Raw genomic sequence first — 56,426 nt, forward strand, 5'->3', positions numbered from 1 at the left:
TTCACCTCTCCCGGCACCTCGCCCGGCACCTCCGCACCGACCGGCGGAACGGGAGCCTCCCCCTACGTGGAGCCGGGCGCCGGCGACGGTGCGCCGCACTACAACGAGAACAACGCCTACCGACGGGCCGGCGAGATGACGCCCGCTCACGCGAAGGACGCCGAGCGGGAGGCCGCCCGTATCAGGCCGGTGCTCCAGCGGCTGTGGGAACAGCGCACATGGGACCCCGCGTCGGTGCGAGCGGCCCTGCTCCGGCTCGGCTACGAGGAGGAGCGCGTGACCCGGGACGGCAAGCGGCTCGGCGGCACACTGACCGTCCGGGAGATGTTCCAGCGCTTCGAGCACGACCACTACGTCACGCCCGAGGGGGCACTCGTCGGTCTGCGCGTCCACGACGACGCCTGCGTCACCGCGTTCGTGCAGAAGTCCAACTACGAGGTGCAGGCCAACGGCCCGTACCCGGAGACGGGCTGCTTCGAGCCGCCCTACGGCCACTGACCCGACACGGAGGCCGCCTGCCTACCGTGGACCCATGACACCACCACTGGACGTGCTGATCGTGGGCGCCGGTCCCACCGGGCTGGCGCTCGCGGCCCAACTGAGCGCCTACGGCACCCGGTTCCGGATCGTCGACCGCTCCCTGGACCGGGTACGCGAGTCCCGGGCGCTCGGCATCCAGCCCCGCACCCTGGAGGCACTGGCGGGATTCGGGGTGACTGAGGAACTCGTGGCGCGCGGCAACCCCGCGGTGGGGCTGCGGCTGCATCTGAGGCGGCGCACGGTGTCGGTGCCGCTGTTCGACATCGGGGCGAACGACACGCCGTACCCCTACCTGCTGTTCCTCTCCCAGGCCGAGACGGAGAGCGTGCTCGGTGAGCACCTGGCGGACCGGGACGTGACGGTCGAGCGCGGCACCGAGCTGGTGGGGCTGGAGCGGCGGGGACCGCACGTCGAGGGCCGGCTGCGCGGCCGTGACGGCACGGAGGAGAGCGTGACGGCCCGCTATGTCGTGGGCTGCGACGGCGCGCACAGCACCGTGCGCGAACAGGCCGGCATCGGCTTCGAGGGGTACGCCTATCCACAGACGTATCTGCTCGCCGACCTGGAGGTGGACGGCCTGGAGCCCGGCGCCGTGCACTCGTACATGACCGGCGGCGGGATGGTGTTCTTCTTCCCGCTCGTCTCGCCCGCCTCCTGGCGCATGCTCGCGATGCGGCCGTCCGACGCCCCCGACGGCGAGGTGACCGTGCCGATGCTCCAGCGGATCGCGGAGCGCAACGGCGCGGAGGGCCTGGTCCTTCGGGATCCCGTCTGGATGACCGAGTTCCGGCTCCACAACCGCGGTGCCGACCGCTACCGCAGCGGCCCCTTCTTCCTCGCCGGCGACGCCGCACACATCCACAGCCCGGCCGGGGCCCAGGGCATGAACACCGGCATCCAGGACGCCCTCAACCTGGGCTGGAAACTCGCCCTCGTGTGCCGGGGCGCCGCGCCGGAGGACCTGCTGGACACCTACGGGGCAGAGCGCGTCCCCGTCGGCCATGACGTACGGCGGTTCACCGACCGCGCCTTCGTCATCGGCACCAGCCCGAATCCCGTCCTCCGGATCGCCCGCGAACGTCTCGTCCCACGCCTCGCGCCGCTGGTCGAGTACGCCACCGTGCTGCGCCGTCGGGTCTTCCGCACCGTCTCCGAACTCGGCATCCACTACCGCCGCAGCCCCGCCTCCGCGACCGGCGGCCGACCGCCCCGCCGCGGCCCCCGCGCCGGGGACCGGCTGCCCGACCTGCCCCGAGGGCTCCAGGCACGGACGACCGCCCCCGGCTGGCATCTCCTCCTGTCCGGCCCGCCGCACCTCTGGCCGGACGAGCGGCTCGCCCCGATCCTCGCCGGCCGGGCCGGCCTGATCACCGTGCACCGCCTCGGCGACCGGAGTCCCTGGCCGGACGTCGCCCAGGGACTCGTACGGCCCGACGGCCACCTCGGCTACGTCGCACGCGGCGCCGGACTCGACGGGCTGCGGGCCTACGTCGCCCGATGGCTGCCGACCGGGTCCCCGTGACGCACGAGGTGAACGGCGTCCGGCCTTGATCCGTACCACCCCGCGTGCAGCCACACCGAGGAAACCACCGAGAAAGCCACCGGGGAAGCCGAGGAAGCAGAGGACGCACGGCACTCGCCGCGGCGGCCTGCGGTCTGCCCCTCGTGCTCACCGTCACCGCGTGCGGCGGCGGTGACGACAAGCCGGCCGCCGCTCGGAGCAGCCAGACGAACGTCTCCGCCACCGTGGCCGGCGTCGTGGCACCGGCGAAGGTCGAGGTGATCGCCGGCCTGACCGGCTGCAAGGTCAAGATCCGGACCGAAGCGGACCAACTGCGTGAGGGGGTCTGCCACACCGAGGAGGGCGACTTCCTCATCACGACGTTCCCCGCGGAGAAGTACAAGCTGACCTGGCTGGACTCGGCCGCCGTCTACGGCGGCGAGTACCTTGTCGGCACCCGCTGGGTGGTCAGCGCCAAACCGGTGCTGCTGGAAACCCTCCGGCCGCGACTGGGCGGGACCATTCAGGAGCTGCGGGGCACGGGGCCGGCTCCCGGCCCGAACGCCTCGTAGCGACTCCTCCGCTCGGTCGGCGAGGTGATCCGGCGGCTCCCAGCACAGACGAGGTTGATGTCGGATTCTCGCCAGCCCTCGCCGCGCCCGTGGCCGATGCTGGACGTATGCAGAAGGGGATGCACACCGACACGGAGCGCTGCGTGCGCGCCGTACAGTCCAAGGACGCCCGCTTCGACGGATGGTTCTTCACCGCGGTCGTCACGACCGGGATCTACTGCCGGCCCAGCTGCCCGGTGGTCCCGCCCAAGCCGGAGAACATGCGGTTTTTCCCGAGCGCGGCCGCCTGCCAGCAGGCGGGGTTCCGGGCCTGCAAGCGCTGCCGCCCGGACACCAGCCCCGGCTCCCCGGAGTGGAACCAGCGAGCCGACCTCGTGGCCCGGGCGATGCGCCTGATCTCCGACGGCGTCGTGGACCGCGAGGGCGTGCCCGGCCTCGCCGCCCGCCTCGGCTACAGCACCCGGCAGGTCGAACGCCAGCTTCTCGCCGAACTCGGCGCGGGCCCGCTCGCCCTGGCCCGCGCCCAGCGCGCCCAGGCCGCCCGGCTGCTCATCGAGACGACGCCCCTGACCATGGCGGACATCGCCTTCGCGGCCGGCTTCGCCTCCATCCGCACCTTCAACGACACCGTCCGCGAGGTCTTCGCCCTCTCGCCGACCGACCTGCGCACCCGCGCGCCCCGCAACACTCCCGGCAACACCACCGGCGCCCTCACCCTGCGGCTGCCGTTCCGCGCCCCCCTCAACCCCGACAATCTCTTCGGCCACCTCGCGGCGACCGCCGTACCCGGCGTGGAGGAGTGGCGGGACGGCGCCTACCGGCGCACCCTCAGGCTGCCGTACGGCCACGGCATCGTGTCCCTCACCCCGCAGCCCGACCACATCGCCTGCCGCCTCACCCTCGGCGACCTGCGCGACCTCACCGTCGCGATCAGCCGCTGCCGCCGGATGCTCGACCTGGACGCCGATCCGGTCGCGATCGACGACCAGTTGCGTACGGATCCGCAGCTCGCGCCACTGGTCGACAAGGCGCCCGGACGGCGGGTGCCGCGCACGGTCGACGAGGCCGAGTTCGCCGTACGGGCCGTGCTCGGCCAGCAGGTCTCCACCGCCGCCGCACGCACGCACGCGGCCCGGCTGGTCACCGCGCACGGCGAACGGATCGACGACCCCGAGGGCGGCCTCACCCACCTCTTCCCGTCGCCCGAGGCGCTGGCCGGGGTGGACCCGGAGTCGCTGGCGATGCCCCGGACCCGCCGTACGACGTTCACCACACTGGTACGCCGGCTCGCCGACGGCGAGCTGCGCCTCGGCCCCGACAGCGACTGGCCGCAGACCCGGGCCCGGCTCCTCGCCCTCCCCGGCTTCGGCCCCTGGACGGTCGACGTCATCGCCATGCGGGCCCTCGGCGACCCCGACGCCTTCCTCCCCACCGACCTCGGCATCCGCCGCGCCGCCCAGGAGCTGGGCCTGCCGTCCACCCCGGCGGCCCTCACCGCCCGCGCGGCGGCCTGGCGCCCCTGGCGCGCGTATGCCGTGCAGTACCTGTGGGCGACGGACAGCCACCCGATCAACTTCCTCCCCGTGTAAGGAAACCCGGTGAAACAGCACACCCTGATCGACAGCCCGTACGGCCCTCTCACCCTCGTCGCCGAGGACGGCGTCCTGTGCGGCCTCTACATGACCGAGCAGCGTCACCGCCCGGCCGAGGAGACCTTCGGCACCCGCGACCAGACCCCCTTCGCGGAGGCGGAGGAGCAGCTGGAGGCCTACTTCGCGGGCGAGTTGAAGGAGTTCACCCTCGAACTGAGCCTGCGCGGAACGCCGTTCCAGCGCACCGTCTGGGAACAGCTACGGCAGATCCCATACGGCGAGACCCGCTCCTACGGCCAACTCGCCGACGCCCTGGGCAACTCCGGCGCCTCCCGCGCGGTCGGCCTCGCCAACGGAAAGAACCCGATCGGCATCATCGTCCCCTGCCACCGTGTGGTCGGCGCGAGCGGAAGCCTCACCGGCTACGGCGGCGGCCTGGCCCGCAAGCAGCGGCTGCTGGACTTCGAGGGCGGAACCGCCCTCTTCCAGAAGGGCCTGTTCTAGAAATTCCGCTTCCAGAAAGCCCTGTTCCAGGGGGAGTTCACGTCAGCCGACCCGTTCGGCGGCACCGCGCTCCACACAGAACTCGTTGCCCTCCGGGTCGGCGAGGACCGCCCAGCCCCTGCCGTCCGGGTTGCGGCGGTCGTCGACCAGCGTGGCGCCGAGGGCCAGAAGGCGCTCGACCTCCTCGTCCCGGGTGCGGTCCTGCGGCTGAAGGTCCAGGTGCACCCGGTTCTTGCCGGACTTGGGCTCGGGGACGGTCACGAACAGCAGCCCCGCCCCCTCGATCAGCACGTCCTCGTCCCCCGGCTGGTCGTCCTCGTGCACGGGCAGACCGAGCACCTGGGACCAGAAGCCGGCGAGGCGGTAGGCGTCGGCGGAGTCGATCGTCGTATGGCGTATCGCGGAAGTCATGATCGGATTCTCCGTCACCCGCCGAGACCGCGCAGCAGTTTCGGCAGAGCGGTGCCGATGGGCTCGCGGATCACCTCGTCGGCGAGTTCGTCGTACGGCGTCGGCTCGGCGTTGACGATGACGAGCCGGGCGCCGTGGTCGGCGGCGACGCCCGCGAGACCGGCGGCGGGCTGCACCTGGAGGCTGCTGCCGACGGCGATGAACACCTGGCAGGCCTTGCTGATCGCGACCGCCTCACCGAGGACCGCCGGATCGAGCCGCTGCCCGAACATGACGGTGGCCGACTTCAGGATCCCGCCGCACTCCAGACAGGGCGGGTCCTCCTCACCGGCCTCCACCCGCGCGAGGGCGTCCTCCATCGGCCCGCGCGCATGGCACTTCGTGCACACCACACTTCGCGCACTGCCGTGCAGTTCGAGCACCTTGCGGGCGGGCAGCCCGGCGAGCTGGTGCAGCCCGTCCACGTTCTGCGTGATCACCCTGACCGGCACCCCGGACCGCTCCAGCTCGGCCACCGCCCGGTGCGCCGCGTTGGGCTCGGCCTTGAGCGTGCGGTTCTTGCGGCGCATCTGCCACGAGCGCCGCCGGATCTCCGGATCGCCCATGTAGTACTCGTACGTCACGAGCTTCTCGGCCTCCGGGTCCCGGCGCCACAGCCCGTTCGGCCCCCGGTAATCGGGGATGCCCGAGTCCGTGCTGATACCGGCGCCGCTGAGCAGGGCGACGAGGGGCTTGGTCATGATGCCGAGGGTAGGACGGTCGCCGTGCGGGCGGCGAATGGATATTCGAGGGCCGGGCCCGCGCCCGGGTCAGCCCACCCGGTGGCCGTTCTCCAGCTCCACCGTCCCGCCGCCGTCCGCGAGGACGTCCAGCCCGGCCAGGACTCGGCGGCCCAGGGAGCCCGGCAGATGCGCGGTGATCTCCTCGCGCGCGACCAGCCGCCAGGACAGCAGCTCCTCCTCCTGGAGCCGGATCGCCTTGAGGTCGTCCTCGCCGAGGACGCCACCGTCGTACAGATACGCCACCAGCGGCGGCCGGCCCGTCCAGTGCACCCAGTCCACCGCGAGCAGCGGACCCAGCTCCCGGTCCAGCCCGATCTCCTCGGCCGTCTCCCGGCGCGCCCCCTGCCGGGGTGTCTCACCGTCGTCCGACTCGACCGTACCGCCCGGCAACGCCCACCCCTCACGGTAGTTGGGCTCCACGAGCAGCACCCGGCCCGCACCGTCCCGGAAGAGGGCGGCGGCACCGGCGAGGACGCGGGGGAGGGAGGCGATGTAGGCGGCGAAGTCCGGCGTTGAGGTCATGGGGGAAGGGTAGCCAGGCTCCCCGGCCGATCAGGCCACCGGCCGGTCAGACCTCCGCCTCCGCCAGCCGCACCGTCCGTTCCGCCAGCTCGCTGATCCGCATTCCGTCGTACCCGAACACCGCGCTGCGGACCGTGTCCTCCAGCGGCCCGGTCCACTGGTCCGGGATCGCCTCCGCCCCGGTCAGGACTCCGGCCACCGAACCGGCCGTAGCCCCGTTGGAGTCGGTGTCCAGGCCGCCCCGGACGGTGAGCGTGATGGTGCGGGTGAAGTCGCCGTCGCCGTACAGCAGCCCGGCGGTGAGCACGGCCGCGTTCGGGATGGTGTGGATCCAGCCCAGCCCGGCCGTCTCCTCGGCGACCGTCGTGAGCGTGTCCTCCCAGGTCATCCGGGTGTCGTGGAGCGAGACGACCCGGCGTACGGTGCGGGCGAGACGGCTGCTCGCCGGGATGACGGCGAGCGCCTCGTCGACCGCCCGCCGGATCGTGGGCGCCGTGAACGCCGCCGCGATCAGCGCCGCCGCCCACATCGCGCCGTACACCCCGTTGCCGGTGTGCGAGAGCACCGCGTCCCGGCGGGCGAGGGAGGCGGCCCGGCGGGGGAGGCCCGGACAGGTCCAGCCGTAGATGTCGGCGCGGATGAGTGCGCCGATCCACTCCTGGTACGGATTGTCGTAGGTGGCCGTGAGCGGCGGCTTCAGACCGTTGGCCAGGTTGCGGTACGTCGCCCGCTCCGCCGTGAAGGTCTGGAGGTACGGCAGCCGCAGCAGCCACAGGTCACCGACCTGCTCGGTGCTGAAGCCGAAACCGTAGGTCTCCAGCAGGTCCAGGCCGAGGATCGCGTAGTCGACGTCGTCGTCGCGGCAGCTGCCGTGGATACGGCCCCGTACGCACTGGCGCCACTCGGGCCGCAGCTCGAATCCGTCGCTCTCGTCGACGGGCTCCGGCAGATAGTCGGTGAGGGGCAGGGCGGCGGCCTGCCGCAGATAGCGGTCGATACGGTCCCGCGTCCACAGGTCGCCCTGCTCGACCGGCTTGCCGAGCATGTTGCCCGCGATCCGGCCCAGCCAGCCCCCGAGGACGCGGTCGGCGAGCTCTGGCTCAGTGCCCACAGGGGTCATAGGACCGGTTTACCCAATTCCGGGGGCATCCGCTCCGGGTTCGGCAACCGGCCACAGGGAGTTCTCAGGGCACGCCCACGGGGTTCCTGCGCAGTTCTCAAGGTCCGGTCAGCGCATGACGGCGGGGGCGGACTCCGGTTAAGGTCGCAGCGGCGCGACTGGCCTTGACATGCGCGAGGCCCGGAGAGCAAGGGGAAAACAGGTGACACAGCGCGTGCTCATCGCCGCGGACAAGTTCAAGGGGTCGCTCACGGCCGTACAGGTCGCCGAGCGTGTGACGGCCGGTCTGCGCCGAGTCGTGCCGGACCTCCAGGTGGAGGCCATGCCCGTGGCCGACGGCGGCGACGGGACGGTCGACGCGGCGGTCGCGGCCGGGTTCGAGCGGCGGGAGGTACGGGTCGCCGGGCCCCTCGGGCACGAGGTGACGGCGGCGTTCGCGCTGCGCGGCGACACGGCGGTCGTGGAGATGGCGGAGGCGAGCGGCCTCCAGCGGCTGCCCGCGGGTGTCTTCGCCCCGCTGACGGCGTCCACCTTCGGCTCCGGGGAGCTGCTGCGGGCCGCGCTGGACGCCGGTGCCCGCACGATCGTGTTCGGCGTCGGCGGCAGCGCGACGACGGACGGCGGCGCCGGGATGCTGACCGCGCTGGGCGCGCGCTTCCTGGACGCGGACGGCGAGCCGGTCGCCCCGGGCGGCGGCGGCCTCGGCGACCTCGCCACGGCCGACCTCTCGGATCTGGACCCCAGGCTCGCCTCCGTCGACCTGGTGCTCGCCAGCGACGTCGACAATCCGCTGACCGGCCCGAAGGGCGCGCCCGCTGTGTACGGCCCGCAGAAGGGGGCCTCGCCGGACGACGTGGCGACCCTGGACGCGGCGCTCGGGCACTTCGCGAAGGTGCTGGAGGACTCGGTCGGCACCAGGGCCGCCGAGCACGCCGCGGCGCCCGGCGCGGGTGCGGCGGGCGGCATCGGCTACGGCGCCCTCCTCCTCGGTGCCCGGTTCCGCCCCGGCATCGAGGTCATGCTGGACGTCCTGGGCTTCGCGCCGGCGCTGGAGCGGGCGACCCTGGTGATCACCGGCGAGGGCTCCCTGGACGAGCAGACCCTGCACGGCAAGGCCCCGGCGGGCGTCGCCGCCGCCGCCCGCGCCGCCGACAAGGAGGTCGTCGCGGTGTGCGGCCGGCTGGCGCTGCTGCCGGAGGCACTGGGGCGGGCGGGGATCCGGCGGGCGTATCCGCTGACGGAGGTCGAGCCGGACGTCGCGAAGTGCATCGCGGACGCGGGGCCGATCCTGGAGCGGGTGGCCGAGCGGATCGCGGAGGACTTCCTGAGCTGAGCCGACGCCGCCGACGCACGGTACGACGAAGGGCCCCGAGCCGACCGGCTCGGGGCCCTTCCTGGTGTCGTACGGCCGCGTACGGCTTCGGCACGGCTGGCTACGGGAGCTGTGCCGCCCGCGCCTCGCGCCGGTTGTCACGGAAGTTGTTCACCCGGCGAGCCGTGGCGAACAGCGGAATCACCGCGCCCATCACCAGCTGGAGCGCACATCCCGTCTGAAGCAGCAGCTGCCCGCTCGGCGCGTCGAACGCCCACGCCGCGAGCAGACCCATGCTGACCACGATCCAGGCGAGCATCGCCACCGCGAGGCGTCCCCGCGGCTTCGGGTACTCGACCCGGCTGACCATCAGCCACGCCGTGCCCAGGATCGCCAGCAGCGTCGCCACGAACGGCAGCTCGAGCAGCACGATCGAGACCACCGTCAGCGCCCCGAAGGGCGAGGGCATGCCCTGGAACATGCCGTTCGGCGGCGTCACGCACGAGAACCGGGCGAGTCTCAGCACCACCGCCAGCAGAACCACGATCGCGCCGACCGCCGCCACCCGCTGGTGCGCGTCGTCGGCGACCATGCCGTAGACCAGGACGAAGTACGCGGGCGCCAGGCCGAAGCTGATCAGGTCGGACAGGTTGTCCAGCTCCGCGCCCATGGGGGAGGAGCGCAGCTTGCGCGCGACCAGGCCGTCGAACAGGTCGAAAACCGCCGCGCAGAGCATCAGGATGACCGCCGTGGCCGCACTGTGGCGGGCCATGCCGGTCTCCTGGCTGCCGGTGAGGTGCGGGATCAGGATGCCGGTGGTGGTGAAGTACACCGCCATGAAGCCGCACGTGGCGTTGCCGAGCGTGAGGGTGTCCGCTATCGACAGGCGGAGAGAAAGAGGCATCTCCTCCTCTTCGTCCACCTCATCGGCCTCCGGCACCCAGCCCGGCTGAGTCTCAGGATCAATCACGGTCAATGCGAGTCACCCCAGCCACGGTCTTCTGCCCGACCTCGACCGCGACCTCCACGCCCTCGGGCAGGTAGATGTCGACACGGGAGCCGAAGCGGATCAGACCGATACGGTCGCCCTGCTCGACCTTCGTGCCCTGCGGGATGTAGGGAACGATGCGACGGGCCACCGCGCCGGCGATCTGGATCATCTCGATGTCGCCGAGCTCGGTGTCGAAATGCCAGACTACGCGCTCGTTGTTCTCGCTCTCCTTGTTGAACGCCGGAACGAACCCACCCGGGATGTGCTCCACGGAGGTGACCGTGCCGGCCAGCGGCGCACGGTTGACGTGGACGTTCAGCGGGCTCATGAAGATCGCGACGCGGGTACGGCCGTCCTTCCACGGCATGATGCTCTGCACCACACCGTCGGCGGGCGAGATGACCCGGCCCTGGGCGATCTCACGCTCGGGGTCGCGGAAGAACCACAGCATGCCCGCCGCGAGAGCGGTGGCGGGCACGGCGACGGCCTTGGCGGCGCCGGAGCGGCGGGCGCGCAGCAGGCTGACGGCTGCGGTGGCGACGGTCGGGAGAAGCCACGGCGATGCTCCGCGCGCGAGGCGTACGCCGCCGACCTGGCTGTCGCGTGGTGCAGAGGTTTGGCTGTGGGGCATGGATGACCTTCGTAGCGGATGATGCCGCGCGGTATCAGGGGACGGCGGCTTTCCCGGGATCGTACCGGTCGCGGGCCACAACTGGGCAAGCCAGGAAGCCGAGTCGGCGGCTGAAGAGCGCTGACGGGGTGTGATCTTCTTCTCCAAGAAAACACCCCGAATCCGGATATTCAGCCCTGGAACCGATACTCTTCGAGCAACCTGCGACCAATGATCATTTTCTGGATCTCGGCGGTACCTTCACCGATCAGCAGCATCGGAGCCTCACGGTAGAGGCGCTCGATCTCGTACTCCTTGGAGAAGCCGTAGCCGCCGTGGATCCGGAAGGCGTCCTCCACGACCTCCTTGCAGTACTCGGAGGCGAGGTACTTCGCCATCCCAGCCTCAAGGTCGTTTCGTTCCCCGGAGTCCTTTTTGCGAGCCGCGTTCACCATCATGGCATGCGCGGCCTCGACCTTGGTAGCCATCTCGGCCAGCTTGAACTGGATGGCCTGGTGCTGGGCGATCGGCTTGCCGAAGGTGTGTCGCTGCTGGGCGTACTGAACACCCAGCTCGAAGGCACGCTGAGCGACGCCGCAGCCACGCGCCGCTACATTGACGCGGCCGACTTCGACGCCGTCCATCATCTGGTAAAAACCTCGCCCGGTGACGCCGCCGAGCACCCGATCGGCCGGAATGCGCAGGCCGTCCATGATGAGCTCGGTCGTGTCGACGCCCTTGTAGCCCATCTTGTCGATCTTGCCGGGGATGGTGAGGCCGGGGCGGACCTCTCCGAAGCCGGGCTCCTTCTCGACGAGGAAGGTCGTCATCGACTTGTGGGGCGCCGTGCCCTCGGGGTGTCCTTCGTCACTTCGGACGAGTACGGCGACCAGACTTGACGTGCCGCCGTTCGTGAGCCACATCTTCTGGCCGTTCAGGACGTACTCCTCGCCGTCCTTCACCGCCTTCGACGTGATGGCCGACACATCGGAGCCCAGCGCCGGCTCCGACATCGAGAAGGCGCCGCGAATGTCGCCGGCCGCCATCCTCGGCAGGAAGTGGTCCTTCTGCTCCTGCGTGCCGTGCTGCTTGAGCATGTACGCCACGATGAAGTGGGTGTTGATGATGCCGGACACCGACATCCAGCCGCGGGCGATCTCCTCGACGCACAGGGCGTACGTCAGGAGCGACTCGCCCAGACCGCCGTACTCCTCGGGGATCATCAGGCCGAAGAGGCCCAGTTCCTTGAGGCCGTCGACGATCTGCTGCGGGTACTCGTCGCGGTGCTCCAGCTCGGTCGCGACCGGGATGATCTCCTTGTCCACGAAGTCGCGGACGGTGGACAGGATCTCCTGCTGGATGTCGGTCAGACCGGCGGTCTGGGCGAGTCGCGCCATGGCTACTTCTCCTGCTCCTTGAGCTCGGGGCGGCCCGGCTGCTCGCCGCCGCGCTCCTTGATGTACGTCTCGGTCGGCACCATCACCTTGCGGCGGAACACGCAGACCAGCGTGCCGTCCTGCTTGTAGCCCTTGGTCTCGACGTAGACGATGCCGCGGTCGTTCTTCGACTTCGACGGCCACTTGTCGAGCACGGTCGTCTGGCCGTAGATCGTGTCGCCGTGGAAGGTCGGCGCCACGTGCTTGAGCGACTCGATCTCCAGGTTGGCGATGGCCTTGCCGGAGATGTCCGGGACGGACATGCCGAGCAGCAGGGAGTAGATGTAGTTCCCGACCACCACGTTCTTGCCGAAGTCCGTCGTCTTCTCGGCGTAGTTGGTGTCCATGTGGAGCGGGTGGTGGTTCATGGTGAGGAGACAGAAGAGGTGGTCGTCGTACTCCGTGACCGTCTTTCCAGGCCAGTGCTTGTACGTCGCCCCGACCTCGAACTCCTCGTAGGTGCGTCCGAACTGCATCGCGCTCAGGCCTCCGGGATCTCGAACTTCGAGGTGCGCTGCATGCCGGCCGCACGGCCCTTGCCGGAGATGACCAGGGCCATCTTGCGGCTGGCCTCGTCGATCATCTCGTCGCCGAGCATCGCCGAGCCCTTCTTGCCGCCCGCCTCGGACGTGTAGTAGTCGTACGCGTCCAGGATCAGCTCGGCGTGGTCGTAGTCCTCCTGCGACGGCGAGAAGATCTCGTTGGACGCCTCGACCTGGCCCGGGTGCAGCACCCACTTGCCGTCGAAGCCGAGGGCCGCGGCGCGCTGGGCGACCTCGCGGTAGCCGTCGATGTTGCGGATCTGGAGGTAGGGGCCGTCGATCGCCTGGAGGTTGTTGGCGCGGGCGGCCATAAGGATCTTCATCAGGATGTAGTGGTAGGCGTCCGCCGGGTAGCCGGGCGGCTGCTCGCCCACGACCAGCGACTTCATGTTGATGGACGCCATGAAGTCGGCCGGGCCGAAGATGATGGTCTCGACGCGCTGGGAGGCCGTCGCGATCTCGTTGACGTTGTTCAGGCCCTGTGCGTTCTCGATCTGCGCCTCGATGCCGATCTTGCCGACCTCGAAGCCCATCGTCTTCTCGATCTGGGTCAGCAGGAGGTCCAGGGCGACGATCTGCTCAGCCGTCTGCACCTTCGGCAGCATGATGCAGTCGAGGTTCTGGCCGGCGCCCTCGACGACCGTGACGACGTCGCGGTACGTCCACTCGGTCGTCCAGTCGTTGACGCGCACGACCCTCGTCTTGCCCGTCCAGTCGCCCTCGTTGAGGAACTTGACGATGGTGTGCCGCGCCTCGGGCTTGGCGAGCGGCGCGCACGCGTCCTCCAGGTCGAGGAAGACCTGGTCCGCCGGGAGGCCCTGCGCCTTCTCCAGGAAGCGGGGGTTCGAGCCCGGTACCGCCAGGCAGGAACGCCGGGGGCGAAGGCGGTTCGGGAGGTGTGCGGCGGAGCCGCTCGTTGGAAGGGTGGTGGCGGGCGACGGGTGGGCGGTCGTCATGCGGGGACCTCCAGGGGGTCGAGCTTGTTCGCTTTCCGGATCTCGTCGACGATGCGGCCGATGATTCCGGTGATGTCGAAGTCCTTCGGGGTGAAGACGGCGGCCACACCGGCGGCCCTGAGCAGCTCGGCATCACCATTCGGGATGATGCCACCGGCGATCACAGGTATATCTGTGGCACCGGCCACACGGAGCCGCTCCAGCACGTCCGGCACCAGCTGCGCGTGCGAGCCCGAGAGGATCGACAGGCCGACCGCGTGCACGTCCTCCGCGAGGGCCGCGTCCACGATCTGTTCCGGCGTCAGCCGGATGCCCTGGTAGACCACCTCGAAGCCGGCGTCACGCGCGCGCACCGCGATCTGCTCGGCACCGTTGGAGTGCCCGTCCAGGCCCGGCTTGCCCACCAGGAAGCGGAGCTTGCCGACGCCCAGGTCCTTGGCGGTCAGGTCGACCTTGCGGCGGACCTGCGACAGCGCCGAGCCCTCCTCGGCGGGGATGGCGACCGGCGCGGACGACACGCCCGTCGGCGCCCGGAACTCCCCGAACACCTCGCGCAGGGCCCCGGCCCACTCGCCGGTCGTGACTCCGGCGCGGGCGCACTCCAGGGTGGCCTCCATGAGGTTCTCGGTGCCCTTGGCGGCCTCCTTCAGCCGCTCCAGCGCCTTGCAGGGACGAGGGTGGTTGAAGGGGGGCTGGTAGCGGGTGTCGCGCCACTTCTGGAGTGCCGCGATCACCCGGGCCTCGACGGCCGGGTCCACCGTCTGGATGGCGGTGTCGAGGTCGGCCGTCAGCGGGTTGGGCTCGGTCGTCTCGAAGATGTTGACGCCGATGATCTTCTCCTGCCCGGACTCGATCCGGGCCCGGCGCTCGGCGTGCGACGAGACCAGCTGCGACTTGAGGTACCCGGACTCGACGGCCGCCATCGCGCCGCCCATCTCCTGGATCCGCTCGATCTCGGCGAGCGAGTCCTCGACCAGCTTGCTCACCTTCGCCTCGATGACGTGCGAGCCGTCGAAGATGTCCTCGTACTCCAGCAGATCGCTCTCATGGGCGAGCACCTGCTGGATGCGCAGCGACCACTGCTGGTCCCAGGGCCGGGGCAGACCCAGCGCCTCGTTCCAGGCCGGCAACTGCACGGCACGCGCGCGTGCGTCCTTCGACAGCGTCACGGCCAGCATTTCGAGCACGATCCGCTGGACGTTGTTCTCCGGCTGCGCCTCGGTCAGACCGAGGGAGTTGACCTGGACGCCGTACCGGAAGCGGCGCTGCTTGGGGTTCTCGATGCCGTAGCGCTCGCGCGTGACCTGGTCCCAGATCCGCCCGAACGCCCGCATCTTGCACATCTCCTCGATGAAGCGGACGCCCGCGTTCACGAAGAAGGAGATACGGGCCACGACGTCCCCGAACTTCTCGGCGGGGACCTGCCCTGAATCGCGTACGGCATCGAGAACCGCTATCGCGGTGGACATCGCGTACGCGATCTCCTGAACCGGAGTGGCACCCGCCTCCTGCAAGTGGTAGCTGCAGATGTTGATCGGGTTCCACTTCGGGATGTGGGAGACCGTGTACGCGATCATGTCCGTCGTCAGCCGGAGTGAGGGCCCCGGCGGGAAGACATGGGTCCCCCGCGACAGATACTCCTTGACGATGTCGTTCTGGGTCGTGCCCTGGAGCTTGGTGATGTCCGCGCCGTGCTCCTCGGCAACGACCTGATAGAGCGCCAGCAGCCACATGGCGGTGGCGTTGATCGTCATCGAGGTGTTCATCTGCTCCATGGGGATGTCCTGGAACAGCCTGCGCATGTCACCGACATGGGCCACCGGTACGCCGACCCGGCCGACCTCGCCGCGGGCGAGGATGTGGTCGGAGTCGTAGCCGGTCTGCGTCGGCAGGTCGAACGCGACCGACAGACCGGTCTGGCCCTTGGCGAGGTTGCGCCGGTACAGCTCGTTGGACGCCTCGGCCGTGGAGTGACCGGCATACGTGCGCATGAGCCACGGCCGGTCCTTCTCCCTTGCCTCGTCGGCGTTCTGACGCTCAGTCATCTATGACCTCGGGTGTCTCAGATGTTGCGGAAGCGGTTGATGCCGTCGATGTGCTTGGCGCGCATCTCCTCGTCGCGCACGCCGAGACCTTCCTCGGGGGCGAGGCACAGGACGCCGACCTTGCCCTGGTGGAGGTTGCGGTGCACGTCGAACGCGGCCTGTCCGGTCTCCTCCAGGTCGTAGACCTTGGAGAGGGTCGGGTGGATCTTGCCCTTCGCGATGAGCCGGTTGGCCTCCCAGGCCTCGCGGTAGTTGGCGAAGTGCGAGCCGATGATCCGCTTCAGCGACATCCACAGGTAGCGGTTGTCGTACTCGTGCATGTAGCCCGAGGTCGAAGCGCAGGTGGTGATGGTGCCGCCCTTGCGGGTGACGAAGACCGAGGCGCCGAAGGTCTCGCGGCCGGGGTGCTCGAAGACGATGTCGATGTCCTCCCCGCCGGTGAACTCGCGGATGCGCTTGCCGAAGCGCTTCCACTCCTTCGGGTCCTGGGTCTGCTCGTCCTTCCAGAACTTGTAGCCCTCGGCGTTGCGGTCGATGATCGCCTCGGCGCCCATCGCGCGGCAGATGTCGGCCTTCTGCGGACTGCTCACCACGCAGATCGGGTTGGCGCCACCGGCCAGCGCGAACTGCGTGGCGTACGAGCCGAGTCCGCCGCTCGCGCCCCAGATCAGGACGTTGTCGCCCTGCTTCATGCCGGCGCCGTTGCGGGAGACCAGCTGCCGGTACGCGGTGGAGTTCACGAGCCCCGGAGCGGCGGCCTCCTCCCAGCTGAGGTGACCCGGCTTGGGCATCAGCTGGTTGGACTTGACCAGCGCGATCTCGGCGAGGCCGCCGAAGTTGGTCTCGAAGCCCCAGATGCGCTGCTCGGGGTCGAGCATGGTGTCGTTGTGGCCGTCGCTGGACTCCAGCTCGACGGACAGACAGTGCGCGACGACCTCGTCACCGGGCTGCCAGGCGTTGACGCCGGGGCCGGTGCGCAGGACGACGCCCGCGAGGTCGGAGCCGATGATGTGGTACGGCAGGTCGTGGCGCTTGGTGAGCTCGCTGACGCGGCCGTAGCGCTCGAGGAATCCGAAGGTGGACAGCGGCTCGAAGATCGAGGTCCACACCGAGTTGTAGTTGACACTCGATGCCATGACGGCGACCAGGGCCTCGCCCGGGCCGAGTTCCGGCAGCGGAACCTCGTCCAGGTGGATCGACTTGCGCGGGTCCTTGTCGCGGGTCTCCAGGCCCGCGAACATCTCCGTCTCGTCCTTGTGCACGGTGATCGCGCGGTACGACTCGGGGAGCGGCATGGCGGCGAAGTCGGCCGGCGTCGAGTCCGGCGACTGGATCGCGTCCAGGATGTCCTTCACGGTCACGGTGTTGCCTCCGGCGATACGCACCCTGAGGGAGGGGTGCTGAGGGTTACGTCGGTGCTGCTGAGGGGTGTTGGTGGTTGCCGTCGGTTCGGCGATCTGTGCTGTTCGGCAGCGCTTTGTGGCGCGGGAGGTTGCCTGTGACGCAGGCGCCGGGCGCGCAGGCCCCTGGAGGGACTTGCGGGGACAGCCGACGTACGAAAGGTCTCTGCACGCCGGCCGCCCGGACTCCTTCAACGTATGGCACGGCGTGTCATCCGGCAAGGCACTGGGTGCCAGAACTTGCTCTCAGATGAAATCTTTACGCAACAAATGAGCGATGATCGATCAAAGCTACCGACGAGTAGGTGCCAATCGGGCGCATCGGTCACCTGGAAGCCATCTGCGGGACGGGTGGGGGTCGCAGGGCGGGCACGCGCACGGGCTGGGGGGCGTGCGTCGGCCTGGCGCGCCGATCGCCCCTGAGGGCGCGCTGCGGGGCCGTAGATCCCCGAGGCGGCGGTGGCGCGGCCCCTGGAGGTCGGACGAGGCGGCAGGGCGTGGACACGCCGACCGTACGGCTGTCGAGGGGCGGTGCCGGTTGAGTCCGGCCGGCGGTGTGCTGGGGCCGTACCGGCTCGCCGGTGCGCCGGACGACCGGATCGCCCGGCATTCCACCCGGGGGAGGAGCGACCGGTCCCTGTCCGGCGGATCACGTCGGCCGCCCGGAGCCTCGTCCAGTGCGCGGATGCGCCTGTCAGGCCACGAGATCCGGCGTGACCCGCCGGCGGGGCAGGCTCAGGCCCCCAGGCCCAGCAGGGCCACGTCCAGCGGGAGCGCGGGGCGCTCGGGAAGGGCCGGGGGCTCCTCGCCGTGGCCGGTGTGGGTGGGCGGGACGGGACGCAGGCCCCGGATACCGTCGGCCGCCCACTTCGCGTCCGTGGCGGGGAGCGACAGGGTCATACGCCGCCCGTCGGCCACCGTCACTTCGAGCTTGTTCGGGTCGTTCGTCTGCATGGCAACCCCCAACATCCGTCACACGCCGTCAAGATCCGGCTTCGGATGGAGAACGGCCGCCTCCGCGAAATGATTCCCTCGCGGGTCCTAGGGCCTGTCGTTTGGATCAGGTCGGTTGAGAGGAACTGCTCCTGTCGGCCGAGCCGAGCGGGGTCTGGTGCGTGCAGCTGCAAGGCGGAGGAGGGAGTCGACGCGGAGCGTCGGCGAGTGACGACAACGCGGCAGATGTGCGTGCCAGGCCCCGCGACGCCGGCATGATCCAAACGACAGGCCCTAGGCCCGTTCCTTCAGCGCCTGTTCGATCGTGCGCATCACCTCGTCCAGCGGCGCGTCCGTCCTGGCCACCGTCACCAGCACCTCGCCCTGCGCCGCCACGGACGCCGGTGCCGTGCGCGGCGTGGTGTCCCGGCCCGCCCCGATCCCGGTCCCGAACGTCCTGCGCACGATCGCGAAGGCATGGTCGAGCTGCGTCTCCACGTCGCCCTGGCCGCCCGCGCGCAGCCAGCGCCGCAGCACGTGGTTGTGCGCGGTGACCACGGCGGACGCTGCGACCTCCGCGAGCAGCGGGTCGTCGTTGGCGTCGTCGTCGTGCGCGTGCTCGTCGAAGTGGCCGAGGAGGTAGCGGGTGAAGAGTCGCTCGTAGCGGGCCACCGACGCGATCTCCGCCTCGCGCAGGGTGGGCACCTCGCGCGTGAGCTTGTAGCGGGCGACCGAGATCTCCGGCCGGGCCGCGTACATCTTCATGACTTCCTTGATGCCACGGCACACGGTGTCGAGCGGGTGCTCGTGCGCGGGCGCCGCGTTCAGCACCGCCTCCGCCCGGATCAACGTGTCGTCGTGGTCGGGGAAGATCGCCTCTTCCTTGGAGCGGAAGTGCCGGAAGAAGGTGCGGCGGGCGACCCCGGCCCGGGCCGCGATCTCGTCGACGGTGGTCGCCTCGTACCCCTTGGTCGCGAACAGCTCCATGGCCGCGGCCGCCAGTTCGCGGCGCATCTTGAGCCGTTGGGCGGCCGCGCGACTGCCGGCGGCACTTTCCGGCGCGTCGGGCGTTGCTGGTGTACGTGAGGACTTGGCGGGCTGGGACATGACCCGAACGTACTGCATGTGCGCAGCTTGATGCGCATGTACGGGGTATCCCCCGCCCTGGGTGGGCGGGGGAGAGCTGCCGGGCTCCAGCAGCCCGCCCCACTCCTGACCGTCTCTGAACCAGTCGCCGGGCCGCCCCTTAGCGTCGGGCATATTCGCGGAAGCCGCGACCCGTCTTGCGGCCGAGGCAGCCGGCGGCGACCAGGTGCTCCAGCAGGGGAGCCGGAGCGAGGCCCGGGTCGCGGAACTCGCGGTGCAGGACCTTCTCGATCGCCAGCGAGACATCGAGTCCGACGACGTCCAGCAGCTCGAACGGGCCCATCGGGTAGCCGCCGCCCAGCTTCATCGCCGCGTCGATGTCGTCCAGCGAGGCGTAGTGCTCCTGCACCATCTTGATCGCGTTGTTCAGGTACGGGAACAGCAGCGCGTTCACGATGAAGCCGGCCCGGTCACCGCAGTCCACGGCGTGCTTGCGGATCCTGGCGCAGACCTCGCGGACCGTCGCGTGGACGTCGTCGGCCGTCAGGACCGTACGGACGACCTCGACCAGCTTCATCGCCGGCGCCGGGTTGAAGAAGTGCATGCCGATCACGTCCTGCGGACGCGAGGTGGCGCGGGCGCAGGCGACGACGGGCAGCGAGGAGGTGGTCGTGGCCAGCACCGCGCCCGGCTTGCAGACCTTGTCCAGGGTCGCGAACAGCTGCCGCTTGATCTCCAGGTCCTCCGCGACCGCCTCCACGGCCAGGTCGACCTCGGCGAAGGCGTCGTACGTACCGGCCGCGGTGATCAGGTCCAGGGTCTGCGCGGCGGCCTCGGCCGTCATCCGCCCCTTGTCGACGGAGCGGGACAGCGACTTGCCGATCCGGGCCTTCGCCGCCTGCGCCTTCTCCTCGGTGCGGGCCGCGAGCACGACCTCGAACCCGGCCTTGGCGAAGACCTCCGCGATGCCCGACGCCATCGTGCCGGAGCCCGCGACACCGACCGAGCGGACGGTACGGCCGGGGGTGAGGGCGGTGCCCTCCAGCGGCGTCAGCGCGTCCCGCACGACGGTGGCGCTGCCGGGAGCCTCGTAGGTGTAGAAGCCGCGGCCCGACTTACGGCCCGTCAGGCCCGCCTCGCTGAGCTGCTTGAGGATCGGCGCGGGGGCGTGCAGCCGGTCGCGGGACTCGGCGTACATGGCGTCCAGGACCGTGCGCGCGGTGTCGACGCCGATCAGGTCGAGCAGGGCCAGCGGGCCCATCGGCAGTCCGCAGCCCAGCCGCATCGCCGCGTCGATGTCCTCGCGGGAGGCGTACTTGGCCTCGTACATCGCGGCGGCCTGGTTGAGGTAGCCGAACAGCAGCCCGTCGGCGACGAATCCGGGCCGGTCGCCGACCGCGACGGGCTCCTTGCCGAGGTCCAGGGCGAGGTTGGTGACGGCGGAGACGGCCGTCGGCGCGGTCAGCACCGAGGAGACGACCTCGACCAGCCGCATGGCCGGCGCCGGGTTGAAGAAGTGCAGCCCGAGCACCCGCTCGGGGCGGGCCGAGTCGGCGGCCAGCCGGGTGACCGACAGGGCGTTGGTGCCGGTCGCCAGGATCGTCTCGGGGCGCACGATGCCGTCCAGCTCGCGGAAGATCTGCTGCTTGATCTCGTACGACTCCGGAGCCACCTCGATGACCAGGTCCGCGTCGGCGGCGGCCCGCAGGTCGGTGCTGGTGCGGACGCGGGCGAGGGCACTCGTGCGCTCGTCCTCGGTCAGCCGGCCGCGCTGCACGGCGCGGGCGGTCGAGGACTCCAGGGTGGCGACGGCCTTGCCGGTCGCGGCCTCGCTGATGTCGATGCCGATGACCTCGCGACCGGCCTTGGCGAGGACCTCGGCGATACCGGTGCCCATGGTGCCGAGGCCGACGACGGCGACGGTCCGGAGCGGGGACAGAGGGGTGTCGGACAGGGGAGTGGCCATGGCGGGACTCCAGGAATGAGGGTGACGACTGGAAGCGCCCCCAGGTGCGCCGACGAGGCGCACCGGGTGCGAGGAGAAGTGAGTGCGGGTGTTGTGCCGGGCTACTGGCGCACACGCCCGGTGCCGTGGCCGCGAGACATGAACACGTCTCGGGGAACGGTGGATCCGACCGGCCCTGTCCCGGAGCCGGGTCGTACTGCGGTACGTGAAGTACCGAACCGACCGACACTCGCAGCGGCTGCGTCACCAGGCCGCTGCAAGCAGATGTGCGAGTGGGTGACTCGCTCGTATGAGCTTAACCGGCGGGTAACGAGCGCGCCAGTCCCCGTCTTTGTGATGTAGGTCCCGTGACTCCGGCCGCTTGCATACGCTCGGCTTCATGGACGAAGAGTTGCGATCACTCACGGAGCGCTTACGGCAGGAGTCCGGGGCGTCGGCCGCGTACGACCGCCTCGTGGCGACCGGGGACATGGACGAACTGGCCGATGTGCTCACCGCGCCCGGACAGCCGCTGTGGGCCAGGGAGTTGGCCGCGTTCCGGCTGGGCCTCGCCGGGGACCGCCGGGCCTTCGAGTCCCTCGTCCTCCTCCTGAACCACCGCGACCCGGAGCGCTGTGTCTCCGCGGCCCACGCCCTCGCCCGCCTCGGCGACCCGCGCACCGCACGCGCGGCAGCCGCCCTCGCCACCAACGAGCTCCGCGTCGCCTACGCCCTGCACCCCGTGTGGCTCCTGGTGGAACTGCGCGCACCCGAGGCCGTCCCCGCCCTGATCACCACCCTGGAACGCCGGCTGCGCCCCCACGACCCCTATCGCCGAGTGGCCCTCGCCTGTGTGGAGGGCCTGGGCGCGATGGGCGACGCCCGCGCCAGACAGGTCCTCAACGAGGCCCTCGCCCACCCGGCCCTGGCGGAGGCGGCCGTGCGGGCACTGGCTCGCATCCCCGCTCAACGGTGATCCGCGAGCTCCCGCGCGTACCGCACCTCCGGTACCTCGGCCCCGCCCACGTCGAACGGCTCCTCGGCCCCGTCCGCCCGGAAACCCGCCCGCTCGTAGAAGCGCCGCGCGCCGGTGTTGCCCTTCAGCACCCACAGCAGCATCCGGGCCCGCCCGGCGGCCACGCACCGGCGCACCGACTCCTGGAGCAGGGCATGCCCGATGCCGGCGCCGTACCGTCCGGGGGCGACGTAGATGGCGTACAACTCGGCGTCCGCTGTGCGCACTTCGCCGTCCCGGTACGGCCCGTGACAGGCCCAGCCCACGACCGCGCCGCCGCGCTCGGCGACCAGGTCCACCACGGTTTCGTCACCCCGCGAGAGATACGCACGGCGGCGCTCGGCGTCCTCGGCCACGTCCATGGCGTCCAGATACGACTGAGGTATCAGGCCCTGGTAGGCGCCGCGCCAGCCCCCGACGCGGATCTCGGCGACGCGGTCGCAGTCGGCCAGGGTCATGGGGCGGATCCGTATGCGGTCGTCGTCCATGACGGGACCCTAGGCTCCACTCACTCGGGTCGGCCTCCCGTTAACCCGGCAGCACCGCGAACGCCTCCACCTCCATCAGGAACTCCGGCCTGACCAGTCCGGCGACCTGGACCGCGGAAGCGGCCGGCAGCCGGTCGTCGGGTATGTGCGCGGCGCGGGCCGCGCGGACGGCCGGCATATGGGCCATGTCCGTGACGAAGTAGGTGAGTTTGACGACGTCCTCGAAGGTCGCGCCCGCCGCGGCCAGGCAGCGCCCGAGGTTCGCGAAGACCTGGCGGGCCTGAGCCGCCGGGTCGCCCTCGCCGACGAGCTCGCCGGCCCCGTCCAGGGCGACCTGGCCGGAGACGGCGACGAAACGGCCCGTGCCGAGCACGACATGCGAGTACTGCGCGGCGGGGGCGACCCCGTCGGGGGCGGGAATCCTGGTCAGCTCACTCATGCGTCCATCGTGGACCACGGCACTGACAACGCCCCCGACGGGCGGTCAGGCGGTGCGGGCGCTCAAGGGCGGAACCCGATCAGTTCACGCAGTTCGGCCCCCTGCGACACCAACGCCTTGGTCTTGGCCTTGGCGCTCAGCGGCTTCGGATCGGGCTGCGCCTTGCACACCGCGTCGACCGTCCCCGTCCCGCGCGGCACCGTGCCGTCGGTCAGGTACGCCGCGAGGTGCTTGTCCAGGCAGGCGTTCCCGCCCAGCGTGACGGCGTGGTTGCCGCCGCCGCGCTCCACCACGAGGCTGGAACGGGCCAGCCGCCGGTGGACCGTGACGGCGCCCTGGTACGGGGTGGCGGCGTCGTCGGTCGCCTGGAACAGCAGGACCGGCGGCAGCTTGTCGTTGGCGACGTCCACCGAGCGCAGCGAGTTCGTCGGCCAGAACGCGCACGGCGCGTTGTACCAGGCGTTGTTCCAGGTCATGAAGGGCGCCTTCTTGTACACGGCCCGGTTGTCCGTGCGCCACCGGTCCCATCGACGCGGCCAGGCGGCGTCCCGGCACTGCACGGCGGTGTAGACGCTGTAGCCGTTCTCGTCGGACGCGTCGGAGGCGCCGAAGTTCTCGTACGCCTCGATCAGCGGCTCGGCGTTCCTCTTGTTCACGTACTCCGCGAAGGCCTCCGCGAGATAGGGCCAGTAGCCGTTGTAGTAGCCGCCGGGCAGGAAGGTGTCCTCCAGTTCGGAGGCCCCGACCTTCCGGCCGGCCGGCTTCCTGGCCAGCGCCGTCCGCAGCGCGTACCACTTGGCCTCGACCCGCGCCGGATCGGTGCCGAGCCGGTAGGTCGCGTCGTGCCGGGCGACCCAGGCCAGGAAGGCCCGGTGCCGGTCGTCGAAGGCGACGTCCTGCGCGAGGTTGTCGTCGTACCAGACGCCGGTCGGATCCACGACCGAGTCCAGCACCGCGCGCCGCACCCGCTCCGGGAAGAGCTTGGCGTAGACCGCGCCGAGGTAGGTGCCGTACGAGTAGCCGAAGTAGCTGATCGTCCGCGCGCCGAGCGCCGCACGGATCCGGTCCATGTCCCGCACCGCGCCGACCGTGTCGATGTACGGCAGCACATCCGGGTACTTCTTCGCACAGGCCCGCGCGAAGGACCTGGCGCGCAGCAGGTTGGCCCGCTCGACGCGCGCGGTGCTCGGGACGGAGTCGGGGCGTACCGGGGAGAAATGGCCGGGGGCGCAGTTCAGCGCCGGCTTGCTCTTGCCGACCCCGCGCGGGTCGAACCCGATGACGTCGTACTGGGCCGCCACCGCCTTGGGCAGCGCGGAGGCGACGAATCCGGCGAGGGTGAGCCCGCTGCCGCCGGGACCGCCGGGGTTGACCAGCAGCGGGCCCTGATACTTCTTCGCGGTGTGCGGGACACGGGACAGCGCGAGGGTGATCTGCCGCCCGCGCGGACGGGCGTGGTCGAGCGGCACCTTCAAGAACGCGCACTGGAGCTTCGGATATTTCGCGGTCCCGCACTTCTTCCAGGCGAGGCGCGCGGCGGGAGCGGATTCGGCGGGGTGCGTGGTGCGCGCCTGGGCGGGGGCGGCCGTCACGGCCCCGGCCACGAGGACGGCGGCGCCGCACAGTAGGGCTGCGCGTTTTCCCATGGGGTCCTCCCAGGACGGAGGGGCGGACCGCGGGTGTTCACGGTCCCGGCCGCATAGTCCCGGTATGGACGCCCGGAAGAACTTGTTCTGTCTGGACTTGACCCGATTGGGCCGAGGGAAGCGCTCGAATGCTCTCAGATGAGCGTGAGTTGGGTCGGTTCCGTCGCCGGGGACTCGGCCGGCTCGGGCTCGGGGATCCGCCGGGGCATCCCCGCGCGCGTGGGGCCGATGCCGTACTCCTGCGCCAGATCGTGGACCTGGCGGGTGATCCGGCGCTGGTACCACTTCGGCGCGTAGGCGCCGTCCGCGTACAGCCGCTCGTAGCGGCGTACCAGATACGGGTGCTCGCGCCCCAGCCAGGCCATGAACCACTCACGGGCGCCGGGCCGCAGATGCAGCACCAGCGGGGTGACCGACGTGGCACCGGAGGCGGCGATCGCCCGCACGGTCGCCCGCAGTTGGGCCGGCTGGTCGCTCAGGAAGGGAATCACCGGCGCCATCAGCACCCCGCACCCGAGCCCGTGCTCGCTCAGGGTCCGTACGACGTCCAGCCGCCGCTCGGGAGCGGGCGTGCCCGGCTCCACGGTGCGCCACAGCTCGGGATCGGTGAAGCCGACCGAGACGGAGATGCCGACGTCCGTCACCTCGGCGGACTGCTTCAGCAGCTCCAGGTCGCGCAGGATCAGCGTGCCCTTGGTGAGGATCGAGTAGGGGTTGGCGTGGTCGCGCAGGGCGCCGAGGATGCCCGGCATCAGCCGGTAGCGGCCCTCCGCGCGCTGGTAGCAGTCGACGTTCGTGCCCATCGCTATGTGCTCGCCCTGCCAGCGGCGCGAGGAGAGCTGGCGGCGCAGCAGCTCCGGCGCGTTCACCTTGACCACGATCTGGGAGTCGAAGCCGAGGCCCGTGTCGAGGTCGAGATAGCTGTGGGTCTTGCGGGCGAAGCAGTACACGCACGCGTGCGAGCAGCCCCGATAGGGGTTGACGGTCCACTCGAAGGGCATCCGCGAGGCGCCCGGGACCCGGTTGATGATCGAGCGGGCCCGGATCTCGTGGAACGTGATCCCGGCGAACTCGGGCGTGTCGAAGGTACGGGTGACCACGGCGTCCGCGCCGAACAGCGCGGAGTCGGCCCGGCTGTGGTCGGACTCCAGGGTGAGGTTCTCCCAGCGCATGACGCCTCCTCGTTGGCACTGCCCTCACAATAGAACACATGTTCCCTTGATCGTGCGACCTATCTCCGCCCTTCGTTTTCGATCACTGTGCGACCGCTTCGGGGAACAGTTCGGGACCCCGATTTGGGCGGGCCGGGAGCGGGGTGGTTGGCTTGCCCCAACCCCGAGAACTCTGGTCCTGGAGGAAGTCAATGGCGCAGGTCGAGGCCACTACGGAGCGGGTCGTCGCGGCGGACGCGGAGAAGGTGTTCGACGCCCTCGCCGACTACAGCGGCACCCGGCAGCGGCTGCTGCCCGAGCACTTCAGCGAATACGAGGTGCGCGAGGGCGGCGACGGCGAGGGCACCCTCGTCCACTGGAAGCTCCAGGCCACCAGCAAGCGCGTACGCGACTGCCTCCTGGAGGTCAGCGAGCCCACCGACGGCGAGCTCGTCGAGAAGGACCGCAACTCCTCCATGGTCACCGTCTGGCGGGTCACCCCGGCCGGCGAGGGCAAGTCCCGGGTCGTCGTCACGACCACCTGGCAGGGCGCCGGCGGCATCGGCGGCTTCTTCGAGAAGACCTTCGCCCCCAAGGGTCTCGGCCGCATCTACGACGAGGTGCTCACCAAGCTCGCCACCGAGGTCGAGAAGTAGGGCCGCCGACCGCACCGGACGAAGATCTCTTCAACCCGCTGTCCCCGGGCGGTCGTTGATCGCCTCACCGGATCGAGTGGATCTCATCCTCGTCCGACCCTGTTCCGTAACTCGTCGCGCTTGCTCGTAGTTGTTCGCTTACGCGGGAATTGTGCAGCAGCGCGACGAGGGGAGCGGTACGTGGGCGGGAGCACTCTGGTACAGGACGAACCGGCCGCGGCGGCCCCGGACGTCCCCACTCCCGTACCGGCACCCACGGCCGAACTCGGCCCACGCCGAGTCCGGTTGATCTTCTTCGCGCTGATGCTCGCGCTGCTGCTGGCCGCGCTGGAGCAGATGATCGTCGCCACCGCGCTGCCGAAGATCGTCGGCGAGCTGCACGGCCTGGACCGGATGTCCTGGGCGATCACCGCCTACCTGCTCACCGCGACCGTCGGCCTGCCGATCTACGGCAAGCTCGGCGACCTGCTCGGCCGCAAGGGCGTCTTCCAGTTCGCGATCGTCGTCTTCGTCGTCGGTTCCGCGCTCGCCGGGCGGGCCGGGACCATGGACCAGCTGATCGCCTACCGAGCGGTCCAGGGCGTCGGCGCCGGCGGGCTCATGATCGGCGTCCAGGCGATCATCGCGGACATCGTGCCGCCCCGTGAGCGCGGGCGCTTCATGGGCCTGATCGGTGCCGCCTTCGGCCTCGCCTCGGTCGCGGGGCCCCTGCTGGGCGGCTACTTCACCGACCACCTCTCCTGGCGGTGGTGCTTCTACATCAACGTCCCCTTCGGCCTGGTCACCCTGGCCGTCGTGGCCGTCGTGCTGAAACTCCCGAAGCCCGAGACCAGGGCGCGGCTCGACATCGTCGGCTGCCTGCTGCTCGCCGCCGCCTCCACCTGCCTCGTCCTGCTCACCAGCTGGGGCGGCATCGAGTACGCCTGGGACGACCGCGTCATCCTCGGCCTCGGCGCGGGCGCCGCCGTCGCCACCGTGCTCTTCCTGGTCACCGAGCATTTCGCGCCCGAACCCCTCATCCCGCTCAGGCTGTTCCGGGACTCCGTCTTCAACGTCACCGGCCTGGTGGGCCTCGTGGTCGGCGTCGCCCTGTTCGGCGCCGCCAGCTATCTGCCGACCTACCTCCAGATGGTCGACGGGGCCACGGCCACCGAGTCGGGCCTGCTGATGCTGCCGATGATGGGCGGCATCGTCGGCGCCTCGATCGTCGGCGGCCAACTCATCAGCCACACCGGCCGCTACAAGATCTACCCAGTGCTCGGCACCGCCCTCTCCGCCGTCGGCATGTGGCTGCTCTCCCGGCTGGAGACCGACACACCCCGGCTGCACTACAGCCTGTGGATGGCCGTACTGGGCGCCGGCATCGGCATGGTGATGCCGGTCCTGATCCTCGCCGTGCAGAACTCCGTGCGCCCCGCCGACCTCGGCACCGCCACCAGCGCCAACAACTACTTCCGGCAGATCGGCGGCAGCGTCGGCGCGGCGATCTTCGGCACCCTGTTCGCCGACCGGCTCACCGACGCGCTGGCCGAACGACTGCCCGCGCACGCCGGCGCCGGCATGCCCGACGCCGAGTCCATCACCCCGCAGCTCGTCCACTCTCTGCCCCCGGCGCTGCGCGACGCCTACATCCAGGCCTACGCCGACGCCATGCCGAGGATCTTCCTCTACCTCGTGCCGGTGCTCGTGCTCGGCCTGCTCATCGCCTTCTTCCTCAAGGAGAAACCACTGGTGTCCCACAACGCCCCGGCCTCCGAGACGGAACCGACGCCGGTGAACACCCAGATCCCCCCGGCCCGTTCACCGCACATGGCCGGCGTCCCCGTCCACGGCACCGTGCAGCACCCCGACGGAACCGTCGTACCGCGCGCGGCACTCACGCTCATCGACATCGCCGGGCAGCAGGTCGGACGCGGCGCGAGCGGCGAGGACGGGCGGTACGCGCTGGCCACGCCCGGCCCGGGGACGTACGTCATGATCGCCGCGGCCGGCGGCCACCAGCCGCAGGCCGTCACCGTGAGCGTCGGCGAACGCCCCGTCGAACTGGACATCGTCCTCGGCGGCGCCGGACGCCTCGCCGGAAGGGTGCTCACCCCGGACGGCACACCCGTCGACGCCACCGTCACGCTCACCAACGTCCAGGGCGAGGTCGTCGCCACCACCCGCGGCGGACGCGAGGGGGGCTACGTCATCACCGAACTGGTCGCCGGCGAGTACACCCTCGCCGCGAGCGCGCCGGCCTTCCGCCCCGCCGCCGTGCCCGTCACCGTCAAGGCGGCCCGCGAGACCCGCCAGGACATCGAACTCGCCGGCGGCGCCCTGCTGCGCGGCACGGTTCGGGCGGGCGGCGGGCGGCCCGTCGAGGACGCGCGCGTGACGCTGCTCGACGCGGCCGGCAACGTGCTGGACACCCTCACCACGGGCCCCGACGGCACCTTCCGGTTCGCCGACCTGTCCACCGGCGAGTACACCGTCATCGCCGCTGGTTACCCACCGGTCGCCACCGTCCTCCAGGTCGCCGGCGGAGGCCGAACGGAACGCGATCTTCAGCTGGGGCACGAGGACTGACACCGCCGCCCGCGCACACGGGCTGGACTGCGCGGACGCGGGCTTGGCGGGAACTTCCGCACCCCCGGCCATCGTTGTTGTCCCGTCACATCAATTCCCGTATTGCCGCACACCATCACGGCCGGGAGCCGTACGGTGGTGTGGGCGCGCAGATCTTGCGGAGCCTTGGGGAGAGAGGGCCTGGGCCATGGACCGTGGCACCGAGAGGGACGGCGCGGTGACGGAACACGCCGTGTCCGGACGTATCCCGCTGGCTGTGGTCGTCGTGGACCGCGAGGGCCTCGTCTCCCACTGGAGCTCCGGCGCACGCCGTCTGTTCGGCGCCGCCAAGGAGGACGCGATCGGTCGCCCGGCGGTCGACCTGCTGCCCGTCTCCGGCGCGCTGCCCGAGGACGACGACATCTCGCTGTACGGGGCCTACTCGGCGTACGACGGACTCGGCCACGACCTCGAGACGTCCCTCGACGGACGGCTGTACTACCCCGCCGCCGGCCGCGCCCGCATCACCGTGCCCGAGCGGGACGAGATGGGCGTCCGCCCGCCCGCAGGGCAGGGGAGCAACCGCGTCGACGTGCTGTGGTGGGCCTACCCGCTGGTGGGACCCGGCCCGGAGCGGATGCTCGTGCTCGGCGCCGACGTGGGCCGCCTCCAGCAGGAGGACCGCGACGACGACCTCGGCTACGAGCGCGTTGCCCCCGGCTTCGCCCTGCACACCGACTTTCCCGGCGCCGAGGAACTCGCCCGCAGGCTCCCCGACATCCTCCCCAGCATGAGCGTCGAGGAGGGCGCCCGGATCGTCGGGCAGATCCTCGAACTGGGCTATCCGGTCCTGGAGTTCAGCCAGAGCGACCGGGTGCCCGTCACCCCCGACTGGGGTGTGCCCCGGCGTGTGGAGCGCAGGGCCCGCCGCGAGCAGGCCGCACAGGCCGCCGCCCTGGGCTCGCCCATGGCCTCGGCCGACGTCGACGAGGTCGAGGACCTGGAGTACGCCGCCGTACGGGAGCGCCTCGAATTCCTCAACGAGGTCAGCGGCCGCATCGGCACCTCCCTCGATCTGGCGCGGACCATCATCGAGGTCAGCAGGGCCGTCGTGCCCCGCTTCACCGATGTCGCCGGCACCTACCTGCGCGAACAGGTCGTCGCCGGCGAGGGATTCCCCGAAGGCGTGCCGGACACGACCACCATGTGGCACCGAGTGTCCCTCGAACACACCGACGAACCCGGTCGCTGGGACGACGTCGTACCCGTCGGCGAGGCCATGCCCTTCCCGGCGCACACCCCGTTCTTCCAGTGCATGACCAGCGGAGAGCCCGTGCTCGTGCCGCGCATCAGCGAGCAGATGGGCCACGCCATCGCCTCGCAGTTCGAGAAGCGCGACATCCGGCCGCTGATCACCGGCCGCTCCATGCTGGTGGTCCCGCTCAAGGCACGCAATGTCGTACTCGGCTTCATGATCCTGCTGCGCCACCCGTCGCGCGTCGAGTTCAACGACATGGACCGCGTCACCGGCGCCGAACTCGCCGCCCGCGCGGGCCTCGTGCTCGACAACGCCCGCATGTACACCTACCAGGAGAGCGTCGCCGAGACCCTCCAGGACAGCATGCTGCCGCACATCCCGCCGCGCATGGCGGGCTGCGACATCGCCACCCGCTATCTGCCGGGCACGTTGCTGGGGCGGGTCGGCGGTGACTGGTTCGACTCCGTCAAACTGCCCGGCGCCCGCACCGCGCTCGTCGTCGGCGACGTCATGGGACACGGCCTCAACTCGGCAGCCATGATGGGCCAGTTGCGCACGGCGGTGCAGACCATGGCCGCCCTCGACCTGCCGCCCGCACAGCTCCTGCGCAACCTCGACGACCTCGCCCAACGCCTGGGCGACACCTACCTGGCGACCTGCCTGTACGCCGTCTACGACCCGATCGCGAGCGAACTGCTGATCGCCAACGCCGGTCACATCCCGCCCGTCCTGGTCCGCGCCGACGACGGGCGCAGCGAACTCCTCGACCTGCCCACGGGCGCGCCGATCGGCGTCGGCGGGGTGCCCTTCGAGGCGGTGCGTGTGCGTGTGGAGCCCGGCGACCGGATCGTGATGTGCACCGACGGCCTGGTCGAGGTGCGCGGCGAAGACATCGGTGTCGGCCTCGCGACCCTGTGCGAGTCCGCCGCCCACCCGGCCGCGTCCATGGACGACGCCTGCGACACGATCATCCGCGCCCTGAACACCCGCGGCGGCCGCAAGGACGACGTGGCCCTGCTGATGGCCCGTCTGAACGGCATCGAACCGCAGGACGTCGCCGAACGGCGGATCGGCCTCGACCCGGCGGAGGTCGGCCGGGCCCGCGCCGTCGTCCGCGAGCAGCTGCACGAGTGGGGTCTGTCCCGCCTCGCGGACACCGCCGAACTGCTGGTCAGCGAACTGGTCACCAATGCCGTACGGCACTCCCACGGGAGGCCGGTCGAGCTGCGCCTCGTCCGCGGCGACACCCTGCTGTGCGAGGTGGACGACGACGACCACGACCTGCCGACCCTGCTGAACGCCGCCCCGCTCGACGAGTCCGGACGCGGGCTGCGGGTGGTGAGCACGCTCGCACGCGAGTGGGGCACCAGCCGGACGAACACCGGCAAGACCGTCTGGTTCGAACTCACACTCCCGCGCCGCTGACCTCGTGCGCCCCAAACGGGCGTACGACGGCGTGCGGCTGTCGAATGCGGAGTGAAGGTATGCGCCGCGCGCTTGTGGCCGAAACCACGCCGCGATAGACCGTACTCGCCCGTCACTTCACGACGGGGCGCGATCGCTACCTGGGGAGTCGGTCATGAGCGTGACGAATCGGTACCGGGAGGCCTGGGAGGGCTTCTGGCGTGAAGCCCCCGAGGAACAGGGGGAGGTGTTCTGGGACGCCGAGCCTGCCCTGACCGCCGGACGCCATCTGGCCCTCTTCGAGCCGCATCTGACCGATCCTGGTCTGCCGATGGTGGACCTGGGCTGCGGCAACGGCACTCAGACCCGCTTTCTCGCCGAGCGCTTCCCGCGCGTCGTCGGGGCCGACCTGTCCGTCGAGGCCGTCGAGCACGCCCGCCGCTCCGACCCCGCCGGGCAGGCGACCTACCGGCAGTTCGACGCCGTGGAGAAGACCGAGGCCGAGACGCTGCACGCCGAGCTCGGCGACACCAACATCTATATGCGGGGCGTGCTGCACCAGGCCGAGCCCGACGACCGGCAGCTGATGGTGAACGGGATGGCGACGCTGGTCGGCGAGCGCGGCCGGGTCTTCCTCGTCGAACTCTCGGAGTCGGCCAAGCCCGTCCTCATGGGCCTCGCGCAGAGCCCGTCGGGCCCGCCGCCGAAGCTCGCACCCGTCTTCCGGCACGGCATCGCCCCCGGCGAGGTCGCCGACGCCTCGGTGCCCGAGTATCTGCGCGCGGCCGGTCTCACGGTCATCGCGAGCGGCGAACTGCCGCTGACCACAACGGAGTACGGCCCCGACGGCGCCCGCATCGAGCTGCCGTCGAAGTGGATGGTGGCGGGCCGCACGGCGTGACGAGCACGGCCCTCCGGGTGGCTCCTTGCCCGCCCGGAGGGCCAACGCCCGGTCCACGTCGTTCAGTTGGCGCTACGACCCTTGCGGTACGCCGTCCAGCCGGCGGCGAGCAGGGCTGCTGCCAGCGCGGTGACGGACAGCACGGTCACGCCGGTCGAGGCGAGACTGCCTCCTGCCGCCGAGGTGCCGCTGGCGCCGGATCCGCCGGTGGTGGAGGCCGCCGTACCGGTACCGCCGTCCGCCGTGCCCGTACCAGGGCCCGAACCGCCGTCGCCGCCCGTGCCACCGGTGCCGTCGTCGTCCGTGTCCACCGGGTCCGTGCCGACGGGGGACGGCTCGCCGCTCGGTGTCTGCGTACCGCCTTCGTCGCCGTCGTCGGGCTCGGTGACGGTCAGCGTGATCGGTGAAGTCCTGGTCGTTCCCACGGAGTTCGTGAACTCGGCACGGTAGCGGTAACCGTCCTGCGCCGTCTTCGCGGTGAAGGAGTACGTGTTCCGTGCCGCGTCCTCGACCGTGGACCAGGTCTGCCCGCCGTCGGGGCTGACCTGCCAGCGGGCTGTGGGCTCCGGGGTGCCCTCGGCCGCGGCGACGAGGGTGACCTCGTCGCCGGCCGCCACGGACTGGTCGGTGGGGGACTGGACGACCTTCGGGGAGACCCGGCGGTCGAGCCTGACGACCTCGCTCTCGGCCTGGTCGGTGACATACACGGACGTGGCGCCGGGGGCCACGGCGACGCCCGCGTAGGCGCCGGCGCGGCTGCCGGGCAGGGCGACCGGCTCGGCGGCCTGCTCGGCCGTGGCGCTGTCGTAGACCTCCAGGGCGCCGACGCCGTCCGCGCCGTCCTCGGCGGTGCCCCAGTCCTCGCGCAGCACGAAAGCCTCGCCGGTGGCCCGGTCGAAGGCCATCGCGGTGGCCCGGTCCACGCCGGTGAGCTCGGCCAACGGCTTGCCGTCCTGGTCGAAGACGAGCACGTCGTACGAACTGCCCACCCAGACATGGCCGGTCAGCGGGTCCGTCTCGACGAAGTAGACGGAAGCGGCCGGGAGTTCGACGGTGGCGGTGACGGCGAGGGAGTGGGTGTCGACGCGGTACAGCTTCCCGCCGGTGGGGTCGGCCGACCAGGCGACGCCGCGGGCGGTGTCCACGCCGAGGACCCCGCCGCCGGCGAGGGTGGCGGTCTTCTCGACCGCGCCGGTCGCGGTCTCGACCCGGGACAGCGTGGCGCCCTGCGCGACGAGCACGGTGGAGGCGTCCGTGCCGGGGCCGACACCGGTGACCGTGCCGCCGGTCAGCCACACGCCCCGCGCGACCGTGTCCCCGTCTCTCGCGGTGCCCAGGCCGCGCAGGGGGTAGTGGAAGGCGACGCCGTCGCCGGCCAGCGGGGCGGCGATCCAGCGGACCACGCGGGCCGCGAGCGCGCCGTTGGACCCCGGTGCCTGCTGGACGTGGCCGAGTACCTCGCCGTCCTTGGGGTCGATGGCGTACAGGCCCTGTTCGGCTACGTCCGCGGTGTCGGGGACGTTGTCCGAACCTACGTACAGTTTCCCCGAGTCGGGGTGCAGCAGCAGGTCCAGCGGGCGGCCGGCGGTCGTGAACTCGGCCGTCTTCGCGTAGCGGACGGTGCCCGGCGGCACGTCCACGCCCTCGCCGCCGTCGCTGTCCCCGGGGTCCTGTCCCACGAAGGTGACGGGGACACGGACGTCCTGGGAGCGGTCGCCGGGGTTGCGGTGGTCGACGCGGGTGACGACCGAGCAGGCGACCTCGGCGCAGTCCAGGCTCGCGTCCTCGGCCCTGACGGCGATCTCGACGTCGAAGGTGCCGCCGGCGCCCCAGGTGACGGCCAGGTCGCCGGCGTACTCGTCGCCCTCGGGGACGATCCACTGCGAGGAGGTGCCGGTGCCGCTCTGGTCGGCGCCGCCGAGGCAGGGGGTGGGCACGCGGTTGTCGCCGTTGTCCTTGCACAGGGCGACATAGACGGCCTTCGTCGCGTCGTAGCCGGAGCCGGTGACGCGCAGCGTCTCGCCGTCGGGGGCGAGGTCCGCGGAGGCGGAGACGGTGAGTTTCTGGCCGTCCTTGCCGAGGGCGGTTCTCGGGGTGTCGGAGGCCCGTGCGGCCGGGCCGACGGCGGCGAAGGCCGCGATCGAGGCGGCCACGAGCGCGGCGGCGCCGAGGAGCGCCGCCGGTCGTCTGTGCACCATGGGGGTTCCTGGGCTCACTGGAAGGTGATCGGGACGTGGACGTCGTACTTGCGGTCCTCGCTGTCGAAGTGGTCCGCGCGCGTCACGACCGCGCACTCGACGTCCTCGCCGCAGACGCTGCCGTCGTCGAGGGTGGCCTTGACGTAGATCTGCACGGTGAAGGTGCCGCCCGAGCCGAACTTGGAGCTGTTGGCGAACATGCCGCCGAAGGTGTTGTTCACCCAGTGCGAGGCGCCGGTCGAGCCGCTCTCGTCCTGACCGCCGAGGCAGGGGGTGGGCTTGTTCGCGCCCTGCGCCCCGTCGACCACGCACAGGCTGACGTAGATGCCCTGGCCGGTGTTGTAGCCGCTGCCGGACACGCTGATGACCTGGCCCGCGGCGGCGGCCGTGGCCGGGGCGGTGAGCGACAGGTTGTACGTCGTGCCGCCGTCGGTGACCGTCCGGGTGGAAGTGGCGGCGGAGGCCGAGGTGGCGAGGGCCAGGGTCAGGGCGGAGGCGGCGGCGACGGTGAGCGCGGCGCGGAGGGATCTCATGAGGAGCTGGACCTTTCTGCTGGGAACCCAAGGCAGTTGGACTTAGGTAAGGCTAACCTAAATACTGACCAACGGTTTTTGTCAATGGAGAGCAAAGGACCGCCAACGGCTCTTTGGTAGAACGCAGTTGAGGGAGCCGGCCCGGAGTCCGCGGGTACGCTCGGGCCGTGAACGGCGACTGGCGGGCGGACCGCATCGGGGCCGCCCTGCGCGGCGAGAACCCGACCGTGCTGCGACGCCTGGACTCCGGCTTCGCGGTGATCGGCGACGTGCAGTTCCTGCCCGGGTACTCGGTTCTGCTCACGGACGACCCGGGCGTTCAACGGCTGTCCGACCTGCCGAGGGTCGAGCGGCTCGCGTTTTTGTCGGACATGGACCGGCTGGGGGAAGCGGTCGAGCGGGCCTGCGCACGGCTGGACCCCGGCTTCCGCCGGGTCAACCTGGAAATCCTGGGCAACACCGACCCGTTCCTGCACGCGCATGTCTGGCCGCGATTCGAGTGGGAGCCGGCGGAGCTGGTGGGCAAGCCGGTGTGGCTGTATCCGAGTGACCGGTGGGCCGAGGAGCGGTTCCGGCTCGGACCGCGGCATGATGCGCTGCGCGCTGCGATCGGGGGTGAACTGGATCGGTTGCGTTCGGGGTTCTGACGGTGCGGTCCGTGGGACGCCACCCCGTGGGCGGGATTCACCGTCCCCGACGTCACCTCCCCGCGGGAAGCACCCGCCCCACCCCCCCCAAGAAGTCCCCCCTCCCCAGGGGAAGTTCACCTTTGCGGCACTCTGGCGACCCCGAGAACTCCTGGGCTACCGTCGGTAACACCCCTGCTGTCGCAGGGGTACCTCTTTGCGTCTCCCGTCCCTTGCGCGCCTGCGCGTGCGCATTTTTCCGGAAGGCAGCTCATGGAGAACTCCTCAGTTCCCGGCGCGATCACCCGTCGGCGTGCTCTCACCGTCGCCGGCGGGGTGCTCGCCGGTGCCGCTCTCGCGCAGGCACCGTTTCCGGCGTTCGCGGCCTCGGCCGGGGCGTCGGACGCGGACGCCATCGTCGTCGGTCACGGCCTCGCCGGGCTGGTCGCCACGGCCGAACTGGCGGCGGCCGGACGCAAGGTGCTGCTGCTGGACCAGGAGCCGGAGGCCAGTCTCGGCGGACAGGCGTTCTGGTCCTTCGGCGGACTGTTCTTCGTCGACTCCGCCGAGCAGCGCCTGATGGGCGTCAAGGACTCGCACGACCTCGCCTGGCAGGACTGGCTGGGCACGGCCGGCTTCGACCGCGGCATCGACGACCCCAAGGGACCGGACCACTGGGCCTACAAGTGGGCCCAGGCGTATGTGGACTTCGCCTCCGAGGAGAAGCGGGCCTGGCTGTCCGGGCTAGGCATGCAGTGGTTCCCGATCGTCGGCTGGGCCGAGCGCGGCGGGGGTCTGGCCGACGGGCACGGCAATTCGGTGCCGCGCTTCCACGTCACCTGGGGGACCGGCCCCGCCGTGGTCGAGCCGTTCGAGAAGAAGGTCCGGGCGGCCGTGGCGGACAAGCGGGTGACGTTCAAGTTCCGGCACCGGGTGGACGATTTGATCGTCACCGGCGGTGCCGTCACCGGCGTGCGCGGAGCCGTCCTGGCACCCAGCGACGCGGCCCGGGGCAAGCCCAGCTCCCGCACGGTGGTGGGCGAGTTCGAGCTCAACGCCCCCGTGGTGGTCGTCACCTCCGGCGGTATCGGCGCCAACCACGACCTCGTACGCGCCAACTGGCCCGCCCGGCTCGGCACCCCGCCCAAGTCCATGATCACTGGCGTACCCGCGCATGTCGACGGACGCATGCTGGCGATAACCGAGCGCGCGGGCGGCCGGATCGTCAACCCCGACCGCATGTGGCACTACACCGAGGGTCTGAAGAACTACGACCCGATCTGGCCCGGCCACGGCATCCGCATCCTGCCCGGCCCGTCCTCGATGTGGTTCGACGCCACCGGCAAGCGTTTCTCCAGCCCCGACATCCCGGGCTACGACACCCTGCACACCCTGAAGTCGATCAGCGACAGCGGCTACGACTACTCCTGGTTCGTCACCACCCAGAAGATCATCGCCAAGGAGTTCGCGCTGTCCGGTTCCGAGCAGAACCCGGACCTGACGGAAAAGAACATCTGGAAGCTGCTCTCCCGCATCTGGCAGACCCCGGAACCGATCGAGCGGTTCAAGGAGAAGGGCGAGGACTTCGTCGTCGCCAAGACACTGCCCGAACTCGTCACCGGCATGAACAGACTGACCGGCGACAACCTCATCGAACTCGCCGCCCTGCAACGGCAGATCGAGGCCCGCGACCGCGAGATCGACAACCCCTACACCAAGGACGTCCAGGTCATGGGCATCCGCAACGCGCTCGCCTACCCCGGGGACACGCTCAGCCGCACGGCGGCCATTCACAAGATCCTCGACCCCGCCGCCGGCCCCCTGATCGCCGTACGCCTCAACATCCTCACCCGCAAGACCCTCGGCGGCCTCCAGACCGACCTCTCCGGCCGGGTCCTGGACGCCTCCGGCACCCCGATCGCCGGTCTGTACGCGGCCGGCGAGGTGGCCGGCTTCGGCGGCGGCGGCGTCCACGGCTACCGCTCGCTGGAGGGCACCTTCCTCGGCGGCTGCCTCTTCTCGGGGCGCCAGGCCGGCCGGGCGGCGGCGCAGGCCACCGCGACCTGAGAACCGACCGTCCCTACGGCTCGGTGGGCACACACAGGACCGGGGTGCGGGCCAGATGCAGCAGTTTGTGGGGTGTGGAGCCCAGCAGGGCACCGCGCAGCGGGCTCTCACCCCAGCTGCCGACCACGATGCACCTGGCCCCGTGGCGCGTCGCGGCGTCGATCAGCGCCTCCGCCGGCTTCTGGTCGAGGACCTCGACGGTGGTCCGCACACCGGCCTCGTCCGCCACCGCGACGGCGTGCGCCAGGGCGGTGCGTCCGACCTCCTGGACGGCGTCGCGGTGCGCGGTGTACTCCTCGCCGACGGAGCCGGGCGCCGCCGCGCCGTAGACCAGCACGAGCGGCTCGCCGAACGCCGCCGACACCTCGATGGCGACGTGCAGCGCGCGGACCGCGCCCGGGGACTCGTCGTATCCGAGAACGATCGGCATCTTCAGTGCTCCTTGTCGCCGTGTACGAGATCGGGGTCGGCCACCTCCGGGCGTGCCGACCAGAAGGCCGGGGCCATCAGACGCCACACGATCATGAGGACCACACCCGCGAGAGCGATGCCGATGCCGATGACCAGCGGCGGGCCCAGCCCGAACCACGAGACACCGCTGTAGGAGTTGGCCGGGTCGGCCATGTCTCCGATCGACTCGACCAGCAGCCAGACGAGCAGCCCGGCGCCGATCAGCGGGCCGAGGCCGATCAGCAGGAAGTTGTGCACGCTCTCGGTGAGATGACGCCGGTAGTAGACCGCGCAGGCGATGCCGGTGAGCGCGTAGTAGAACGCGATCAGCAGGGACAGCGCGGTCAGCGAGTCGAACAGGGCGTTCTCGCTGATCTGCCGGACCACGAGATACCAGGCGATGGCGATGCCCGCGACCCACCACGTGCTCACGTCGGGGGTGCGGAACCGCGGGTTGATGTGCCCGAAGTGGGAGGGCAGCGCGTGCCGGCGGGCCATGGACAGCGCGGTGCGCGAGGCGGGGATGATCGTCGTCTGCGTGGACGCCAGCCCGGAGGTGGACACCGCCAGCAGCACCACCCAGTCCCAGCCGCCCATCGCCTCGTCGGCCAGCAGGGCGAAGATGAACTCCTCCTCCGCGGCGTTCTCCGACAGGAACGCCGGCCCGGCGTAGGCCACCACCGCGATCGCGACCGACACATAGGTCACCAGCAGGATGACCGTCGACCAGACGCCCGCCTCGCCGGGAGCGGTGGCCGAGTTCTCGACCTCCTCGGTGAGGTTGACCGCCGATTCCCAGCCCCAGTAGATGAACACGCCCAGCAGCAGACCCGCCGTCAGCTCGGCGCCTCCCGCGCCGAAGGGGTCGAGCCAGCCGATCTCCGGATCGACGGAGTCGAGGGTGCCGGTGTCGGCGTAGACCCGGTAGAGCGCCACCACGGCGAACGCCAGCAGACAGGCGACCTGCGCGAGGATGAGGGTGTTCTGCACCCGGGCCGACACCTCGGTGCCGATGACACACACCGCCGTCATCACCAGGATGACCAGCACCGTCAGCAGCTGGCGGACGAATTCGTTGTCCACCCAGCTGTCGAGCCCGACGGCGAGCAGGAAGAAGGTCACCGCCACGTCCGCCAGCGAGCCGACGACCAGGACGCCGGTCATCGCGATGGCCCACCCGCCGAGCCAGCCCGCCCACGGGCCCATCGCCCGGGTGACCCACGAGAAGGTCGTCCCGCAGTCCTGGTCGACCTTGTTGAGGTAGTAGAACGCCGACGCGATCAGCAGCATCGGGACGAAGGACGCGAGCATGACGCCCGGTGCGTAGACGCCCACCAGGGCAACGACCGGTCCGATGGCCGCGGCCAGCGAGTACGCGGGCGAGGTGGCGTTGAGGCCGATCACGAGTGCGTCGAGGAACCCGATCGCGTCGGCCTTCAGCCCTTCGGGCGGGCGGGTGTCCATGGTGCCGTCGGCCATGCTGCCTCACTTCGGTCGCTCGTGACCTCATGAAACAGGCAACCGTGTGGACCGCCCCGCCTTTGCTGCGCGGTCGCGGAAGACATCACCCGTGTGCCCAACGGCGACCCGTCTCAGCCGTCGGCCGGGAGCGCGCGCGTGGTGTGCGCCGGCGTCAGGGCCGCGAGCTCCTCCGCGTCGCGTGGACCGGGCGCCGTGTCGTCCAGCAGCCCCTGTGCGCGCAGCAGCCGGGTCGCCGCCACGCCCCAGGGCAGCCGCAGGCCGGCCTGCCGGAGGAGGTCGGTGCGGGCCAGCATCGCCGGCGCCGGACCGGTGCGCACGCCGGACGGGGTCAGCAGCGCCGCGTCGTCGGCCCACCGCAGGGCGAGGTCGACGTCATGGGTGGCCATCACCACCGTCGTGCCGCCCGCGCGCAGCTGGTCGAGGGTGGCGAGCAGGCGCTCCTGGCCGTCGGGGTCGAGCCCGGCGGTCGGTTCGTCGAGGATCAGCACGCGCGGACGCATGGCGACCGCCCCGGCGATGGCGGTGCGCTTGCGCTGCCCGTACGACAGCAGATGCGTGGGCCGGTCGGCCAGCGCGCTGATGTCCAGGGCGGCGAGCGCCTCGTCGACCCGTGCCCGTACCTCGGCGTCGGGCAGACCCAGGTTCAGCGGGCCGAAGGAGACGTCCTGGGCGACGGACGCGGCGAACAGCTGGTCGTCGGGGTCCTGCACCACCAGCTGGACGGTCGTCCTGAGCCGGGTCAGCCCCTTGCGGTGGTACGTGACCGGCGCACCCTCCACCGTCAACCGGCCCGCGTGCGGCCGGAGCCCGCCGCTGAGCAGCCGCATCAGCGTGGTCTTGCCACTGCCGTTGCGGCCCAGCAGCGCCAGCGCGCGCCCCTCGGACACGTCGAAGTCGAGGCCGCTGAGTACGACGGGGCCGTCCTCGTAGGCGTAGGAGGCGCCTCGCAGGGCGACCAGGGCGGTGGGCTCGCTCATGGCAGGGCCTTCTCCAGTACGAGAGTGAGGGCGACCAGCGCCGCGAGCAGCACGCAACTGGCGGCCGTGAAGGGGACGGAGACCCGGGCCCGCGGCACCAGGACGCGCAGCGTGCCGTCGTAGCCGCGCCCGGCGAGCCCGGCCTGGAGCCGGGTGGCCCGGTCGAACGCCCGCACGAAGGCAGTGGCGCCGAGCCCGGCGAGCGAGCGCCACTCGGCGGCCCGGCCGGTGTGCCCGAGGCGCGCGGCCTGGGCCTCCCGGATGCGCCGCACCGAGTCGAGGAGCAGGAAGCTCATGCGGTACGTCACGAGGGCGACGTCGACCACGGGTGCGGGCACCCCCGCCTTCACCAGCCGGGGGAGCAGGTCGGACATCGGCGTGGTGAACGCGAACAGCAGCACGCCGAGGGAGGCGGCCGAGGTCCGCAGCAGCAGTTCCCCGGCCCGCAGCCCACCGTCGTCGGCGAGGGACACGAAGCCCTCCGGGCCGCCGACCTGGACCAGCAGGGTGGCCGCGCCGGTCACGCAGAAACCGAGCGGCACCCGGTAGGCGCGCCACAGCCGGCGCGCGGGAACGCCCGCCGGGCCCAGCAGCACCGCGAGCGCGGTGACCAGGACCAGCGCGGCGCCCGGCCAGGGCGGCAGCGAGATCGCGAGGACGGTGAGACCGAGCCCGAGCACGGCCTTGTCCACGGGGTGACGGCGGCGCCAGCGACTGCTGTGCGCCGCCGCGTCGATCGGCAGCATGATGCGTCAGACCTTGTCGGCCTTCGGCTCCTCGCCGGCCGGTGCCTGCTCCAGCGCCCGCTCCTCGCCCTGCCGCCGTCCCCGGTGCAGCCCGAAGTAGTAGGCGAGAACACCGGCGCCGAGGGCCGCCTGGACCGCGAACAGCGCCGACTCGATCTCGCCGGAAGGCGGCTCGTACAGCGGTGTGAACCAGGGCTCGTAGTCCGGCTCGATCTCGGTGATCGCGGTCTCCGCCTCGGCGTCGGCGCCCGCGAACGGCTCCTCCTTGTGGTCGCCGAGACCGAGTGCCAGGGGCAGCACGGCCAGCGCGGCCACCACGAGCAGCAGCAGAAGGTTGATCTTCGTGTTCTTCTTCATCGGGCCACGGCCTCCGTCTCGGTGCGGGTCCGCTTGCCGGCGAGGAGCACGCCCAGCCGGGTCAGTTCGCCCTTGCTGGACTGCACCAGCAGCCGCATCACGAGCACCGTGAGCAGGCCCTCGCTCACCGCGAGCGGGATCTGGGTGACGGCGAAGATGGAGCCGAACTTGCCGAGCGCGCCGAGGAAGCCGCTGCTCGGGTCGGGGAAGGCGAGCGCCAGCTGGACGCTGGTCACGCAGTAGGTGGACAGGTCGGCGACGAACGCCCCGAAGAACACGGCGACCATCAGTGGCACGTCGTAGCGCCGCAGCAGTTTGTAGATCGCGTACCCGGCCCAGGGTCCGACGATCGCCATCGAGAAGACGTTGGCGCCGAGCGTGGTCAGGCCGCCGTGCGCGAGCAGCAGCGCCTGGAAGAGCAGGGTGATGGTGCCCAGGACCGCCATGATCGGCGGCCGGAAGAGGATGGCGCCCAGTCCGGTGCCGGTGGGATGCGAGCAGCTGCCGGTCACCGACGGCAGCTTCAGGGCGGACAGGACGAACGTGAAGGCTCCGGAGGCGCCGAGGAGCAGCGTGCTCTCGGGGTGCTCCCTGACCTCACGGGTGAGTGAACGGACTCCGTGGACGACGAACGGAGCGGACGCGACGCCCCAGGCGACCGCGTGCGCCGGCGGGAGGAAACCCTCGGCTATGTGCATGGCTCAGCAGACCCTCTCCAGCACCTCGTGGATGGTTGACGCGCCTTGGCCGGTCTCCTGGCTGACGGGTACCACACGCCCGTGCTCCGCCTTCCCGGGTCCGAGGACCCAGTGGCTTGCCCGTGCGGGCTGGAGCCGGACTTCCCGATTCACAGTGGCGAGGGCCGCACCGGCATCACACCGGATTTCCCGTTCACCAAGGCGTGGTGACAGTAGTGCCCGGACACAGTGGCTGACAAGCACGCCTCGGCGGCGTGAAAGCGGCGTTCGTCCGCTTCGTGGCGGGTTCCGGCGCGGGCGCGTAACGTGACGGAGCATGAAGATCCTCATCAGCGCCGACATGGAGGGCGCCACCGGTGTGACCTGGCCGGCGGACGTTCTGCCCGGCACGCCGCAGTGGGAGCGGTGCCGGGGGATGTTCACCTCGGACGTCAATGCCGCGGTAAGGGGATTCTTCGACGGCGGCGCCGACGACGTCGTCATCAATGAGGCGCACTGGACCATGCGCAATCTGCTGCTCGAACGGCTCGACGAGCGGGCCGAGATGCTCACCGGCCGGCACAAGTCGCTGTCCATGGTCGAGGGCGTCCAGCACGGCGACGTGGACGGCATCGCGTTCGTCGGCTACCACGCCGGCGCCGGCATGGAAGGTGTCCTCGCCCACACCTACCTGGCGAACTCGATCACAGGGGTGTGGCTGAACGACGTACGGGCGAGCGAGGGGCTGCTCAACGCGCACGTCGTCGCGGAGTACGGCGTGCCCGTCGTCCTCGTCACCGGCGACGACGTGGCCTGCGAGGACGCGCTGGGATATGCGCCCGAGGCACTGAAGGTCGCTGTCAAGGACCATGTCTCGCGGTACGCCGCCGTGTGCCGTACGCCGGCCAGGACCGCCGCCGACATCCGCGCGGCGGCGAAGGAGGCGGCCGGGCTGGCGGTCCGTCAGCAGCCGGTACACGGTGGCCCGTTCACCGTGGCCGTGGAGTTCGACGCCGAGCACCTCGCGATGGCCGCCACCGTCGTCCCGGGCGTCGAACGTATCGGCGAGCGAAAGGTGGCGTACACCAGCGAGCGTATGTACGAGGGAATCCGTACCTTCAAGGCGGTCACCACGATCGTCTCGGCCGCGGTGGAGGAGCAGTATGGCTGACGGGCAGGCGCTGGACGAGGTCGTTACGTTCACTTCCGACCTCATTCGCATCGACACGACCAATCGCGGGGGCGGCGACTGCCAGGAGCGCCCCGCCGCCGAGTACGCCGCCGCGCGGCTGGCGGAGGCGGGCCTGGAGCCCACCCTGCTGGAGCGCGTCAAGGGCCGCACGAACGTGGTCGCCCGCGTCGAGGGAACCGACCCCTCGGCGGACGCGCTGCTCGTCCATGGTCATCTGGACGTGGTGCCCGCGTGGGCTGACGAGTGGAGCGTGCACCCCTTCTCCGGGGAGATCCGCGACGGCGTCGTGTGGGGCCGGGGCGCCGTCGACATGAAGAACATGGACGCGATGATCCTCTCCGTCGTGCGGGCCTGGGCGCGCGAGGGCCTACGGCCCCGCCGGGACGTCGTGATCGCGTTCACCGCCGACGAGGAGGCGAGCGCCGCGGACGGCTCCGGCTTTCTCGCGGACCGGCACGCCGCGCTGTTCGAGGGCTGCACCGAGGGCATCGGCGAGTCGGGCGCGTTCACCGTCCACGACGGCAGCGGGCGGCAGATCTACCCCCTCGCGGCCGGAGAGCGCGGCACCGGCTGGCTGAAGCTCACGGCACGCGGGCGGGCCGCGCACGGCTCCCGGCCCAACCGGGAGAACGCGGTGACCCGCATCGCCGCCGCCGTCACCCGGATCGGCGCCCACGAGTGGCCGGTCCGCCTGACCCCCACGGTCCGCGCCGCCCTCGTCGAACTCGCCGCGCTGCACGGCCTCGACGCCGACCTCGACGACGTGGACGGACTGCTGGAGAAGCTCGGCCCGGCGGCCAAGCTCGTGGAGGCCACCGTCCGCAACAGCGCCAACCCGACCATGCTGGACGCCGGTTACAAGGTCAACGTGATCCCGGGGGAGGCCGTGGCCCACGTCGACGGCCGGTTCCTGCCCGGCTTCGAGGACGAGTTCCGCGCGACCATCGACGAACTGACCGGCCCGGACGTCGACTGGGAGTTCCACCACCGCGAAGTGGCCCTCCAGTCACCGCTCGACTCGCCGACGTACGCAAAGATGCGCGCCGCCGTCGAGGAGTTCGCGCCCGAGGGGCACACGGTGCCGTACTGCATGCCCGGCGGCACCGACGCCAAGCAGTTCTCGCGGCTCGGCATCACCGGTTACGGCTTCTCACCGCTGCGGCTGCCGGAGGGCTACGACTACGGGGCCATGTTCCACGGCGTCGACGAACGGGTGCCGGTCGAGGCACTGCACTTCGGTGTGCGGGTACTCGACCGCTTTCTGCGCACGGCCTGACCGGAGTGGGGGAGACAGTGCGGACGCTGGCGTACGGTTCCTGGCCCTCGCCCATCGACGCCGCCGTCGCCGCGGCGCACGACGGGCGGCCCGAGTACGTCGGGTTCGTGGGTGACGAGGCGTGGTGGATCGAGCCGCGGCCCACGGAGGCCGGACGGCGCACGCTGGTACGGCGCGGCGCCGACGGCACCGAGGAGTCCGTCCTGCCCCCGCCGTGGAACGTGCGCAGCCGGGTCGTCGAGTACGGCGGGCAGCCGTGGGCCGGTGCGATGGTCGACGGCCGCCCGCTCGTCGTCTTCGTCGACTTCGCCGATCAGCGCCTGCACCGGTACGAGGAGGGCGGCGAGCCGCGTCCGCTCACTCCCGTGTCCGAGGTGGGCGGCGGACTGCGCTGGGTGGAGCCGCAGTTGCGGCTCGACCTCGGTGAAGTGTGGTGCGTGCTGGAGGAGTTCACGGGGGAGGGGCCGACGGATGTGCGGCGCGTCCTGGCCGCGGTCCCGCTGGACGGCTCGGCGGCCGAGGACCGGGACGCCGTACGCGAACTCACCGACGACCGGTACCGGTTCGTCACCGGGGCGCGGATCTCGCCGGACGGACGGCGCGCGGCATGGCTCGCCTGGGACCATCCCCGGATGCCGTGGGACGGCACGGAACTGCTGGTCGCCGATGTCGGCGCCGACGGCAGCCTGGCCGGCCGGCGGATCGTCGCCGGTGGGCCGCGGGAGTCGATCGCCCAGGTCGACTGGTCGGCCGACGGCCGGCTGCTGTACACCAGCGACCGCGGCGGCTGGTGGAACCTGTACCGGGACGGCGAACCCCTCTGCCCGCGCGAGGAGGAGTTCGGCGGCCCGCTGTGGAAACTGGGGCTGCGCTGGTTCGCCCCGCTGGCGAGCGGACTCGTGGCGGTGGTGCACGGCCGCGGCTCGACGGCCCTCGGGATCCTCGACCCCGAGACCGGCGAGATCGTCGACGCGGCCGGCCCCTGGACCGAGTTCGCGCCCACGCTCGCGGTGCACGGCGACCGGGTGATCGCCGTCGGCGCGAGTCCGCGCAGCGCCTACGAGGTGGTCGAGCTGGACACCTGCACCGGACGGTCCCGGGTGGTCGGGGCCGCGCACGACGACGCGGTGGACCCCGCCTACTACCCCGAGCCGCAGATCCGCACCTTCACCGGTCCCGCCGGCGACGACATCCACGCGCACATCTACCCGCCGCACCACCCCGGTTGCGTCGCCCCCGCCGACACCCCGCCGCCGTACGTCATTTGGGCGCACGGCGGCCCCACCGACCGGGCGCCCCTCGTGCTCGACCTGGCCATCGCCTACTTCACCTCGCGCGGCATCGGCGTCGCCGAGGTCAACTACGGCGGCTCCAGCGGGTACGGGCGGGAGTACCGCGACCGGCTGCGCGAGCAGTGGGGCGTGGTCGACGTCGAGGACTGCGCGGCCGTCGCGCTCGCCCTCGCCGACGAGGGCACCGCCGACCGGAGCCGGCTCGCCGTACGGGGCGGCAGCGCCGGCGGCTGGACCACCGCCGCCTCGCTCACCACCACCGACGTCTTCGCCTGCGGCACGATCCTCTACCCGATCCTCGACCTGACCGGCTGGGGCACGGGCGAGACCCATGACTTCGAGTCGCGGTACCTGGAGTCGCTGGTCGGCCCCCTCGACGAGGTGCCGGCGCGCTACGCCGAACGCTCGCCCGCGGCGCACGCCGACCGTCTCACCGTGCCGTTCCTGCTGTTGCAGGGCCTGGACGACGTGATCTGCCCGCCCGCCCAGTGCGAGCGGTTCCTGGCCCGGTTGGCGGGGCGCCGGGTGCCGCACGCCTACATCGCCTTCGAGGGGGAGGGGCACGGATTCCGGCGGGCCGAGACGACGGTCCGGGTACTGGAATCCGAACTCTCCCTGTACGCCCAGGTGTTCGGCCTGAACCCGCCCGGCATCCCGCACCTGGAGCTCGCCAAGTGAACCGACCCGCAGGGCCCTTGGCGCGGCCCACCCGGCTGGCCCCCGGCGCCCGGGTGGCGGTCGTCGCGCCCAGCGGGCCGGTGCCCGAGGAGCGGCTCCAGGCCGGCCTCGACGTGCTGCGCGGGTGGGACCTCGACCCGGTGGTGGCGCCCCATGTGCTGGACCGGCACGGCGCGTTCGGCTACCTCGCCGGTACGGACGCCGACCGGGCCGCCGACCTCCAGAACGCCTGGTGCGACCCGGCCGTGGACGCCGTGCTGTGCGCCCGGGGCGGCTACGGCGTGCAGCGGATGGTCGACCTGCTGGACTGGGACGCGATGGCCGCGGCCGGGCCGAAGGCGTTCGTCGGCTTCAGCGACATCACCGTGCTGCACGAGGCGTTCGCCGGCCGGCTGGGCCTGGCCACGCTCCACGGGCCGATGGCGGCCGGCGTCGACTTCGTCAAGAACGCGCGGGCGCAGGAGCATCTGAGGGCCACGCTGTTCGAGCCGGAGTCGGTGCGGGTCATCACCTCCACCGGCGCCGCACTGGTCCCGGGCCGGGCCCGCGGGGTCACCCTCGGCGGCTGCCTCACCCTGCTCGCCGCCGAGGCGGGCACCCCGGGAGCCCGGACCTCCGCGGCCGGCGGACTGCTCTGCCTTGAAGACGTGGGCGAGGAGACCTACCGGCTCGACCGCTGTCTCACCCAGCTGCTGCGCGCCGGCGTGCTCGACGGCGTGCGCGGCGTGCTGCTCGGCTCCTGGCAGGAGTGCGGGCCGTACGAGCGCCTGCGTGCGCTGTTCCTCGACCGACTGGGTGGCCTCGGTGTGCCCGTTGTGGAGGAGTTCGGGTTCGGGCACTGTGAGGGTGCGCTGACGATTCCCTTCGGCGTGAGTGCCGAACTCGACGCCGACGCGGGCACGTTGACGCTCGACGAGCCCGCGCTGCGCTGAGCGCCGTTCACTGAATCTCCGTCAAGAAACCTCCGTCACGGCGATTGACCCCGCCTGACACGTGTCACACCATGACAACCGGCCAGTACTTACTGGTCGGTAAGCAGGGCATCCCCAGCGTGCCTCAGTGTGGAGGTCTCCGTGTCCCGTCGTGTGCCCAGATATCGAGCTCCGCTCGCACTCGCCCTCGGCGCCACCCTCACCGCACCCCTCGCACTCACCGCACCGGCCGCCGTCGCCGCGACCGGCCAGTACACCGTCACCGCCCTGAAGTTCACCGTCCAGGCGGGCGGCCGCACCTGCACCGTCGACGCCGATCTGTACCGGCCCGCCGGTGTCGACCGTGCCCACCCCGCGCCCGCCGTCGTCGCCACCAACGGCTTCGGCGGCAGCAAGTCCGACGGCTCGACCGACGCCATCGGCAAGGCCTTCGCCGAGCGCGGCTATGTCTCCCTCGTCTACTCCGGGCTCGGCTTCGGCCGGTCCGGCTGTCTGATCTCGCTGGACGACCCCGCCATCGACGGGGTCGCCGCCTCAGGGCTGATCGACTTCCTGGGCGGCGGGCGCCCGGCCGACGACGGCACCAAGGCCGACTTCGTCACCCTCGACGCCCCCGGCGACCCACGTGTCGGCATGGTGGGCGGCTCCTACGGCGGGGCCGTCCAGCTGGCCACGGCCGCCGTCGACCGGCGCGTGGACGCCCTCGTGCCGCTGATCACCTGGAACGACCTCGCCTACTCCCTCGACCCGAACAACGCCGTGGGCAGCGGCAACGTCCCCGGCGCCTTCAAATGGCAGTGGGCCAACGGCTTCTACCTCATCGGCGAGGGCCAGCCCCTGCTGGAGCCCGACCTCGACCCCTCCCGCATCAACTCCCTCGCCTGTCTGCACTTCGTCACCAACGCCTGCGACACCATCCGCACCCTCAACTCCGGCCGCTACCCGGCGCGTCAGACGGCCGAGCTGCTCGCCTACGCCCGCAGCGTCTCGCCGGTGTCCTACCTGCACCGCGTCAAGGCCCCCACCCTCCTCGTCCAGGGCCAGGCGGACAGCCTCTTCAACCTCAACGAGGCCACGGCGACGTACCAGACGCTCAAGGCCCAGGGCACCCCGACCAACCTGATCTGGCAGTCCTGGGGTCACAGCGGCGGGCTCAGCGACCCCGCCTCCGGCGAACTCAACCTCGGCCAGGGAAACCTGGAGACCAGCTACGTCGGCCGCCGCATCCTCGGCTGGTTCGACCGCTATCTGCGCAAGAACCCCGTCGACACCGGACCGGCCTTCGCCTACTACCGCGACTGGATCACCGACCCGAACCACACCTACGCCACCGCCGACCGCGTCCCCGGCCCCAGCCGGACCCTGTACCTCTCCGGCGACGGCAAGCTCGTCGACAACCGCGCCAAGGTGAAGCGCGGCAGCCGTACCTACACCAACTGGCTCGTCCCCACCAGCCACTCGGAGAGCTCGCTCGCCGGACTCATCGGCCTCCCGGACCCGGCGCCGTACGACACCCCGGGCACCTACCTCGGCTGGACCAGCGAGCCGCTCACCCGCACCACCGACGTCGTCGGCGCACCCCGGGCCACGCTGAAGGTCGTCTCCCCGAAGGCCGAGCGGACCCAGCACTCCGGGGACGCCGCCGACAAGCTCGTGCTGTTCGCCAAGCTGTACGACGTCGCGCCGGACGGCACGCGGACGCTGGTGCACCGGCTGGTCGCGCCGGTGCGGGTGCCCGACGTGACCCGGAGCTTCACCGTGACCCTGCCGGGGATCGTGCACCGGTACGAGAAGGGGCACCGGCTGCGCTTCGTGATCGCGGCGAGTGACGACGCGTACTTCGGGAACCGGGGGATCAAGCCGGTGACCGTGGTCAGCGCTCCCGGCGACACGGGGGTGATCCGGCTGCCGGTGGTCGACTGAGCGCTCGGGCTGGTGCTCACCGTGCGTGATCGCGTCTTCGGGAGCATGCTGGGTGGTATGAGCACGAAGACGTCGGAGCGCCGCGGCAGGGCCGGCGGGCGGCGAGGACGGCTGGGCGAGGCGATGACCCCCGCCCGGATCACCGTGCTCGTGCTCGTCGCCCTGTCCCTGATCTTCATCTTCGAGAACACCCGCAAGACGGAGATCCGGCTGTTGATCCCCGAGGTGACGATGCCGCTGTGGGTGGCCCTGCTGGGCATGGGCGTGATCGGTGCGCTCTGCGGGGCGTACTTCATGGGACGGCGCCGCTAGCCGATCGTACGCTGGCCCAATGCCGCATCCCGCGTCCCGCTACCTCGCCGAAGGCCCCCACGTGGGCCTTCGCCACTTCACCCACGAGGACGCCGCCGAGTTCACCGCGCGCGCCCGGGAGAGCAAGGAGCTGCACCAGCCCTGGCTCTTCCCGCCGGACGGCCCGGCCGCCTACGCCGCCTACGCGGGGCGGCTGATCGAGGATGCCACCAAGGCGGGCTTCCTGGTCTGCGCGAAGGACGACGCCGGTGGCATCGCCGGGTTCATCAACATCAACAACATCGTCCAGGGCACCTTCAGGAGCGGCGCCCTCGGCTACGGCGCCTTCGCCCACGCGGCCGGGCGCGGCCTGATGCGGGAGGGCCTCGACCTCGTGGTCGGCCATGCCTTCGGACCGATGCGACTGCACCGTCTGGAGATCAACGTCCAGCCCGCGAACACCGCGTCCATCGCCCTCGCCCGCGCCTGCGGTTTCCGCCTGGAGGGCTTCTCGCCGGCCATGCTCTTCATCGACGGGGCCTGGCGGGATCACGAGCGGTGGGCGATCACCGCCGAGATGCGGAGCGCCCCACCGGATGTGCCGTGAAGCGCAGCCGTCGTCCGCCCGCCCCTGAGGGGCCGCCGCCGAAGGGCAGTTGAGGGCCGGCCCCCGGTCGGAGAGGATGGGCCGCATGCGGACCATCGTGGTGCTCGACGCCCCCTCCAACCTGGGCCTGCGCCCGCCCGCCCCCGGCACCGTGCCCGGCTGCCACAAGCTCGCCGGTGCGCTGCGCGAGCAGCGGATCGTGCAGAGGCTGCGGGCGCTGGAGGGCGGGGTGGTGGTGCCGCCGCGCTACGACCGGGGGGACTGGCAGGAGGGCGACGGCGTCTTCAACGCGGCCGCCATCGCCGGGTACACCCGAAAGCTCGCCGACCGGATCGAGCACCATGTGCGCGCCGGGGACTTCCCGCTCGTGCTGGGCGGCGACTGCTCGATCAACCTCGGTGCCGCCCTCGCGCTGCGTCGCCTCGGCCGGTACGGGCTGGCCGTCGTGGACGCCTCGCCCGACTTCCGGCACCCGGGGAACTCCGACGGGGTCGGCGCGGCCGGCGGTGAGGAGGTCGCCCTGGCCACCGGGCGCGGTCAGGAGCAGCTGACCGACCTGGAGGGGCTGAAGCCCTATCTGCGGGACGAGGACGTGCGGTACTTCGGCATCCGGGACTGCTTCGAGGACGAGCGGGCCGAACTCGCCGACCTGAAGATTCCCGTGGTGACCGTCGGGGACCTGCGGGAATGGGGCGCCGAAGCCCTCGCGTCGGTCACCCGGCAGGCCTTCGAGATCCCGCAACTGGACGGCTTCTGGGTCCATCTGGACGCCGACGTCCTCGACCCGTCCGTCATGCCCGCCGTCGACAGCCCCGACCCCGACGGCCTCACGCCCGACGAACTCGTCGCGCTGCTGAGGCCGTTGCTCGGCTCGGGACACTGCGTCGGGCTCAACGTCACGATCTACGACCCCGATCTGGACCCCGAGGGCACGGCGGGGGCGCTGCTCACCGACATCGTGGTGTCGGCCCTCGATCAGGACTGACGGTCGACGTACTCGTAGATCGACCCGTCCGGGTGCATCGCGATCAGGTTGCGGCCCACCGGCGTCGGCACCGGCCCGGCGATGATCCGCGCACCCAGCTCACTGAGCACCTGGTGCGTCTCCTCGACGTCCTTCACCGCGATCGTCGCCGCGACCTTGCGCAGCACCTCCAACTCGGCCTCCGGGCCGCTCATCAGCAGGAAGCATCCGATCGCCGCCACCTGCACGCCGCCGCGTTCGAAGCGGAGGGCTGTGCCGCCCGCGAGGCGTTCGTAGAAGGGGACCGCGGCCTCCAGGTCGTCGACGCACACGCGCAGCGTGGCTCCCAGAATGTCCATGCTGGAAAGCCTAGTTGGCACCGGCAGGCAGGGCAGATCGTTTCACGCGATCCCCTCACTCCCCGTTATGCGCAGGCCCGTACGGGTACTCGGCGCGCATGGACCGCTTGGATCATCTTGAGCATCTGGACAAGCACCTGGTCGACGAACTGGCGCAGGTGGCGCGCGAGACCATACGGGACGAACTGCGCGAGCAGACCCGCAGGCAGCGCCGCCGTGCCACGCTGTACGCCGCGTCCGGCGCCGTCGCCCTGTACGCGGGCGCGGCCCTCGCGCTCGCCCTGGGACTCGGCCTCGCCGCCGGGCTGCCGAACTGGGCCGCCGCTCTGATCACCGCGGCGATCCTCGGCGCGCTCGCGTACGTGCTGCGCGGCGCCGCCCGCCCCTCGGTGTCCCGGCACCCGGGCGCACCGACCGAGGCCGCGCACGGCCGCATGGGCGCCGCGGCCCCGTCCGCCGCGCCGAGCGGGCAGGGCATGCCCTACCCGCCGATGCCGCCCGTACCGCCGGAGGCGGGCACCCCGGACCCGGCCGGCACGCGGAAGCCGCGCCCGGACGGCATCGACCCCGAGCAGCCGCGCCACCGGGCGTGAGGCGGCGCGCGCGGACCGTGGAACCAGGCCCTGCCGAACCATGGCAGGGCGTGGTCGTGACCGGGGCGAGCGGCGGCGTGGGCCGGGCCACGGCCCTGGCCTTCGCCGCGCGCGGTATCTGGGCTATGTGTTCGGCACCCGGGCCGCCCTGCGGCACATGCTGCCGCGCGACCGGGGCACGGTCGTGCAGGTCGGATCGGCGCTCGCCTACCGCGGGATTCCGCTGATGATGGTGCAACTGCCGGCCGCCAACACCCCGCAGTTCGACCCGGTGGTGAACCGGATGCCGGGCGCGCCCGGCCGGTGGCGCCGGTGTACCAGCCGGAGGTGGCCGCGCGGGCGATCGTGCACGCGGCCGGACACGGCCGGCACCGGGAGTACTGGGTCGGCGGTTCGACCGTGGCGACGCTGCTCGCCGACGCGGTCGTACCCAGGCTGCTGGACCCCCGTATCTGGCGCGGACCGGCTTCGCGTCCCAGCACGACGACGGCGAGCCGGCCGGACCCGGCAATCTGTGGACCCCGGCGGACGGGCCGCACGGCCGGGACTTCGGTGCGCACGGCCGGTTCGACGAGGAGTGCCATCAACTCGCCCCGCAGGAGTGGCTGTCCCGCAACCGTGGCCGGGTGACGGTACGTCGTCCCTAGCTGGCTAGCCGACCCGGTACTCCTGGACCTCCTCCGCCCGCAACGTCAGCCCGTGCCCCAGACCCTGCACCGGGGCGACCGTGCCGCCCGTGGGGTTCAGAGCGCCGTCGAAGAACATGTCCTCGACCCGGACGTGGTCGTGGAACCACTCGATGTGACGCAGGTTGGGGAGCGCGGCGGCCACGGCGGCGTGCGCGTGCGGTGCGCAGTGGGCCGAGACCTCCAGGCCGTGGGCCTGGGCGAGGGCGGCGGCGCGCAGGAACTCCGTGACGCCACCACAGCGGGTGGCGTCGATCTGGAGGCAGTCGACGGCGCCGGCCGTGATCATGCGGGCGAAGTACGGCAGGTCGTAGCCGTACTCGCCGGCCGTCACATCGCACGGCAGGGCGTCGCGGATCAGCCGCAGTCCGGCCAGGTCGTCCGAGGACACCGGTTCCTCGAACCAGCCGACGCCGTGCCCGGCGAGGGCGTGGCCGACCCGGATCGCCTGCTTGCGGGTGTAGGCGCCGTTGGCGTCCACGTACAACTCGGCCTCGGAGCCGATGACTTGGCGGGCTGCCCGGACCCGGGCCATGTCGCGCAGCACCGCGCCGCCCCGGTCCTGACCGATCTTGATCTTCACGCGCGGGATGTGCTGGCCGTGCACCCAGCCGTTCAGCTGCGCGGCCTGATGCTTGTCGTGGTACGTCGTGAAGCCGCCGCTGCCGTAGACGGGAACCCGTTCGCGGCAGGCGCCCAGCAGCCGGGCGAGGGGCAGTTCCAGCAGCCGGGCCTTGAGATCCCACAGGGCGATGTCCAGCGCGGAGATCGCGCACGCGGCGACGCCCGGCCGGCCGGCGTCGCGGACCGCGCGGACCATCGTCTCGTGCGCGGCCGGGATGTCCAGTGCGTCGCGGCCCTCCACCAGCGGCGCCAGATGATCGCGCAGGAAGTCGCCGACCGCCGCCGGGCCGTACGTCCACCCCGTGCCGGTCGCCTCGCCCGCCGTGACCTCGGCGATCACCACGGTCGTCGAGTTCCAGCTCAGGGTGCCGTCCGCCTCGGGGGCGTCGGTGGGCACCGTGTAGACGGAGACGACGGGCAGATGGAGCTTCATGACGCAAGCCCGCCCCTCGTCGCCGCCGCGGCGCGCCGGTCACCGGCGACACGAAGGGAGCAGCCGTGCTGGGGCATGGGGGACACCTCCGGAAGGGCCGCTTCGGCGGTGGCGGGTCGCCGTACCGGGTACCCGGAGGTCCGGACGGCAACCCGGGCCGGCCGGTTCGGCGTGCCGGAAAGCCGGTGGCGGGCCGCGGCCACGTTTGGGGGCCCTGACCAGGGGGACGCGGAAGGCTCCCGAGGTACGCGACAGCGTCGGAGGCCCAACGTGAGTCGACCCCGCATCGTGATCGTCGGCGCCGGATTCGCCGGATTCCGGGCGGCCCGCACCTTGTCCCGGCTCACCCGGCACAAGGCTGACATCACCCTGCTGAACCCGACCGACTACTTCCTGTATCTGCCCCTGCTGCCCCAGGTCGCCGCCGGCATCCTGGAACCCCGCCGGGTCACCGTCTCCCTCTCCGGCACCCTGCCGCACGTACGGCTGGTGCTGGGCGAGGCCGGCTCCATCGACCTCGACGGGCAGACCGTGCACTACACCGGCCCCGAGGGCGACACCGGCACCCTGCCCTACGACCGGCTGATCCTCGCCGCGGGCAGCGTCAACAAGCTGCTGCCCATCCCCGGCGTCGCCGAGCACGCGCACGGCTTCCGCAGCCTGCCCGAGGCGCTGTACCTACGGGACCACGTGACCCGGCAGATGGAGCTGGCCGCCGCGGCCGACGACCCCGAGACCTGCTCGGCGCGCTGCACGTTCGTCGTGGTCGGCGCCGGATACACCGGGACCGAGGTCGCCGCGCAGGGCAAGCTCTTCACCGACGCCCAGGTGCGCAAACACCCGCTGCGGTCGGGCCTGCGGCCCCGCTGGATGCTGCTCGACATCGCCGAGCGCGTCCTGCCCGAGCTGGACGAGAGGCTGTCGCGCACGGCCGACCGGGTGCTGCGGCAGCGGGGCGTCGACGTGCGGATGGGGACCTCCGTGAAGGAGGCCACGCACCGGGGCGTGCTGCTGACCGACGGCGAGTTCGTCGACACCCGCACGCTGGTGTGGTGTGTCGGCGTACGGCCCGATCCGCTCGCCGAGTCCCTGGAACTGCCGTTGGAGCGGGGGCGGCTGCTGGTCGACCCGTACCTTCAGGTGCCGGGCCGGCCGGGGCTGTTCGCCGCCGGGGACGCGGCCGCCGTGCCCGATCTGGAGAAGCCCGGCGAGTACACGCCGATGACGGCGCAGCACGCCTGGCGGCAGGGCAAGGCCGTGGCGCAGAACGTCGCCGCTTCCCTGGGCCTGGGGGAGCGGCGCGCCTACCGGCACCGCGACCTGGGCTTCGTCGTCGACCTGGGCGGCGTCAAGGCTGCCGCCAATCCGCTCGGCATCCCGCTGTCCGGCGTGGCGGCGGGCGCGGTCACCCGCGGCTACCACCTGGCCGCGATGCCCGGCAACCGCGTCCGAGTCGCCGCCGACTGGCTCCTGGACGCCGCGCTGCCACGCCAGGCCGTGCAACTGGGCCTCGTACGGTCGTGGTCGGTACCGCTCGACACGGCTTCGCCGGAACTCGTCCGGGCACCGGGTGCGCCGGATCCGCAGGACGGCGCGGCGGCCGCCGGGGAGTCCGACTCCGACAGGGATCACGCCAAGGGCCGGCCGGGTGGGGAGACCGCCAAGGACCAGCCCGGTGGAGAAACCGCCGACAGGAACCAGCCCGACCCGGTCCAGGACCCCGACGCCGCCAAGCACTCCGAACCTCCCGGCCCCGTGCTGCGCCCCCACACCCGGGCCGCCGCCGGGCCGCCCTCCGACGCCCCGGCGGTGCACAGGCCGCATCCGGACCAGTCCTCGGCACCCGAACCCGCCTCTCCCAAGCCCACGGAAGGAGACTCATGAACACCGACGAACTCACCGAGCTCGCCCAGCAGTTGCGGGTGGACAGTGTGCGGGCCGCCGCTGCCGCGGGGTCAGGGCATCCGACGTCGTCGATGTCCGCCGCCGATCTGATGGCCGTCCTCCTCGCGAACCACCTGCGCTACGACTTCGAGCGCCCCGCCCACCCGGGCAACGACCGGTTCGTGCTGTCCAAGGGACACGCCACGCCGCTGCTGTACTCCGCCTACAAGGCCGCCGGCGCCATCGAGGACGGCGAACTGCTCACCTTCCGCAA

General features: G+C 71.4%; 52 protein-coding genes, 1 pseudogene and 1 riboswitch (2 of these 54 only partly in view). Of the genes and pseudogenes, 25 read left to right on the top strand and 28 right to left on the bottom strand.

The features are described 5' to 3' along the window. From ACIQWG_RS30060 to ACIQWG_RS30080, 5 genes are all read left to right on the top strand, one after another. Positions 1-498 carry the 3' portion of a hypothetical protein gene (locus ACIQWG_RS30060; protein ID WP_404101352.1) on the top strand. Its footprint begins 174 nt before the window's first position, so only the last 498 of its 672 coding nucleotides appear in the window; the start codon falls outside the window, past its left edge; it ends in the stop codon at positions 496-498. A 34-nt stretch (positions 499-532) separates the two neighbouring features. Continuing rightward, the gene (locus ACIQWG_RS30065) at positions 533-2,062 is read left to right on the top strand and encodes an FAD-dependent monooxygenase (RefSeq protein ID WP_404101354.1); all 1,530 of its coding nucleotides are present in this window, start codon (positions 533-535) and stop codon (positions 2,060-2,062) included. A 143-nt stretch (positions 2,063-2,205) separates the two neighbouring features. Next, on the top strand, positions 2,206-2,613 hold the full coding sequence (locus ACIQWG_RS30070; protein ID WP_404101355.1) for a hypothetical protein: 408 nt from the start codon (positions 2,206-2,208) through the stop codon (positions 2,611-2,613). 119 nt (positions 2,614-2,732) lie between these two features. Beyond that, positions 2,733-4,202, top strand: a complete 1,470-nt coding sequence (locus tag ACIQWG_RS30075) for a DNA-3-methyladenine glycosylase 2 family protein (protein ID WP_404101825.1) — start codon at positions 2,733-2,735, stop codon at positions 4,200-4,202. Between the two features lie 9 nt (positions 4,203-4,211). After that, positions 4,212-4,709, top strand: a complete 498-nt coding sequence (locus tag ACIQWG_RS30080) for a methylated-DNA--[protein]-cysteine S-methyltransferase (RefSeq protein WP_404101357.1) — start codon at positions 4,212-4,214, stop codon at positions 4,707-4,709. Positions 4,710-4,751: 42 nt separating this feature from the next. Here the strand turns inward: ACIQWG_RS30080 and ACIQWG_RS30085 are convergent, their stop codons facing one another. The 4 genes from ACIQWG_RS30085 to ACIQWG_RS30100 all read right to left on the bottom strand — a co-directional run bounded on the left by ACIQWG_RS30085 (position 4,752) and on the right by ACIQWG_RS30100 (position 7,544). Continuing rightward, entirely contained in the window at positions 4,752-5,120 is a 369-nt protein-coding gene (locus ACIQWG_RS30085; RefSeq protein ID WP_404101358.1) for a VOC family protein, read from the bottom strand. A 14-nt stretch (positions 5,121-5,134) separates the two neighbouring features. Then, entirely contained in the window at positions 5,135-5,860 is a 726-nt protein-coding gene (locus ACIQWG_RS30090) for an SIR2 family NAD-dependent protein deacylase (protein ID WP_404101360.1), read from the bottom strand. 69 nt (positions 5,861-5,929) lie between these two features. Continuing rightward, positions 5,930-6,424, bottom strand: coding sequence for an NUDIX domain-containing protein (locus ACIQWG_RS30095; protein WP_404101362.1), 495 nt, complete (start codon positions 6,422-6,424; stop codon positions 5,930-5,932). A gap of 46 nt (positions 6,425-6,470) precedes the next feature. Beyond that, the gene (locus ACIQWG_RS30100) at positions 6,471-7,544 is read right to left on the bottom strand and encodes an ADP-ribosylglycohydrolase family protein (RefSeq protein ID WP_404101364.1); all 1,074 of its coding nucleotides are present in this window, start codon (positions 7,542-7,544) and stop codon (positions 6,471-6,473) included. Between the two features lie 169 nt (positions 7,545-7,713). Here ACIQWG_RS30100 and ACIQWG_RS30105 point away from each other — a divergent pair, with 169 nt between their 5' ends. Beyond that, on the top strand, positions 7,714-8,877 hold the full coding sequence (locus ACIQWG_RS30105) for a glycerate kinase (RefSeq protein WP_404101365.1): 1,164 nt from the start codon (positions 7,714-7,716) through the stop codon (positions 8,875-8,877). A gap of 100 nt (positions 8,878-8,977) precedes the next feature. Here the strand turns inward: ACIQWG_RS30105 and pssA are convergent, their stop codons facing one another. The 10 genes from pssA to ACIQWG_RS30155 form a co-directional block, all read right to left on the bottom strand. Further along, the gene (gene pssA, locus ACIQWG_RS30110; RefSeq protein ID WP_403451631.1) at positions 8,978-9,796 is read right to left on the bottom strand and encodes a CDP-diacylglycerol--serine O-phosphatidyltransferase; all 819 of its coding nucleotides are present in this window, start codon (positions 9,794-9,796) and stop codon (positions 8,978-8,980) included. Between the two features lie 22 nt (positions 9,797-9,818). Next, complete coding sequence (locus ACIQWG_RS30115; RefSeq protein ID WP_404101827.1) at positions 9,819-10,478, bottom strand: phosphatidylserine decarboxylase; 660 nt, start codon at positions 10,476-10,478, stop codon at positions 9,819-9,821. A 170-nt stretch (positions 10,479-10,648) separates the two neighbouring features. Beyond that, positions 10,649-11,854 (bottom strand): acyl-CoA dehydrogenase family protein, encoded by a 1,206-nt coding sequence (locus tag ACIQWG_RS30120; RefSeq protein WP_364427670.1) that lies wholly within the window; start codon positions 11,852-11,854, stop codon positions 10,649-10,651. Between the two features lie 2 nt (positions 11,855-11,856). Beyond that, the gene (locus tag ACIQWG_RS30125; RefSeq protein WP_030948303.1) at positions 11,857-12,369 is read right to left on the bottom strand and encodes a MaoC family dehydratase; all 513 of its coding nucleotides are present in this window, start codon (positions 12,367-12,369) and stop codon (positions 11,857-11,859) included. Between the two features lie 5 nt (positions 12,370-12,374). After that, on the bottom strand, positions 12,375-13,391 hold the full coding sequence (locus ACIQWG_RS30130; RefSeq protein WP_404101366.1) for an HpcH/HpaI aldolase/citrate lyase family protein: 1,017 nt from the start codon (positions 13,389-13,391) through the stop codon (positions 12,375-12,377). Beyond that, entirely contained in the window at positions 13,388-15,436 is a 2,049-nt protein-coding gene (locus ACIQWG_RS30135; protein ID WP_404101367.1) for a protein meaA, read from the bottom strand. Before ACIQWG_RS30135 ends, ACIQWG_RS30130 begins: the two co-directional genes overlap by 4 nt. Positions 15,437-15,453: 17 nt before the next feature. Beyond that, positions 15,454-16,791 (bottom strand): crotonyl-CoA carboxylase/reductase, encoded by a 1,338-nt coding sequence (gene ccrA / locus ACIQWG_RS30140; RefSeq protein ID WP_404101828.1) that lies wholly within the window; start codon positions 16,789-16,791, stop codon positions 15,454-15,456. A 780-nt stretch (positions 16,792-17,571) separates the two neighbouring features. Then, the gene (locus ACIQWG_RS30145) at positions 17,572-17,790 is read right to left on the bottom strand and encodes a hypothetical protein (protein WP_404101369.1); all 219 of its coding nucleotides are present in this window, start codon (positions 17,788-17,790) and stop codon (positions 17,572-17,574) included. A gap of 273 nt (positions 17,791-18,063) precedes the next feature. Then, positions 18,064-18,876: a TetR family transcriptional regulator gene (locus tag ACIQWG_RS30150; RefSeq protein WP_404101370.1), complete on the bottom strand. Its 813-nt coding sequence runs from the start codon at positions 18,874-18,876 to the stop codon at positions 18,064-18,066. Between the two features lie 139 nt (positions 18,877-19,015). Next, positions 19,016-20,821: a 3-hydroxyacyl-CoA dehydrogenase family protein gene (locus tag ACIQWG_RS30155; RefSeq protein WP_404101372.1), complete on the bottom strand. Its 1,806-nt coding sequence runs from the start codon at positions 20,819-20,821 to the stop codon at positions 19,016-19,018. Positions 20,822-21,200: 379 nt separating this feature from the next. On the opposite strand from ACIQWG_RS30155, the gene ACIQWG_RS30160 reads away from it, so the two are divergent. Continuing rightward, positions 21,201-21,776, top strand: coding sequence for an adenylosuccinate lyase (locus ACIQWG_RS30160; protein ID WP_404101374.1), 576 nt, complete (start codon positions 21,201-21,203; stop codon positions 21,774-21,776). Here the strand turns inward: ACIQWG_RS30160 and ACIQWG_RS30165 are convergent. The 4 genes from ACIQWG_RS30165 to ACIQWG_RS30180 all read right to left on the bottom strand — a co-directional run bounded on the left by ACIQWG_RS30165 (position 21,767) and on the right by ACIQWG_RS30180 (position 25,560). Beyond that, entirely contained in the window at positions 21,767-22,303 is a 537-nt protein-coding gene (locus tag ACIQWG_RS30165; RefSeq protein WP_404101376.1) for a GNAT family N-acetyltransferase, read from the bottom strand. The genes ACIQWG_RS30160 and ACIQWG_RS30165 overlap by 10 nt on opposite strands. A gap of 40 nt (positions 22,304-22,343) precedes the next feature. Further along, on the bottom strand, positions 22,344-22,742 hold the full coding sequence (locus ACIQWG_RS30170; protein ID WP_404101378.1) for a RidA family protein: 399 nt from the start codon (positions 22,740-22,742) through the stop codon (positions 22,344-22,346). A 62-nt stretch (positions 22,743-22,804) separates the two neighbouring features. Continuing rightward, positions 22,805-24,388 (bottom strand): alpha/beta hydrolase, encoded by a 1,584-nt coding sequence (locus ACIQWG_RS30175; RefSeq protein WP_404101379.1) that lies wholly within the window; start codon positions 24,386-24,388, stop codon positions 22,805-22,807. 134 nt (positions 24,389-24,522) lie between these two features. Continuing rightward, on the bottom strand, positions 24,523-25,560 hold the full coding sequence (locus tag ACIQWG_RS30180; RefSeq protein WP_404101380.1) for an Rv2578c family radical SAM protein: 1,038 nt from the start codon (positions 25,558-25,560) through the stop codon (positions 24,523-24,525). 191 nt (positions 25,561-25,751) lie between these two features. Here ACIQWG_RS30180 and ACIQWG_RS30185 point away from each other — a divergent pair, with 191 nt between their 5' ends. The 4 genes from ACIQWG_RS30185 (at position 25,752) to ACIQWG_RS30200 (ending at position 32,305) form a co-directional block, all read left to right on the top strand. Further along, the gene (locus ACIQWG_RS30185) at positions 25,752-26,195 is read left to right on the top strand and encodes an SRPBCC family protein (RefSeq protein ID WP_404101382.1); all 444 of its coding nucleotides are present in this window, start codon (positions 25,752-25,754) and stop codon (positions 26,193-26,195) included. A gap of 180 nt (positions 26,196-26,375) precedes the next feature. Then, positions 26,376-28,763, top strand: a complete 2,388-nt coding sequence (locus ACIQWG_RS30190) for an MFS transporter (RefSeq protein ID WP_404101384.1) — start codon at positions 26,376-26,378, stop codon at positions 28,761-28,763. A 187-nt stretch (positions 28,764-28,950) separates the two neighbouring features. Continuing rightward, the gene (locus tag ACIQWG_RS30195) at positions 28,951-31,425 is read left to right on the top strand and encodes a SpoIIE family protein phosphatase (RefSeq protein ID WP_404101386.1); all 2,475 of its coding nucleotides are present in this window, start codon (positions 28,951-28,953) and stop codon (positions 31,423-31,425) included. 154 nt (positions 31,426-31,579) lie between these two features. Then, positions 31,580-32,305 carry a class I SAM-dependent methyltransferase gene (locus ACIQWG_RS30200; protein WP_404101388.1) on the top strand — a complete coding sequence of 242 codons (726 nt, stop codon included), beginning with the start codon at positions 31,580-31,582 and terminating at the stop codon, positions 32,303-32,305. Positions 32,306-32,367: 62 nt separating this feature from the next. On the opposite strand, the gene ACIQWG_RS30205 is transcribed toward ACIQWG_RS30200, so the two are convergent. Together ACIQWG_RS30205 and ACIQWG_RS30210 are read right to left on the bottom strand one after the other, a co-directional pair. After that, the gene (locus ACIQWG_RS30205) at positions 32,368-34,503 is read right to left on the bottom strand and encodes an immunoglobulin I-set domain protein (protein ID WP_404101390.1); all 2,136 of its coding nucleotides are present in this window, start codon (positions 34,501-34,503) and stop codon (positions 32,368-32,370) included. A 14-nt stretch (positions 34,504-34,517) separates the two neighbouring features. After that, positions 34,518-35,036: a hypothetical protein gene (locus ACIQWG_RS30210; protein ID WP_404101392.1), complete on the bottom strand. Its 519-nt coding sequence runs from the start codon at positions 35,034-35,036 to the stop codon at positions 34,518-34,520. 167 nt (positions 35,037-35,203) lie between these two features. Here ACIQWG_RS30210 and ACIQWG_RS30215 point away from each other — a divergent pair, with 167 nt between their 5' ends. Both ACIQWG_RS30215 and ACIQWG_RS30220 read left to right on the top strand, forming a co-directional pair. Continuing rightward, a complete protein-coding gene (locus ACIQWG_RS30215) occupies positions 35,204-35,683 on the top strand; it encodes an HIT family protein (protein ID WP_404101394.1) in 480 nt (159 codons plus the stop codon). A gap of 252 nt (positions 35,684-35,935) precedes the next feature. After that, complete coding sequence (locus tag ACIQWG_RS30220) at positions 35,936-37,729, top strand: FAD-binding dehydrogenase (RefSeq protein WP_404101396.1); 1,794 nt, start codon at positions 35,936-35,938, stop codon at positions 37,727-37,729. 13 nt (positions 37,730-37,742) lie between these two features. On the opposite strand, the gene ACIQWG_RS30225 is transcribed toward ACIQWG_RS30220, so the two are convergent. The 6 genes from ACIQWG_RS30225 to ACIQWG_RS30250 form a co-directional block, all read right to left on the bottom strand. After that, positions 37,743-38,159, bottom strand: coding sequence for a universal stress protein (locus ACIQWG_RS30225; protein ID WP_404101398.1), 417 nt, complete (start codon positions 38,157-38,159; stop codon positions 37,743-37,745). Between the two features lie 2 nt (positions 38,160-38,161). Beyond that, a complete protein-coding gene (locus ACIQWG_RS30230; protein WP_404101400.1) occupies positions 38,162-39,658 on the bottom strand; it encodes an APC family permease in 1,497 nt (498 codons plus the stop codon). Positions 39,659-39,771: 113 nt separating this feature from the next. Continuing rightward, positions 39,772-40,638, bottom strand: coding sequence for an energy-coupling factor ABC transporter ATP-binding protein (locus ACIQWG_RS30235; RefSeq protein ID WP_404101402.1), 867 nt, complete (start codon positions 40,636-40,638; stop codon positions 39,772-39,774). Beyond that, positions 40,635-41,384 (bottom strand): cobalt ECF transporter T component CbiQ, encoded by a 750-nt coding sequence (gene cbiQ / locus ACIQWG_RS30240; protein WP_404101404.1) that lies wholly within the window; start codon positions 41,382-41,384, stop codon positions 40,635-40,637. Before cbiQ ends, ACIQWG_RS30235 begins: the two co-directional genes overlap by 4 nt. 6 nt (positions 41,385-41,390) lie before the next feature. Continuing rightward, on the bottom strand, positions 41,391-41,741 hold the full coding sequence (locus ACIQWG_RS30245) for an energy-coupling factor ABC transporter substrate-binding protein (RefSeq protein ID WP_404101406.1): 351 nt from the start codon (positions 41,739-41,741) through the stop codon (positions 41,391-41,393). Continuing rightward, a complete protein-coding gene (locus ACIQWG_RS30250; protein WP_404101408.1) occupies positions 41,738-42,439 on the bottom strand; it encodes an energy-coupling factor ABC transporter permease in 702 nt (233 codons plus the stop codon). The genes ACIQWG_RS30245 and ACIQWG_RS30250 overlap by 4 nt, the downstream gene beginning before the upstream one ends. Positions 42,440-42,468: 29 nt before the next feature. Beyond that, positions 42,469-42,677: riboswitch (cobalamin riboswitch) on the bottom strand. 78 nt (positions 42,678-42,755) lie between these two features. On the opposite strand from ACIQWG_RS30250, the gene ACIQWG_RS30255 reads away from it, so the two are divergent. From ACIQWG_RS30255 to ACIQWG_RS30290, 8 genes are all read left to right on the top strand, one after another. Then, positions 42,756-43,589, top strand: coding sequence for a M55 family metallopeptidase (locus ACIQWG_RS30255; RefSeq protein ID WP_404101410.1), 834 nt, complete (start codon positions 42,756-42,758; stop codon positions 43,587-43,589). Then, positions 43,582-44,886 (top strand): M20/M25/M40 family metallo-hydrolase, encoded by a 1,305-nt coding sequence (locus tag ACIQWG_RS30260; protein WP_404101412.1) that lies wholly within the window; start codon positions 43,582-43,584, stop codon positions 44,884-44,886. Before ACIQWG_RS30255 ends, ACIQWG_RS30260 begins: the two co-directional genes overlap by 8 nt. 5 nt (positions 44,887-44,891) lie before the next feature. Continuing rightward, entirely contained in the window at positions 44,892-46,856 is a 1,965-nt protein-coding gene (locus tag ACIQWG_RS30265) for a prolyl oligopeptidase family serine peptidase (RefSeq protein WP_404101414.1), read from the top strand. Continuing rightward, positions 46,853-47,788, top strand: a complete 936-nt coding sequence (locus tag ACIQWG_RS30270) for an LD-carboxypeptidase (protein ID WP_404101416.1) — start codon at positions 46,853-46,855, stop codon at positions 47,786-47,788. Before ACIQWG_RS30265 ends, ACIQWG_RS30270 begins: the two co-directional genes overlap by 4 nt. 141 nt (positions 47,789-47,929) lie before the next feature. Beyond that, positions 47,930-49,711: a CocE/NonD family hydrolase gene (locus tag ACIQWG_RS30275; protein WP_404101418.1), complete on the top strand. Its 1,782-nt coding sequence runs from the start codon at positions 47,930-47,932 to the stop codon at positions 49,709-49,711. Between the two features lie 57 nt (positions 49,712-49,768). Then, on the top strand, positions 49,769-50,023 hold the full coding sequence (locus ACIQWG_RS30280; RefSeq protein ID WP_404101420.1) for a DUF1049 domain-containing protein: 255 nt from the start codon (positions 49,769-49,771) through the stop codon (positions 50,021-50,023). A 19-nt stretch (positions 50,024-50,042) separates the two neighbouring features. After that, the gene (locus ACIQWG_RS30285; protein ID WP_404101422.1) at positions 50,043-50,609 is read left to right on the top strand and encodes a GNAT family N-acetyltransferase; all 567 of its coding nucleotides are present in this window, start codon (positions 50,043-50,045) and stop codon (positions 50,607-50,609) included. 85 nt (positions 50,610-50,694) lie between these two features. Continuing rightward, a complete protein-coding gene (locus ACIQWG_RS30290; protein WP_404101424.1) occupies positions 50,695-51,594 on the top strand; it encodes an arginase family protein in 900 nt (299 codons plus the stop codon). Here the strand turns inward: ACIQWG_RS30290 and ACIQWG_RS30295 are convergent. Beyond that, the gene (locus ACIQWG_RS30295; RefSeq protein WP_404101426.1) at positions 51,585-51,932 is read right to left on the bottom strand and encodes a VOC family protein; all 348 of its coding nucleotides are present in this window, start codon (positions 51,930-51,932) and stop codon (positions 51,585-51,587) included. The two genes, ACIQWG_RS30290 and ACIQWG_RS30295, sit on opposite strands and share 10 nt — an antisense overlap. 98 nt (positions 51,933-52,030) lie before the next feature. Between ACIQWG_RS30295 and ACIQWG_RS30300 the strand changes: the two genes are divergently transcribed. Next, positions 52,031-52,525, top strand: a complete 495-nt coding sequence (locus tag ACIQWG_RS30300) for a phage holin family protein (protein WP_404101428.1) — start codon at positions 52,031-52,033, stop codon at positions 52,523-52,525. A gap of 115 nt (positions 52,526-52,640) precedes the next feature. Continuing rightward, a pseudogene (locus tag ACIQWG_RS30305) lies at positions 52,641-53,172 on the top strand (short-chain dehydrogenase); the annotation flags it as partial. A 4-nt stretch (positions 53,173-53,176) separates the two neighbouring features. Here ACIQWG_RS30305 and ACIQWG_RS30310 read toward each other — a convergent pair. Continuing rightward, entirely contained in the window at positions 53,177-54,268 is a 1,092-nt protein-coding gene (locus ACIQWG_RS30310) for an enolase C-terminal domain-like protein (RefSeq protein WP_404101430.1), read from the bottom strand. A 270-nt stretch (positions 54,269-54,538) separates the two neighbouring features. Here ACIQWG_RS30310 and ACIQWG_RS30315 point away from each other — a divergent pair, with 270 nt between their 5' ends. Together ACIQWG_RS30315 and ACIQWG_RS30320 are read left to right on the top strand one after the other, a co-directional pair. Further along, the gene (locus ACIQWG_RS30315) at positions 54,539-56,152 is read left to right on the top strand and encodes an FAD-dependent oxidoreductase (RefSeq protein WP_404101432.1); all 1,614 of its coding nucleotides are present in this window, start codon (positions 54,539-54,541) and stop codon (positions 56,150-56,152) included. Then, positions 56,149-56,426: the 5' end (the start) of a transketolase gene (locus ACIQWG_RS30320; protein ID WP_404101434.1), read on the top strand. The gene runs 1,570 nt beyond the window's last position; 278 of the gene's 1,848 nt are visible here — the first part of the coding sequence; it begins with the start codon at positions 56,149-56,151; its stop codon lies beyond the right edge, outside the window. Before ACIQWG_RS30315 ends, ACIQWG_RS30320 begins: the two co-directional genes overlap by 4 nt.

The sequence above is a fragment of the Streptomyces sp. NPDC098781 genome, from assembly GCF_044759995.1.
Taxonomy (GTDB): Bacteria; Actinomycetota; Actinomycetes; order Streptomycetales; family Streptomycetaceae; genus Streptomyces.

Coding starts and splice junctions, on each gene's coding strand:
- ACIQWG_RS30095 (WP_404101362.1), bottom strand. CDS start 6,424: ATGACCTCAACGCCGGACTTCGCCGCCTACATCGCCTCCCTCCCCCGC.
- ACIQWG_RS30105 (WP_404101365.1), top strand. CDS start 7,714: ATGCGCGAGGCCCGGAGAGCAAGGGGAAAACAGGTGACACAGCGCGTG.
- ACIQWG_RS30300 (WP_404101428.1), top strand. CDS start 52,031: ATGGACCGCTTGGATCATCTTGAGCATCTGGACAAGCACCTGGTCGAC.
- ACIQWG_RS30260 (WP_404101412.1), top strand. CDS start 43,582: ATGGCTGACGGGCAGGCGCTGGACGAGGTCGTTACGTTCACTTCCGAC.
- ACIQWG_RS30245 (WP_404101406.1), bottom strand. CDS start 41,741: ATGAAGAAGAACACGAAGATCAACCTTCTGCTGCTGCTCGTGGTGGCC.
- ACIQWG_RS30290 (WP_404101424.1), top strand. CDS start 50,695: ATGCGGACCATCGTGGTGCTCGACGCCCCCTCCAACCTGGGCCTGCGC.
- ACIQWG_RS30225 (WP_404101398.1), bottom strand. CDS start 38,159: ATGCCGATCGTTCTCGGATACGACGAGTCCCCGGGCGCGGTCCGCGCG.
- ACIQWG_RS30230 (WP_404101400.1), bottom strand. CDS start 39,658: ATGGCCGACGGCACCATGGACACCCGCCCGCCCGAAGGGCTGAAGGCC.
- ACIQWG_RS30220 (WP_404101396.1), top strand. CDS start 35,936: ATGGAGAACTCCTCAGTTCCCGGCGCGATCACCCGTCGGCGTGCTCTC.
- ACIQWG_RS30155 (WP_404101372.1), bottom strand. CDS start 20,821: ATGGCCACTCCCCTGTCCGACACCCCTCTGTCCCCGCTCCGGACCGTC.
- ACIQWG_RS30235 (WP_404101402.1), bottom strand. CDS start 40,638: ATGAGCGAGCCCACCGCCCTGGTCGCCCTGCGAGGCGCCTCCTACGCC.
- ACIQWG_RS30125 (WP_030948303.1), bottom strand. CDS start 12,369: ATGCAGTTCGGACGCACCTACGAGGAGTTCGAGGTCGGGGCGACGTAC.
- ACIQWG_RS30170 (WP_404101378.1), bottom strand. CDS start 22,742: ATGAGTGAGCTGACCAGGATTCCCGCCCCCGACGGGGTCGCCCCCGCC.
- ACIQWG_RS30250 (WP_404101408.1), bottom strand. CDS start 42,439: ATGCACATAGCCGAGGGTTTCCTCCCGCCGGCGCACGCGGTCGCCTGG.
- ACIQWG_RS30130 (WP_404101366.1), bottom strand. CDS start 13,391: ATGACGACCGCCCACCCGTCGCCCGCCACCACCCTTCCAACGAGCGGC.
- ACIQWG_RS30165 (WP_404101376.1), bottom strand. CDS start 22,303: ATGGACGACGACCGCATACGGATCCGCCCCATGACCCTGGCCGACTGC.
- ACIQWG_RS30310 (WP_404101430.1), bottom strand. CDS start 54,268: ATGAAGCTCCATCTGCCCGTCGTCTCCGTCTACACGGTGCCCACCGAC.
- ACIQWG_RS30185 (WP_404101382.1), top strand. CDS start 25,752: ATGGCGCAGGTCGAGGCCACTACGGAGCGGGTCGTCGCGGCGGACGCG.
- ACIQWG_RS30200 (WP_404101388.1), top strand. CDS start 31,580: ATGAGCGTGACGAATCGGTACCGGGAGGCCTGGGAGGGCTTCTGGCGT.
- ACIQWG_RS30285 (WP_404101422.1), top strand. CDS start 50,043: ATGCCGCATCCCGCGTCCCGCTACCTCGCCGAAGGCCCCCACGTGGGC.
- ACIQWG_RS30100 (WP_404101364.1), bottom strand. CDS start 7,544: ATGACCCCTGTGGGCACTGAGCCAGAGCTCGCCGACCGCGTCCTCGGG.
- ACIQWG_RS30180 (WP_404101380.1), bottom strand. CDS start 25,560: ATGCGCTGGGAGAACCTCACCCTGGAGTCCGACCACAGCCGGGCCGAC.
- ACIQWG_RS30090 (WP_404101360.1), bottom strand. CDS start 5,860: ATGACCAAGCCCCTCGTCGCCCTGCTCAGCGGCGCCGGTATCAGCACG.
- ACIQWG_RS30150 (WP_404101370.1), bottom strand. CDS start 18,876: ATGTCCCAGCCCGCCAAGTCCTCACGTACACCAGCAACGCCCGACGCG.
- ACIQWG_RS30120 (WP_364427670.1), bottom strand. CDS start 11,854: ATGGCGCGACTCGCCCAGACCGCCGGTCTGACCGACATCCAGCAGGAG.
- ACIQWG_RS30195 (WP_404101386.1), top strand. CDS start 28,951: ATGGACCGTGGCACCGAGAGGGACGGCGCGGTGACGGAACACGCCGTG.
- ACIQWG_RS30205 (WP_404101390.1), bottom strand. CDS start 34,503: ATGGTGCACAGACGACCGGCGGCGCTCCTCGGCGCCGCCGCGCTCGTG.
- ACIQWG_RS30160 (WP_404101374.1), top strand. CDS start 21,201: ATGGACGAAGAGTTGCGATCACTCACGGAGCGCTTACGGCAGGAGTCC.
- ACIQWG_RS30145 (WP_404101369.1), bottom strand. CDS start 17,790: ATGCAGACGAACGACCCGAACAAGCTCGAAGTGACGGTGGCCGACGGG.
- ACIQWG_RS30210 (WP_404101392.1), bottom strand. CDS start 35,036: ATGAGATCCCTCCGCGCCGCGCTCACCGTCGCCGCCGCCTCCGCCCTG.
- ACIQWG_RS30075 (WP_404101825.1), top strand. CDS start 2,733: ATGCACACCGACACGGAGCGCTGCGTGCGCGCCGTACAGTCCAAGGAC.
- ACIQWG_RS30175 (WP_404101379.1), bottom strand. CDS start 24,388: ATGGGAAAACGCGCAGCCCTACTGTGCGGCGCCGCCGTCCTCGTGGCC.
- ACIQWG_RS30115 (WP_404101827.1), bottom strand. CDS start 10,478: ATGCCCCACAGCCAAACCTCTGCACCACGCGACAGCCAGGTCGGCGGC.
- ACIQWG_RS30295 (WP_404101426.1), bottom strand. CDS start 51,932: ATGGACATTCTGGGAGCCACGCTGCGCGTGTGCGTCGACGACCTGGAG.
- cbiQ (WP_404101404.1), bottom strand. CDS start 41,384: ATGCTGCCGATCGACGCGGCGGCGCACAGCAGTCGCTGGCGCCGCCGT.
- ACIQWG_RS30280 (WP_404101420.1), top strand. CDS start 49,769: ATGAGCACGAAGACGTCGGAGCGCCGCGGCAGGGCCGGCGGGCGGCGA.
- ACIQWG_RS30135 (WP_404101367.1), bottom strand. CDS start 15,436: ATGACTGAGCGTCAGAACGCCGACGAGGCAAGGGAGAAGGACCGGCCG.
- ACIQWG_RS30255 (WP_404101410.1), top strand. CDS start 42,756: ATGAAGATCCTCATCAGCGCCGACATGGAGGGCGCCACCGGTGTGACC.
- ACIQWG_RS30065 (WP_404101354.1), top strand. CDS start 533: ATGACACCACCACTGGACGTGCTGATCGTGGGCGCCGGTCCCACCGGG.
- ACIQWG_RS30085 (WP_404101358.1), bottom strand. CDS start 5,120: ATGACTTCCGCGATACGCCATACGACGATCGACTCCGCCGACGCCTAC.